General features: G+C 45.9%; 40 protein-coding genes and 1 tRNA gene. 18 read left to right on the plus strand and 23 right to left on the minus strand.

The genetic code is table 11. From position 1 onward, the window contains the following. Nucleotides 1-252: 252 nt before the first annotated feature. From QT987_RS04510 to QT987_RS04525, 4 genes are all read right to left on the minus strand, one after another. Nucleotides 253-576, minus strand: coding sequence for a hypothetical protein (locus QT987_RS04510; protein ID WP_333138580.1), 324 nt, complete (start codon nt 574-576; stop codon nt 253-255). A 107-nt stretch (nt 577-683) separates the two neighbouring features. Continuing rightward, nucleotides 684-1,076, minus strand: coding sequence for a DUF5615 family PIN-like protein (locus QT987_RS04515; protein WP_333237655.1), 393 nt, complete (start codon nt 1,074-1,076; stop codon nt 684-686). Further along, on the minus strand, nt 1,073-1,450 hold the full coding sequence (locus tag QT987_RS04520) for a DUF433 domain-containing protein (RefSeq protein ID WP_333237657.1): 378 nt from the start codon (nt 1,448-1,450) through the stop codon (nt 1,073-1,075). The genes QT987_RS04515 and QT987_RS04520 overlap by 4 nt, the downstream gene beginning before the upstream one ends. Nucleotides 1,451-1,541: 91 nt before the next feature. Continuing rightward, the gene (locus tag QT987_RS04525) at nt 1,542-2,489 is read right to left on the minus strand and encodes a class I SAM-dependent methyltransferase (protein ID WP_333237659.1); all 948 of its coding nucleotides are present in this window, start codon (nt 2,487-2,489) and stop codon (nt 1,542-1,544) included. Between the two features lie 331 nt (nt 2,490-2,820). Between QT987_RS04525 and QT987_RS04530 the strand changes: the two genes are divergently transcribed. From QT987_RS04530 to QT987_RS04540, 3 genes are all read left to right on the plus strand, one after another. Beyond that, on the plus strand, nt 2,821-3,723 hold the full coding sequence (locus QT987_RS04530) for a hypothetical protein (protein WP_333237661.1): 903 nt from the start codon (nt 2,821-2,823) through the stop codon (nt 3,721-3,723). A gap of 208 nt (nt 3,724-3,931) precedes the next feature. Continuing rightward, nucleotides 3,932-4,873 carry a glutathione S-transferase C-terminal domain-containing protein gene (locus QT987_RS04535; RefSeq protein ID WP_333237928.1) on the plus strand — a complete coding sequence of 314 codons (942 nt, stop codon included), beginning with the start codon at nt 3,932-3,934 and terminating at the stop codon, nt 4,871-4,873. A gap of 167 nt (nt 4,874-5,040) precedes the next feature. Then, nucleotides 5,041-5,580, plus strand: coding sequence for an REP-associated tyrosine transposase (locus tag QT987_RS04540; RefSeq protein ID WP_333237663.1), 540 nt, complete (start codon nt 5,041-5,043; stop codon nt 5,578-5,580). A gap of 189 nt (nt 5,581-5,769) precedes the next feature. On the opposite strand, the gene QT987_RS04545 is transcribed toward QT987_RS04540, so the two are convergent. Both QT987_RS04545 and thyD read right to left on the minus strand, forming a co-directional pair. Further along, nucleotides 5,770-6,825, minus strand: a complete 1,056-nt coding sequence (locus QT987_RS04545) for a nucleotidyl transferase AbiEii/AbiGii toxin family protein (protein WP_333237665.1) — start codon at nt 6,823-6,825, stop codon at nt 5,770-5,772. A gap of 148 nt (nt 6,826-6,973) precedes the next feature. Next, nucleotides 6,974-7,900 carry a thylakoid membrane protein ThyD gene (thyD, locus tag QT987_RS04550; protein WP_333237667.1) on the minus strand — a complete coding sequence of 309 codons (927 nt, stop codon included), beginning with the start codon at nt 7,898-7,900 and terminating at the stop codon, nt 6,974-6,976. 148 nt (nt 7,901-8,048) lie between these two features. Between thyD and QT987_RS04555 the strand changes: the two genes are divergently transcribed. Further along, nucleotides 8,049-9,683, plus strand: a complete 1,635-nt coding sequence (locus QT987_RS04555; RefSeq protein ID WP_333237670.1) for a DUF3352 domain-containing protein — start codon at nt 8,049-8,051, stop codon at nt 9,681-9,683. A gap of 533 nt (nt 9,684-10,216) precedes the next feature. On the opposite strand, the gene QT987_RS04560 is transcribed toward QT987_RS04555, so the two are convergent. The 3 genes from QT987_RS04560 to QT987_RS04570 all read right to left on the minus strand — a co-directional run bounded on the left by QT987_RS04560 (nt 10,217) and on the right by QT987_RS04570 (nt 11,506). Next, entirely contained in the window at nt 10,217-10,414 is a 198-nt protein-coding gene (locus tag QT987_RS04560; RefSeq protein ID WP_006632682.1) for a hypothetical protein, read from the minus strand. 196 nt (nt 10,415-10,610) lie between these two features. Beyond that, nucleotides 10,611-11,027 (minus strand): tetratricopeptide repeat protein, encoded by a 417-nt coding sequence (locus QT987_RS04565; protein ID WP_333055586.1) that lies wholly within the window; start codon nt 11,025-11,027, stop codon nt 10,611-10,613. A 125-nt stretch (nt 11,028-11,152) separates the two neighbouring features. Beyond that, nucleotides 11,153-11,506, minus strand: coding sequence for a HesB/IscA family protein (locus QT987_RS04570; RefSeq protein WP_006632680.1), 354 nt, complete (start codon nt 11,504-11,506; stop codon nt 11,153-11,155). A gap of 245 nt (nt 11,507-11,751) precedes the next feature. Here QT987_RS04570 and QT987_RS04575 point away from each other — a divergent pair, with 245 nt between their 5' ends. The 7 genes from QT987_RS04575 to QT987_RS04605 all read left to right on the plus strand — a co-directional run bounded on the left by QT987_RS04575 (nt 11,752) and on the right by QT987_RS04605 (nt 18,618). After that, the gene (locus QT987_RS04575) at nt 11,752-13,398 is read left to right on the plus strand and encodes a DUF6930 domain-containing protein (protein WP_333055585.1); all 1,647 of its coding nucleotides are present in this window, start codon (nt 11,752-11,754) and stop codon (nt 13,396-13,398) included. Nucleotides 13,399-13,513: 115 nt separating this feature from the next. Continuing rightward, the gene (locus QT987_RS04580; protein ID WP_333237672.1) at nt 13,514-13,768 is read left to right on the plus strand and encodes a hypothetical protein; all 255 of its coding nucleotides are present in this window, start codon (nt 13,514-13,516) and stop codon (nt 13,766-13,768) included. A gap of 4 nt (nt 13,769-13,772) precedes the next feature. After that, a complete protein-coding gene (locus tag QT987_RS04585; RefSeq protein WP_333237674.1) occupies nt 13,773-14,129 on the plus strand; it encodes a type II toxin-antitoxin system PemK/MazF family toxin in 357 nt (118 codons plus the stop codon). Nucleotides 14,130-14,191: 62 nt separating this feature from the next. Continuing rightward, entirely contained in the window at nt 14,192-15,628 is a 1,437-nt protein-coding gene (zds, locus tag QT987_RS04590; protein WP_333237676.1) for a 9,9'-di-cis-zeta-carotene desaturase, read from the plus strand. A gap of 189 nt (nt 15,629-15,817) precedes the next feature. Then, complete coding sequence (locus tag QT987_RS04595; protein WP_015175311.1) at nt 15,818-16,264, plus strand: SRPBCC family protein; 447 nt, start codon at nt 15,818-15,820, stop codon at nt 16,262-16,264. A 106-nt stretch (nt 16,265-16,370) separates the two neighbouring features. Further along, a complete protein-coding gene (locus tag QT987_RS04600) occupies nt 16,371-18,458 on the plus strand; it encodes a serine/threonine-protein kinase (RefSeq protein ID WP_333237679.1) in 2,088 nt (695 codons plus the stop codon). A gap of 86 nt (nt 18,459-18,544) precedes the next feature. Further along, nucleotides 18,545-18,618: transfer RNA gene (locus QT987_RS04605), tRNA-Val, on the plus strand. 375 nt (nt 18,619-18,993) lie between these two features. On the opposite strand, the gene QT987_RS04610 is transcribed toward QT987_RS04605, so the two are convergent. From QT987_RS04610 to QT987_RS04620, 3 genes are all read right to left on the minus strand, one after another. Beyond that, nucleotides 18,994-19,449: a hypothetical protein gene (locus QT987_RS04610; RefSeq protein ID WP_333237681.1), complete on the minus strand. Its 456-nt coding sequence runs from the start codon at nt 19,447-19,449 to the stop codon at nt 18,994-18,996. Between the two features lie 768 nt (nt 19,450-20,217). Beyond that, entirely contained in the window at nt 20,218-20,445 is a 228-nt protein-coding gene (locus tag QT987_RS04615; protein WP_333237683.1) for a hypothetical protein, read from the minus strand. After that, the gene (locus QT987_RS04620; protein WP_333237686.1) at nt 20,387-21,385 is read right to left on the minus strand and encodes a hypothetical protein; all 999 of its coding nucleotides are present in this window, start codon (nt 21,383-21,385) and stop codon (nt 20,387-20,389) included. Before QT987_RS04620 ends, QT987_RS04615 begins: the two co-directional genes overlap by 59 nt. A gap of 276 nt (nt 21,386-21,661) precedes the next feature. On the opposite strand from QT987_RS04620, the gene QT987_RS04625 reads away from it, so the two are divergent. The 4 genes from QT987_RS04625 (at nt 21,662) to QT987_RS04640 (ending at nt 23,916) form a co-directional block, all read left to right on the plus strand. Further along, nucleotides 21,662-21,904: a helix-turn-helix domain-containing protein gene (locus QT987_RS04625; RefSeq protein ID WP_293176868.1), complete on the plus strand. Its 243-nt coding sequence runs from the start codon at nt 21,662-21,664 to the stop codon at nt 21,902-21,904. A 327-nt stretch (nt 21,905-22,231) separates the two neighbouring features. Beyond that, nucleotides 22,232-22,822: a helix-turn-helix transcriptional regulator gene (locus tag QT987_RS04630; RefSeq protein ID WP_333237688.1), complete on the plus strand. Its 591-nt coding sequence runs from the start codon at nt 22,232-22,234 to the stop codon at nt 22,820-22,822. Between the two features lie 308 nt (nt 22,823-23,130). Continuing rightward, nucleotides 23,131-23,412 carry a helix-turn-helix transcriptional regulator gene (locus QT987_RS04635; protein ID WP_333237690.1) on the plus strand — a complete coding sequence of 94 codons (282 nt, stop codon included), beginning with the start codon at nt 23,131-23,133 and terminating at the stop codon, nt 23,410-23,412. A 234-nt stretch (nt 23,413-23,646) separates the two neighbouring features. Further along, nucleotides 23,647-23,916 (plus strand): helix-turn-helix transcriptional regulator, encoded by a 270-nt coding sequence (locus tag QT987_RS04640; protein ID WP_333237692.1) that lies wholly within the window; start codon nt 23,647-23,649, stop codon nt 23,914-23,916. 123 nt (nt 23,917-24,039) lie between these two features. On the opposite strand, the gene QT987_RS04645 is transcribed toward QT987_RS04640, so the two are convergent. The 3 genes from QT987_RS04645 to QT987_RS04655 form a co-directional block, all read right to left on the minus strand. After that, the gene (locus tag QT987_RS04645) at nt 24,040-24,279 is read right to left on the minus strand and encodes a hypothetical protein (protein ID WP_333237694.1); all 240 of its coding nucleotides are present in this window, start codon (nt 24,277-24,279) and stop codon (nt 24,040-24,042) included. Nucleotides 24,280-24,451: 172 nt separating this feature from the next. After that, the gene (arfB, locus tag QT987_RS04650; RefSeq protein WP_333237696.1) at nt 24,452-24,865 is read right to left on the minus strand and encodes an alternative ribosome rescue aminoacyl-tRNA hydrolase ArfB; all 414 of its coding nucleotides are present in this window, start codon (nt 24,863-24,865) and stop codon (nt 24,452-24,454) included. A gap of 3 nt (nt 24,866-24,868) precedes the next feature. Next, the gene (locus QT987_RS04655) at nt 24,869-25,339 is read right to left on the minus strand and encodes a restriction endonuclease (protein WP_333237698.1); all 471 of its coding nucleotides are present in this window, start codon (nt 25,337-25,339) and stop codon (nt 24,869-24,871) included. A 77-nt stretch (nt 25,340-25,416) separates the two neighbouring features. Between QT987_RS04655 and QT987_RS04660 the strand changes: the two genes are divergently transcribed. Next, complete coding sequence (locus tag QT987_RS04660; protein ID WP_333237700.1) at nt 25,417-25,614, plus strand: hypothetical protein; 198 nt, start codon at nt 25,417-25,419, stop codon at nt 25,612-25,614. Further along, nucleotides 25,598-25,852, plus strand: a complete 255-nt coding sequence (locus QT987_RS04665) for a hypothetical protein (RefSeq protein ID WP_333151455.1) — start codon at nt 25,598-25,600, stop codon at nt 25,850-25,852. The genes QT987_RS04660 and QT987_RS04665 overlap by 17 nt, the downstream gene beginning before the upstream one ends. Before the next feature lie 34 nt (nt 25,853-25,886). Here QT987_RS04665 and gnd read toward each other — a convergent pair whose 3' ends face one another. Further along, entirely contained in the window at nt 25,887-27,341 is a 1,455-nt protein-coding gene (gene gnd / locus QT987_RS04670) for a decarboxylating NADP(+)-dependent phosphogluconate dehydrogenase (RefSeq protein WP_333237702.1), read from the minus strand. Between the two features lie 293 nt (nt 27,342-27,634). Here gnd and QT987_RS04675 point away from each other — a divergent pair, with 293 nt between their 5' ends. Next, nucleotides 27,635-28,057, plus strand: coding sequence for a hypothetical protein (locus QT987_RS04675; RefSeq protein WP_333055567.1), 423 nt, complete (start codon nt 27,635-27,637; stop codon nt 28,055-28,057). A gap of 213 nt (nt 28,058-28,270) precedes the next feature. On the opposite strand, the gene QT987_RS04680 is transcribed toward QT987_RS04675, so the two are convergent. The 7 genes from QT987_RS04680 to QT987_RS04710 all read right to left on the minus strand — a co-directional run bounded on the left by QT987_RS04680 (nt 28,271) and on the right by QT987_RS04710 (nt 40,377). Further along, nucleotides 28,271-28,867 carry a Uma2 family endonuclease gene (locus QT987_RS04680; protein ID WP_333055566.1) on the minus strand — a complete coding sequence of 199 codons (597 nt, stop codon included), beginning with the start codon at nt 28,865-28,867 and terminating at the stop codon, nt 28,271-28,273. Between the two features lie 474 nt (nt 28,868-29,341). Further along, the gene (locus QT987_RS04685; protein WP_333237704.1) at nt 29,342-31,207 is read right to left on the minus strand and encodes an ABC transporter ATP-binding protein; all 1,866 of its coding nucleotides are present in this window, start codon (nt 31,205-31,207) and stop codon (nt 29,342-29,344) included. 55 nt (nt 31,208-31,262) lie between these two features. Then, nucleotides 31,263-34,088, minus strand: coding sequence for a BPTD_3080 family restriction endonuclease (locus QT987_RS04690; RefSeq protein WP_333237706.1), 2,826 nt, complete (start codon nt 34,086-34,088; stop codon nt 31,263-31,265). Nucleotides 34,089-34,259: 171 nt separating this feature from the next. After that, nucleotides 34,260-34,868, minus strand: a complete 609-nt coding sequence (locus tag QT987_RS04695; protein ID WP_333237708.1) for a Uma2 family endonuclease — start codon at nt 34,866-34,868, stop codon at nt 34,260-34,262. 94 nt (nt 34,869-34,962) lie between these two features. Beyond that, nucleotides 34,963-37,584, minus strand: a complete 2,622-nt coding sequence (locus QT987_RS04700; protein ID WP_333237710.1) for a site-specific DNA-methyltransferase — start codon at nt 37,582-37,584, stop codon at nt 34,963-34,965. A gap of 123 nt (nt 37,585-37,707) precedes the next feature. Further along, nucleotides 37,708-37,851 carry a hypothetical protein gene (locus QT987_RS04705; RefSeq protein WP_333102651.1) on the minus strand — a complete coding sequence of 48 codons (144 nt, stop codon included), beginning with the start codon at nt 37,849-37,851 and terminating at the stop codon, nt 37,708-37,710. Nucleotides 37,852-37,947: 96 nt separating this feature from the next. Continuing rightward, complete coding sequence (locus tag QT987_RS04710; RefSeq protein ID WP_333237712.1) at nt 37,948-40,377, minus strand: glycoside hydrolase family 31 protein; 2,430 nt, start codon at nt 40,375-40,377, stop codon at nt 37,948-37,950. Nucleotides 40,378-40,615 lie beyond the last annotated feature (238 nt).

The following is a 40,615-nucleotide window of genomic DNA, read 5'->3' on the forward strand; positions in this document are numbered from 1 at the left end:
CCCGCCCGTCCTTTTTGGACGGGCGGGACGCCCATCCCACTTTCAAGAGTGGAAGTTATTTAATTCTCATTCCTTAGATGAGAGTGAAACACCGTGTCAATCGATTTTAGATTTTAGATTTTAGATTAAAGAATTGAAGCATTGAGCCCACGGATAAATTCGGGGGCTTGTTCATCGGATACAAGTTTTTTATTTCTGGACGGATGAATCCGGGGGCTTGTATCCTGGATGCTTTCGGTCAAGAAAGATGTGTTATTCGATGAAAATCCCAGCAACTTTGTCTCCATTCATAGTCATGTGTGCCACAAATTCATCTCCACCATCTTCAAAACTCAGCTTCCACAAATAAATCGGACTATTACCTTGTTTTATCTCACCAAAATAAGTAATTGAATATCCTTTTTGCAGGCGTGAAGCGAGCTGCTCGCTAACAGCGTCAAACATTTGTGGTGTAATGCTCGCTTTGTAGCCTGCATCGCCCACTGTGGTAAAAAGCTCGTAATTTTTCGATGCAGTGGCATCCAAAATAACGTGCAAACAATTGATGACGTTTTCAGAGGGGGCTGTCGGATTCATGAAGATGTCCTTCTTTTAGGATTTTATTAAAATGTTCTAGCTCAGACTGCTGTCTAACGCTTAATTGTACCGCAGTTGCGATCGAATTAGGTAAATTGATGTCGATATCACGGAATGAATAACCGACCAACTCCCATATAATTGTCAACGTCTAGAACAATCTCAACAAGACGCTCAACACATCGCTCTCGGTAGTCAAATTCGTCAAGGCGATCGATATCTGTAATTGTCAATACAGGAAACGAATCTGCTGTATTTTCCTCACGCATCACCTGTTCAAGTGAATCCTCACCCTTCATGTTTCGGTTGGCTGTGAGTATCATCATTTGATTTTCTTGAGCATAACGCCAAACCAAACGATCGCTAGCGTCCATCGATAGTCCAGCTTCCCTAAAAGTGACAAATCGAATCGACACGAATTCAAGCCAGCCGAGTTTTGTCAAAATTCCGAGCAAAAGAAGAGCATAGCCGTCAAGATTGTAGTCAACTAGGAAAGTCATTGTTTCTGTGCGACACGTCTCGCTTTTTGCTCCTCAAGTTTTGCCCAGAGAGCTTCTTGTTCGGGCTTGTGTGGCATCATTGCAATGTGATCGAACCGTTCGCGGTTGCGATTTTCCCAATAGGAGCGAATTTCTGCTCTTGTTTGTAATACCTGTTGATACTCTGTTTCGATTTGAGCGCGGTTTGCTTCAATGTAAGACATAGCAGCGTTAATTTGATCGTCCGTGAGGTTAAATTTATGACGAATCAATTTTGGTGAATACTCAGCTTTCAGAAAATCCATAACATCATATAGAGTCAGTCGAGTGCCTGAAATCGTCAGTCCTCGCTCTGTACGGATAATAGTCGCTTGTGTTTCGGATACCGGAGTCATACCTATAACCTTCTAGGTTCGTCTCTATTATACCGCAGTTGCGGTCGAATCAACTTTTTAAGTGTCATCGACCGCCAACATTTTTCCAACATCAAACCCGACTGTTTATTGCCTCAGCAACAATAGTGCGGTGTCGGACTGTATTGCAAGTGATTGTCGGCTGGGCAAAACCGGAATCTACCAAAGCTTGCTCAATATCCAACCCAAAATACTGATCCAAATAAGGCTCCGTACTTTTGAGCAAAGTCAAAATATAAGGAGGCATTTTGGCATAAACTTCCGACTGAGGATTCATATCCATAATTGTCAAATGTCCGCCAACACGCAGCAAACGCCTCGCTTCCCGGAATATTTCTCTAGTAGCTTTCTGCGGCAATTCGTGACAAACTAAACAAATAGAAACTAAATCAAAAGCAGCCGCAGGCAAACCAGTAGATTCAGCAGCAGCGTGAACCCAAGTCGGAGATTTTTGATTTAAAGATTGGGATTCTCGCTGTTGAGAACGGTATTTAGCAACTGCTAAAAAATAAGGCGACAACTCCACCCCAGTCATCTTCGCTTCCGGGTAAACCTCCCCAAGAGCAAAGGTACTCATTCCCACACTGCATCCCAAATCCACAATATCTTGCGGTGAAGAAGCAATCTGAGATTTGATGACTTCGTGATAGCTGGCGCGGAGTTTTGCATCGCCTTCTGCACCCGCTTCCGGCCAAATTGTGGCGTGAACTGTACGGGCGGCAACTTCTACTTCTGTAGCAGCTTCCCAGCTCATGTTACCTTGTTCATAAGCGTGGAATGAAGTTAGATAATATTTCGGGTAAACAAGATCGGGATTTTGGACGCTGAGCAATTCTGCATCCCAATTCCTGGACAAAAGTGCTTGCGATTCTTGTCGCCAATGCACTCCGATTTTTTCTCCTCTTTTTATCATCATTTCCCGCGCTTGGTGCTTGGCTAGATTAGCTAAAGGCTTGATGGAGAGTACGCCATTTACTAAACGCGAGGCTAATCCCGGATTTTTGTTAACTGCAACCGTCATGTTTTATGTTTTTCTATTTTGCGCCATCTATTTTAACACAGTGCGATGATTTTGATTTATCTATATAATGAAACTTAACTTTGTGCTGGCGAGTGAAATGCAAATGTTTTGTGGAAAAGACTTTTTTTAATGAACCGCAGAGGGCGCAGAGAACGCAGAGTTAGAGAAGAGAGAAAAGCTCAGAGGATTGCAAAACAGGCTCTAGTCGTGTAATATTTAATTGTGCTTACTTATTTAAGTTCTGGGGAATTTATCTGGAATCTGGAATCGGATTTGCCGCAGTTGGAGTATTTGGAAGAACACTTTAAATCTGGCTATTCAGGAGTTTGTGATGAGCAAGTCTATTGTGGAATTGGTTGACAATTTGCCGTCGGGTGGCGTCACTGTGATGATGCTCAAATCCCTCGATTTTGTGGTTCCGGGGGCGTGGAACAATCTCACGGGTTTTGATAATACTATTCAAGCGCTGACAGGGGAAACAAAGCGCAAATTAGTTGAGAAAATTCGCGATCGCGCGATCGAGCTTTACGCTAACCCCAATGAGCCATATCAAGGCGTAGTCAGGCTTTACCAGTTAGCAGACAGCGCCGATAGTGCGTTAGGTGCAACGGCTATGGCGAATAAAATCGGCGAAAACATTGGCTTTCTTTCCTTTCTCAACCGCCTCACTCCCAAAGCTGACACAACTCAAACGATCGATTTGTGCGTCAAAGTGGCGATCGAGCTAATTGCCTACTGCAAACTTAACAATATTTCCCTTGACAATGTGGGAAGCTTTGGTAATTATTTATCTCATTACAAAGGCGAATCTCTGATGCGGATGGCTGCATTAGTGTGTGCTGACGGTTTAATTCCCCTCGGCCCGGACTTCATTAGAGTAGCACAAAATACGATAGGCGGATTGAATCCTTCCACCTTGCAGCAAAACTCAACATTCCAAAATATCAGTAACCTAATTCCCGGCGCCAATAATTCACAAAAGTTCGGATTTGTGACAACTACTTTCGCCTCAGCGCAAGGTTGGATGAACAATTTAGTACAGTCTCGCGGCTTAACTCCCGCCATAGTTTTAGGCCATCTCAAGCAATACATTGATGTTACTGATGACAAATTGGATTATGTGGCGGCGTTTTTAGACATGAGTACCAATTATTACGAACATACCGGAATTCAGACGGTTGCTCGCCGATTGATCGATCGAGCTTATGCTGAAATAGCCTCTGGCAGATCCTAGAAAAGTCCTTCCTAGGTGAGGGAACAGATCGAGGCAGAGCCTCTGGATATGCGTTCCCCGGCAGAGCCTGGGAACTAGGGAATAAACCTCGCAATGTGAGTTAAAATAAGCAAATTATGTTTAGCAAACCTCTTTTAATCGCATTGTGAAAAACAAATCGCTTCCTTCATCCGTAACAGTCAAGCTAGGCAAATTTGTCTGGACATCAATGTGGCAATTAATGATGTCAAAACTAGCGCCGCCCGATCGCACGGGAGCATACATTCGCCCCAGCAGCAGTTTCCGCAACTTTGTCAGCACTGCACCAGACAACCCTCACGGGCCCGCTGCGGGACGGTATCGCCTCTTCGTGGGTACGGGATGCCCTTGGGCCCACCGCACTCTGGTGACGAGGGCGCTCAAAGGGCTTGAAGATGCGATATCCGTGTCTATTGTCTATCCCTCTGAAGGGGGAATGTGGGTGATGGAGTCGGAGACTTTTGGCTGCAACACGATGCCGGAACTTTACCAGTTGGCTTTACCGGGCTATCAGGGGCGGTGTACGGTGCCGGTGCTGTGGGATGACTCGAAAAAGGCGATCGTCAATAACGAGAGTTCGGAAATTATTGTGATGCTAAACTCGGAGTTTAACGAGTTTGCTGGCAATCCTCAAATGGATCTTTATCCTCTGGATTTGCGATCGCAAATTGACGAGTGGAATGAGAAGATTTACCAATCGGTGAATAACGGCGTTTATCGCTGCGGTTTCGCGCAATCTCAAGCTGCTTATGACTCGGCTTGTAGTGAATTGTTTGCTGTTTTAGACGAGATCGATCGATCGCTCTTGAGGAGTCGTTACCTGTGTGGCGATCGGGTGACTTTAGCAGACGTGCGGCTTTTTACTACTCTATTCCGTTTTGATGCAGTTTACTACAGCTTGTTCAAATGCAATGTGCGTCGCATTCAAGATTACGAGCATTTGGGAGCTTATCTGCGCGATTTGTACCAGTTACCGGGAGTTGCCGGCACTTGCGATTTGGAGGCTGTGAAGCGCGATTATTACGGCAATTTGTTCCCGCTGAATCCCGGCTGCATTATCCCGGCTGGGCCCGATCCGGCGAGTTTGCTCAAAGCTCACGATCGCGCAGGGCTCAGAAACCGGGTTTCTTAACTCGTACCTCGTTCCCAGGCTCTGCCTGGTAACGCATATCTAGAGGCTCCGCCTCGCCCCAACCCACCAACAAACCATCCATTCCCTCGTTCCCAGGCTCTGCCTGGTAACGCATATCCAGAGGCTCCGACTCGCCCTAACCCACCAACAAACCCTCGATCGCCCCAATGGGAAGAAGTAGATACAAAGTAATATATTCCGACAACCAACCGCACTTTGTCACCTCTACAATTATCAACTGGATTCCTGTCTTCTGTCAAGCAGAAATAGCACAAATAGTCTTAGATTCCTTAAGCTTTATGCAACGGGAGAAGCGTTTAGCTTTACACGGTTACGTGCTGATGGAAAATCACTTGCACTTAATCGTAACTTCTTCTGAATTGTCAACGCAAATGAGAAATTTTAAATCATTTACAGCTCGCTCCATAATTGACTTGCTTGAAAAACATCAAGTTACCAACATCCTCGATCAACTCGCATTCTATAAAAAGCTACACAAAAAAGACCAAAAATATCAGCTATGGCAAGAAGGGTTCCACCCGCAAGCTATTTTGGATGAGGCAATGCTGTTGCAAAAATTGGAGTATATCCACAATAATCCTGTTAGGCGCGGCTATGTTGACGATCCAGCTTGTTGGAGATATTCTAGTTATCGAAATTATATGGGTCAGGATGGATTGTTGCCAGTTGATTTGATTGATTTTTGAGTCGGATGATTTGTTTGAAGGAGCGAGGCAGAGCCTCTGGATCTGCGTTATCAGGCAGAGCCTGGTAACGAGGGGCCAGGCAGAGCCTGGTAACGAGGGGAAAAAGAAGGGAAAAGAGCGAAGAATGGAAAAGAGCGAGGCAGAGCCTCTGGAAATGCGTTCCCAGGCAGAGCCTGGGAACGAGGAAGATCAATTCGGCGCAGAGCTGGGGAATGAGGAAGTAGTCTCGCTAAATGTCCTGACTGTTATTTCCCTGCCTAAATCCTGAGCTAGTAAATCGATACCGTTAATAACTTTATTTGGCTCTGCAATACTCAAAACCTCATAGCATTTTTCCCGATAATCGGGACGATCTTGGAAATACTGAATCACTCGATCGAGCGGTTCCATAACTTGATAAGCTGCTTCAGCTTTGTCGATCGCCCTTTGGGGAATCGGAGTCGCTAACCTTTGAATAGCCAAGTCGATTAAATCTCTAGAATTTACCCGATCGACAGCCGGGCGATCGGCATTTGCCAACAACTTTTCTGCTATACTATCAATTTGATTCAAACCAGGAACAGGCGACCAATTTGGATAATTTGGTTCGCCCAACTCAAGTCGCCCTTCACAAACCATCTCGAATTTAATAGTAGTGCCGTCAACAATAACAGGAAATCTTATCCCATACTGGTTGGCTTGAATATCGTTCGGGAGAACAATGCGTGAAGCGAAGCTATCCCCAAGGGAATCGCGACTACCAAAAATCATATCATAGCCTCCTTCGGCAACTTTTCGGCGCAGGAGACGGTAGCCATCATCCATCGGGCACATAAAGTCAATATCCTGGCTCAACCGATATTCTCCGTGTTCCATACTTACCAACGTTCCGCCCCCAAAATACGCCCGACATTCCTGTAGAAATTCGACATTCAAGTGGCTGAGTACAGTTAATATCTTTTGATGAATTTCGCGTTTAAACATTGCTTGAGAACTTACCCCATTTTCTGGAGTTTTTGGCGGAAAACTGCTTCCCATTTCTGCTATTAACCAAGACTGATAGTGTTGGCTGATTTGTTGAATAAAAGCTAGTTCCTCAAAGCTAGGTGTTCCCAAAACTCCCCAATAATGCCAGCCAGATTCGTAGCGGCATAGCATTTCCTTGAAACTCAATTTTTTTACATCAGCAATTTGCCAGCAGATAGCTTGAAGGAATGGGAGTTCGGCGGGAATTGTCAACCCGGTTGCTATTTCTTGATGGTTCATATGCTTTCGGGGAAAGCGAGGCAGAGCCTCTGGATATGCGTTACCAGGCAGAGCCTGGTAACGAGGAATTTTGTTGGAGTCCCTCTCAGCTCGGACTTTGTTTGTGAAGCATCCGAATTCTATTCGGCGGGTTCTATTCCGTAGGTTCCTAACTTCCCGATAAAATCTCTTCGAGTGCTAATTTCAGCGTCGGATATTGATATTGAAAACCACTAGCTAAAGTTTGTTTCGGCAACACTTTCTGCCCTTCCAAAACAAGTTTTGCCCCGTCTCCCAACAACATTTCTAAAGCAAAACCTGGCACCGGCAACCAAGAAGGCCGCTTTAAAACTTCCCCTAAAGTTTGGCACAATTCATTCATCCGCACCGGATTCGGTGCTGTTGCATTCAAAACGCCTTCAACTTGCGAATTTTGCAAAGCGTACAAAATTAAATCAACCACATCCTCGCGATGAACCCAAGAAAACCACTGTTTTCCTGTCCCAATTGGGCCGCCTGCAAATAGTTTAAAAGGTGGCAGCATTTTTGCCAAGGCGCCTCCCATTCCCAAAACTATCCCCAGTCGCAAAATTGCTAGCCGCGTTCCCGCATTTTTTGCAGGTTGGGCTGCTGCTTCCCAGTCTTTGCAAACTGTTGCTAAAAAATCGTTTCCCGCGAGGCTCGTTTCGTCAAATTCAGCGGTTTCGCTGGTTCCGTAATAGCCGATCGCCGATGCACTCACAAACACAGATGGTTTAGGATTAGCATTGACGATCGCCTCGACCAATTTTGCCGTCGTCAGTGTGCGACTGTCCAGAATTGCCTGCTGGCGCGCCTCCGTCCACCTTTCCTCCGCAATCGGAACCCCTGCTAAATTGACAACACCCTCGCAGCCCGCGATCGACTTTTGCCAATCACCAGACTCCGCAGGAGTGTAGGCGACAACTTCTAAATTCGGATAAGCTGAAGCCGGAAAAACTCGGCTAGCCTTCGCCCCATCCCTGCTCAAAACCACCACTTGATGTCCCGCAGCTTGCAGCTTCTCCACCAGCCGGCTACCTACAAATCCCGTTGCTCCCGCGATCGCTACTTTCATCTTTTACCCGCAATGCACATTTTTAGTAGTTTAGACGATCGTCCAAACTTGTGTTAAATCATACAAAAATAAACAGCAGCCTCGATCCCCTCCCGACAAGCCAAGTGTATTTTCATTAAACTGATAAAGGACACGAGGAACACAAACCATGCCTGCAAAAAAATCAAAGCTTCTAATTGCTGCCTCCATCGCCGCAGCAGGTAGCGCTGCGGTCTACTTTTACTTCCAGGGTTTGAGCCAACAAGTATCCAACCCTCAAGACAGCGCCAAAGTTGTGCCCGACGAAGCAATGATGGCCGCCTTTATCTCCCCCAATCCCCAAGCGTTGTCACAATTGCAGCGATTTGGCACGCCAGGGGCTCAAAAGTTGATCGGTCAGGGTTTGAAGGCCTTTCAAGAACAAAGCTTGGCAGGCACTCAAATCGACTTTGACAGGGACTTAAAGCCTTGGTTAGGGGGGGTGATGGTCGCTTTGCTGCCCCCTGATGCTGTGACGAATACAGAGCCTCCAAAACTGCTGGTAGTAGTCAGCGTGAAAAATAAAATTAGCGCTTGGAATTTTGCTAATAAATTAAAATCTCAGCCCGGTGCAACAACTCAAGAAACCGAGTATAAAGGAGTTAAAATTTATGAGATTGCAGAGCCAACTGGCAAGCGCTACAGTGTGGCTTTGCTGAACGACCAATTAGTGATGGCTCCTTTGAAAAAGCCTGTGGAATTGGCGATCGATACTTTTAAAGGAGAACCCTCCCTCGCTACGCAGCAGAGTACAACTAAGTTTTTTGCAGAGAGTGCTGGTGTCAAGAATCCGATCGCAACTGTTTATATTGCTGATTATCCTGCGGCCATTGAGCAATTGAAAGCTAATTTGCCCGCTGATATCCAGTTGCCTTGGACAGTGTTTTCGCAGTTCAAACAGGTTAAGTCTTTGGTTGCGGGAATTGGAGCGGATAGTGCGGGATTGAGGGTAAAAACTATTGCTCAGTTAGACCCTAAATTCGTGCAGCAAACTCCACAATTCGCATCGAAATTATTGCCCAGATTTCCGGGCGAAACCATTGCTTTAGTCGGCGGCAAGGGAATCGATCAAATTTGGTCGCAAGCAACCGCTGAGGCACAAGATAGCCCGGAAGTTGGCAGGGGAGTTCAGCAGGTGAGGAATAGTTTTAAGCGGTTGGATTTGGATGCGGATCGAGAGGTTTTTGGTTGGATGAATGGGGAATTTGCGATCGGGGCGATCGGTTCCAATCAAGGGATTTTGTCTCAGTTGGGCATGGGGGCGGCGATGATTTTTGAAACCAGCGATCGCCCTGCTGCAGAAGCAACTCTGAAAAAACTCGATGCGATCGCCAAAAGCAATCCTACAGTCAGTGTCGGCCCCAGACAAGTTCAAGGCAAAGAAGTTACGGAGTGGCAAATACCCCAGCAAGGCACTTTATTCGGGCACGGTTGGCTGAATGAAAATTCTGTATTTGTAGCTTTCGGCGGCCCTTTAGTTGATGTGATTACTTCGACGCCACCGCAACCGTTAAGCAGCAGTCCGAGTTTTCAGGCGATCGCCACTTCTTTACCGCGCGCCAACCAAGGTTACTTTTACATAGATATGGAAAAAACCATGTCTTGGGCTAACCAATATTTGCTCGCAGTACAGCCAAATTTAGTTTCCCCGCCCGTCGCCGAATTGCTGAATTCTCTCCGAGGAGTTAGCGTAGCCACAGCTTCTACGCAACCGACAACTGCTGAGTTGGAGATGCTTTTTGCCTTGAAATCTAACAACAATTAGGCAATTTGTAATCGGTAATTTGTAATCGGTAATTCTTCCTTCTATCCTTCTAAGGATCGCGAATTACATAACTAACATTTTTAATTGTTATTGTGGGATGGGCGTCCCGCCCGACATATTTGGCCGGGCGGGACGCCCATCCCACAAACTTTTGGAAGTTATTTAATTCTCATTCCTAAGCTGTTGCGGTCTTTAAGTTCTGTGTAAAAAAAATCAAAGTCTTGTGGGGAGTAGGGGCCCTAGCGTCCCGCCCGCCCAAAAATACAATCTAGATTCGTAACAGCCTATCCCTTAAATCCCGATTCATATCATGTCCGGTGAATCGATCGTGATTGTTGTAGGGGCGGGTTTACCGTGATATTCAACACAAATCCCAAATCCAATAAACCCGCCCCGACCGGATATTATGGTTGATCGACCGGACATGAGATCACTGCGCGTTGCAGGACTTTTTTCTTACTAAAAAAGATGCTGCCCTCCATGGAGGGCAGCTACTCAAATAAAGCATCTTAAAGTCTCTCACAACTTCAGAATTAACCTTCAGACATTCCTGATTTATTGGGCAATTGCAAATCATCCGGGTCTACGTAGTGACAAACTGCTTTGTCCATGCAAATCAAGGCCCAACCGGATTTATCGATGCTCATCAACTTGTAAGAAGCTGGCTGAATAAAGAAACCTTTGTGGTTGCGGGTTGCGGGTTTGATGTTAACGTGGCTGTCAGTGCTCATGTTTTTACAACTCCTAGTATTATCGTAGTAAAATCTGAAAACCGCTGAGCGGGTTTGTCAATCGTCTAAGTCTTCAAATACTAGCACTGACTTTCTGAGTTTTCCATAAAGTTATTTATTGATTTATTACGATGTCGTAATAAACCGCAAAGCCACTTTCGTCGATCCCCGCACCCAAATAGACTTGTTTGCGCGGTTACGGCTCCAGAAGCCACTGTTTAACGCGGGCGAGACTCTTCCAGTCGGGTTTTCTACTTAATCCTTCTTCAAAATTTTTTTTAACTTCGTCGAGTAACTCTTCGGAAGCCATCAGAAGTTGCTGAGCCACTTCTACGTGGGGACGCACTCCTTTCTCTTTGAGATCGAGGATCGCTACTGCTAGGTTGATGCGAGCTTGGGGGTCATGAGGGTTCAATTTAACGGCTGTTTTCGCTGCTTTTTGAGCCGAAGATGGTTTATTTTCCAACAGGTAGAGCCACGCGAGGCTAGCCCAAGCATTGCCATTTTTGGGAGCTTTTTCGCACACTTCTTTAAACACGGGGATCAGATTAGCCGGGGCTTCGCCAGCTTGGTAGCGATCGAAACCGTCTTTAAACAATTCTTCAGGGGTCATTCGATTTTAGATTTTGGATTTGAGATTTTAGATTGGAAAGAGCATTGGGTGCGGGACGCAGCAAGGCAGTCCGAGGCATTCTCAGCAATGAGTAATTACCAATCCCCAATGCCCTATTTTCCAATTTATGTAGAAAATGAACTGCCACAACCGCAAGTTTGAGTTGCGTTGGGGTTAGTAAACTGAAAACCGCCCCCGATCATAGCATCGCTGAAGTCGAGAACCAAACCGTAGAGATAAAGAATGCTCTTGCGATCGCAAACTACCTGAAAACCATCGTAGTCGAACACTTCATCGTCGGATTTCACAGTGCTGGGGTCTGCGAAATCCATGACGTAAGACATACCAGAGCAGCCGCCCTGGCGCACCCCTACCCGCAAGCAGAGGTCTTTACCTTGTTTCTCTCTCAGAGCTAAAACTTGACGGACAGCAGAGTCTGTCATTTGAATGCCGCGCTTTTCAGAAATGGCTTGAGTCATAATTTGCCGAACTCCTGAGATTGTCTAATGCTAAGAGTGTAATCTTATCCCTCCATTGTACAGGCATTCGCCAGAAGGCATAAGGTTAGATGCTGAAGGCCGAATTTTTAGCTTCTAATTTTTAATTCCCGTGAGGCCTCGTTCCCCAGCTCGATGTCCTCTCCCCCTATAGGGTTTATGATTGATAAGCAGCGGTTGACCGGCTACCGGCACCGCAACAATGCTTCACCCAACGGGCTTACTCTATGGCAGCGCTGAATCGCACTACTCTTCGTCGGCTACAAAACTTACCTCAAATTCCCAGCGTGTGGGAGGGCGATCGCCGACCCTTATCTAATGCTGACTCACACATGATGCTAGATGACGATGACGTTCTAGAAGCTGGTGGCGAGTGCATTCTCTGGGTCGATGGCTCCGAAGGAGTCGTGAGGGCTATGGACATGGTAGGCCCAGATGCCGGCCCAGAGGCGCTCGTCCGGGCCCTGCTACGGGCAATGGAACATCCCCAAAGTCCGGCTCCCGCAGTCCGCCCCCAAAAAATAGTAGTCAAAAACCGAGAAATTCAATTTTATCTGCGGGGCGTACTTCAAGATTTAGGCATTTCCATTGACTACGTGCCGGAATTGCCCCTAATTGACGAAATATTTCGCGGCATGGAAGAGGTCGCCATCAACAGACCTCCTGAGTTGCCACCTCAGTATGCTGAAGTTTTAATGGAAAAAGCTGCTCAAATTTGGCAAGACGCTCCGTGGCGGACTTTGAGGGAACACCAAATTATATCTATTGAAATCAATCAGTGGGATGTCGCCAGCCTCTACGTGTCCGTATTGGGGCAAGGCAGAATGGATTACGGAGTTTTACTGTACCGTTCTCTAGAATCCTTGAAGCGGTTTCGAGAACGAGTCGTCAACGATGAATCTTTTGAAGATTTAGAACAGGCTTTTTTAGGGCAAGACTGTTTGTTTGTTACCTTTGAAAGTGCAGCAGATATTGATGAGGACGACGAGGACGAAATTGATTTAGCCGATTTGCCTCCCTCGGAAATTGAACCAAATTTCGGCAACCTACATCCTTTAGAAGGATTGCGATCGATCCTTTACGAAGAAGAAGCCCTCACGATGTTAGTTGCTCTCGAAGCATTTCATCGCTTTTTCCGCAACGGCCGCCGGAAATTGGGCTCAGACACTTTTCCCACTCTTAGCAGCCGCTACCGCATCCCTGTTCCGCAGCCTGACGGAGAAATTCAACAGGTATCCGTTAAAGTTTCCACGATGCCCGATGTATCAGACGAATTATTACAGATGCTCGGTGATGACGATGATGACGATGATGACGATGATGAATTTGACAAGCCACTGCTGCGGGACGATTTAGTACCGCAAAATTCATTTTTGAGTCTCGGTGCCGTACCTTGGGAAACGGTAGATTTCCTGCGCCAAAGTGTCCAGTTTCACCAAGGTGCAGAAGTTGATATTAATACCGCCGGAGATGGTTTGCCGGTGGTGATGATCCAAACTTCTCATCCGAAGGCAAAAACTATGATTCAGGATTTGAAAGAAGCTGGAGGTGTGAAGGGGATTGGTTTTAATCCGGGCGAAAATCCTTTTCAGGATGAGCAATTCGACTTGGGTATTTTGCAAACTAAAAATGGGGAGCTGTATTTGTTTGGGGAGTTTAATGAAGACGATCCGGTGCATCAGGAAGCTCGCAAGAAATGGGACCGTCGCTGTAAATTAACCAATGGTTGGTGCGGTTTGATTATTGCTAAAGGGTTGATGGGTGCTTCTCGCGGTCAGCCTCAGTTTAAGGATATGATCGCTTTGCTTGAGGTTCGCTGGGTGTCTGCTAAAGAGTTGGGAATTGGGCCACTTCAGTTAATGCCGATGTTTTGAAAGAATAAAGAAGCAGGAAGAAGGAAGAAGGAAGAAGGAAGAAAGAATATGTAAAAGTAATTTGTAAGGTGCGCCCCAGCGCACCCTAGGTTTTAAATTATAAAGGAAAATGATTATGTCAAATTCTACTCAAAAGCGAGAAGTGTTAGTCGCCCTTGATGCTGAATTCGCGGAGAAAATAGACCAGCTTACTGATGATTGGACGGAGGCTATCGAACAAGCTCTCCGTCTCTGGTACGCTAAGCAAATAGAAGATAAGTTGCGGAAGTTTTATCCAAACCGCAGCCAAGAAGATATTGAGTTTGAGGAAGAATGGGCAACATTTGCTCAGGAACAAATGGAAGAAATTTTAATAGAGGAAGGTCTTTGATACAATGACAGAAGCTTATCCGCGACAAGGCGAAGTTTATCTTGTTAGAGCTTTGCGAACGATCGGAGATACCAAAAAGCGTCCTGTTGCTGTCGTTTCCATAGATAGCCGGAATGAATTGAGCCGTACTGTACTGATTGTCCCTTTTACTAGCGATTTGAGAGGAGGCGAAACTCCGACTCGGGTTTTGATTCCGGCTGGTGAAGGAGGGTTAGAATCTGACTCGCTGGCTGTCTGCGAGCAAATTATAACTGTCCAAAAGACTTATCTGGAACAAGGCGCTTACGGTCAACTTAGTGCCGATGTCCTAGCCAGAATTCAGAGGGCTGTACAAGTGTCGATCGGCATTTACGAACTTTAATAATATTTCTAATATTCTAAATTTTGTTACAATTTGTAAAAATACTGTAAAGGATAGGTAAAATGCGGGTTGCGATCGCAGGTGCGGGACTGGCTGGAATGACCACAGCAGTCGATTTAGTGGAAGCCGGCCACGAAGTAGAAATTTTTGAATCCCGCCCCTTTGTCGGCGGCAAAGTTGGCAGTTGGGTAGATCCCGACGGCAATCACGTTGAAATGGGTTTGCACGTCTTCTTCGGCTGCTATTATAACTTATTTGCCCTGATGAAAAAAGTGGGAGCTTTTGACGATTTGCTCCTCAAAGAACACGTCCACACTTTTATCAATCGAGGCGGCGAAACTGGTTCTTTGGATTTTCGCTTTCCCGTGGGTGCTCCTTTGCACGGATTGAAGGCATTTTTTACTACATCCCAGCTATCCGTACAAGACAAAATTCAAAATGCGATCGCCCTAGGAACTAGCCCGATCGTCCGAGGTCTGATAGACTTTGAAGGAGCGATGAAAACTATCCGCGATTTGGATAAAATTAGCTTTGCTGACTGGTTCCGCAGTCAAGGTGGCAACCAAAACTCGCTCAAAAGAATGTGGAATCCGATCGCCTACGCACTGGGTTTTATCGACACTGAAAATATTTCAGCCCGGTGTATGTTGACAATATTTCAATTCTTTGCATCGAAAACCGAAGCCTCTGTCATGCGGATGCTAGCTGGTTCTCCCAACGAATATTTGCACAAACCAATTGTGGAATATTTGGAAAAGAAAGGAGCAAAAATTTACACGCGGCGCAGAGTCCGAGAAATTCAGTTTGAAGAAGGTGCAGAAACCCGCGTCACAGGCTTGGCAGTAGCTAACGGCGAAACTGAAGAAACTATTACCGCTGATGCTTATCTTTTTGCATTAGACGTACCAGGAATTCAGAAAATATTGCCCCCAGCTTGGCGCAAATGGTCAGAATTTGACAACATTTATAAATTAGATGCTGTGCCGGTTGCTACAGTGCAATTGCGGTTCGACGGTTGGGTAACGGAATTGGAAGACGAAGCCAAGCGCAAACAGTTGAGCCACGCTGTCGGCATCGATAATTTGCTATATTCAGCAGATGCAGATTTTTCCTGTTTTGCTGATTTGGCGCTAACAAGTCCCAAGGATTATTATAAGGAAGGACAAGGTTCTCTGTTGCAGTTGGTGTTGACTCCGGGAGATCCGTTTATTAAACAAAGCAATGAGGCGATCGCCCAACACGTACTTAAGCAAGTTCAGGATTTATTTCCCTCAGCGCGGGAATTAAACATGACTTGGTACAGTGTAGTGAAGCTCGCTCAATCTTTGTATCGGGAAGCACCGGGAATGGATGTTTTCCGCCCTGCTCAAAAAACTCCGATCGCCAATTTCTTTCTAGCAGGAAGTTACACTCAGCAAGACTACATTGATAGCATGGAAGGAGCGACACTTTCAGGCCATCAAGCGGCTAAGGCAATTCTCGAAGCTTACAGTCATTAGTCATTAGTCCTCTCTCGTTTTCTCTCGTTCCCAGGCAGAGCCTGGGAAGGCCGATCAGGAGGCTCTGCCTCCAGTATTCTAGAGGAAAAGCGAGGCGGAGCCTCTGGATCTGCGTTACCAGGCAGAGCCTGGTAACAAGAAACAAACAATTCTTCAATCTAAAATCTAAAATCTAAAATCTAAAATCCCATGACTGATTGGTTAGAACACAGTGTTCAAGTAGAAGTGGCAATTCCCATCGAATTAGCGTGGCAACTCTGGTCAGATTTAGAGCAAATGCCGCGCTGGATGAAGTGGATAGAATCTGTTCATGTTCTCGAAGAAGATCCAGAATTGTCTCGCTGGAAACTCGCAACTGGCGGGTTAGAATTTAGCTGGCTTTCTCGGATTCTCAAATTAGTGCCGAATCAGATAATTCAGTGGGAATCGGTAGATGGCTTACCAAATCGAGGTGCCGTAAGATTTTACGATCGCAAAGACAGCAGTATCGTCAAGCTGACAGTGGCTTACGGAATTCCCGGCTGGCTGGGAAAATTGATGGATAACCTATTTCTGGGCCGCGTGGTTGAATCGACAATTCAGGCTGACTTGGAAAGGTTTAAAGAGTATGCTCTGAAAGTAAAAGCCACATCTTAAATTCTGAGGACTAAAGTCCTTTGGTTTTTAATTGTAACGCGAGAGTCGATCGCGCTTGGGCGTCAGTATCATAGAGATGTGCTGCTGATTCCTTCTCGGTTTAGTTATGAGTTATTGCCTAAACCCCGCCTGTCAAAACCCGCAAAATGCCGATCGTACTCAATTCTGCCTGAATTGCGGCTCCAAACTGTTGCTCAGAGAGCGTTACCGCGCCATCAAACCCCTTGGGCGCGGCGGTTTCGGCCGCACTTTTTTAGCAATAGACCAAGACAAACCCTCAAAACCGCGCTGTGCAATTAAACAGTTTTTCCCGCTATCCCAAGGTACCAGCAGCAGCGAAAAAGCAGCAGAATTATTCAACCGAGAAGCGGTGCGGCTGGACGAATTGGGGAAACACCCGCAAATTCCCGAACTGCTGGCGCACTTTCAGCAGGAACGCTATCAGTATTTGGTACAGGAATTTATAGAAGGTCAGAATTTACAGGAAGAGTTGGCGCGGACTGGGCCTTTCAGCGAAAGTCAGATTCTCAGTCTGCTGAAGGATTTATTGCCAGTATTGCAGTTCGTGCACGATCGCAGTGTAATTCACCGAGATATTAAACCGCCCAATATTATCCGCCGCCGCCTTTCTCAAACTCCCACCATTTATACTTACCCAACATTAACCGGGGAATTAGTTTTAGTTGATTTTGGCGCTGCAAAACTTGTGGAGGGTTTGAGAGAAACCGGTACAGTCATCGGTTCTCCCGAATTCGTCGCGCCGGAACAAATTAGAGGTCAAGCGGTTTATGCCAGTGATTTGTACAGTTTGGGAGTAACTTGCATTTATTTGCTGACTCAAATATCTCCTTTTGATTTGTTCGATATCAATCAAGATGCTTGGGTTTGGCGAGACTTTTTGAAGGTTCCAATTGATCCGAAATTAAGTCGCATCCTCGACAAAATGATCGAATCGAGTCTCAGTCGGCGCTACAAATCTGTAGCTGAGGTATTGAAAGATTTGCAGCCGCAGCCGTCGGCGGGGGCGGGCACGGGGGCGGGCACGGGGGCACCGCCCCTACCAGCGCCTAAAATTCCCGTGCCGCAGAGAACGCCTGTGGTGCAGAATACAGTGCCGCCAACGGTTGCAGGCACCATTTTACCTGTGCCGCCGATGCAGCGGGTTGTACCGGCACGCGCGCCTACTTGGAGGTGTGTTCATACTCTGGTAGGGCATTCTAATGCTGTTACGTCGGTAGCTTTCAGTCCTGATGGCGCGACTTTAGCTAGCGGTAGTGAGGACAAGACGATTGAGATGTGGAAGTTGGAGACTGGTAGGCGGTGGTACACTCTTACGGGTCATTCTGACTGGGTGACTTGTGTGGCGTTTAGTCCTGATGGCGCGACTTTGGCTAGTGGCGGCCGGGACAAAATGATTCATATTTGGAATTTGAATAAGGGTAAGTGGTGGTACGCTTTGGCGGGTCATTCTGACAGGGTTTCTGCTGTGGCGTTTGGTCGGGATGGTCAGGTTTTGGCTAGCGGCAGTCGGGACAAAACTGTGCAGTTGTGGAATTTGAATAAGGGAAGGCGGATGTCGGCTTTGACTGGTCACGCTGGCGGGGTGGAGGCGGTGGCTTTTAGTTCTGGCGGGGAGTTTTTGGCTAGCGGCAGCCGGGACAAGACTGTGCAGTTGTGGGATTGGCAAAAGGGTCGATCGATTTGTACTCTGGCGGAGCACGGGGATTGGGTGCGGGCGATCGTTTTTGCGACCCCCCCCAGCCCCCCCTTGGTAAGGGGGGGAGTAGGAGAGGGATTGACTTCCTCTGTGTCCCCTGCCGGTCAGACCCCCCCCAGCCCCCCCTTGGTAAGGGGGGGAGTAGGAGAAGGATTGATTTTGGCTAGCGGGAGTCGGGATGGTACGGCGAAGCTGTGGCGGGTGGATGCACAGGGGCGAGGGACGCTGTTGCGGAGTATGAGGGACAATTCTGGGGATGTTTTGTGTGTGGCGTTGAGTCCCGATGGTCGGGTTTTGGCGACGGGGAGTCGGGATGGCACGATTTATTTGTGGGATGTGGCTACGGGGGGTTTGCTGGAAATTCTGACGGGCCACGGGGGGGAGGTTTTGTCGGTGGCGTTTAGTGCTGATGGGGGGAGTTTGGCTAGCGGTGCGGGCGATCGAACTGTGAAGATTTGGCGGGGGATTGGGCATTAGGGGCGATGTCAAGAGTGCCCGCTTAAAAAATTTCATATTTATGCTTGACAGGCGATCGAATGTTCTGCTACATTAGGAATTCGTGAGGACGCATAGCTCAGTTGGTTAGAGCACTACGTTGACATCGTAGGGGTCACTGGTTCGAGTCCAGTTGTGTCCATGAATTTCTATCATTTATAAATCAAGGGTTTTAGGTTTTCCATCTCACTAAGAGTTCTGTTTTCCGCTGATCTTTGGCTCCGTTCCACACGAACGGTGACAGAATAAGTCAAGGTCAGCCATTCTGTCAAATAGGGGAAAAAATCAAAGGGCTTACAGGGATTTTACTTTAGAAAAAGTGCATAAAGCTTTTGGTTTGACTATTTCACAAGACGTGGTAGTAGTGCCCGCCCACCAGCATCTTTCGGAAGACGGCACCGCGCCGTGTCCTTAGCGGAATAGCTGGATTAGAGACTCTGGAAGCGCCAATCCAATAATCCGAGTTTTGGGTACAACTCTACGGCGCTTTTAAAATGATTAAATTATTCACCAAAACTTAATTTGGTGGCAATCCGAAATCTTCAGGACCGTAAAGTCCCGCCGGCATTCTTCCTAAAAGGAAATCAATCTGATCCTGAGTCATCGACTCATTAAAGAGGCAGGCTCTTTTTGTTGTTGTGTTCCCGGCTTCATTAAACAGCATTCCACCCGGATGAGAATAGATTCGCATTGTTCGAGTTTCGCCGATAGCCACTTTTCCTCTATCCTTTTCTGCTACCCAGCCCAAGGGGAAAAAACCGATATTTTTTGTGCTGTCGGGGTAGCGCATATCGATCGCTAATTCCTGTCGTGCAGCTTGTTTGCCAGCAGCGGGTTTCTCTCGCATCACAACCCGAACCTGCACAGTTTGTCCTTTCCATTCCCCGCGACTCCAAACGTTGGGTTCTTGTTTGTGTACGTTGTAAACATCGAAATAAGCGATCGTTCCGGGATTTTTCCTGATTTCTGTCATGATTTCCTCCGCCAATAAATTGAACGCGATCGAACCAGTGCTTAATTCGCCTTAACCTTTGCTATAAGCAGCTCTCCACTAAGCAAAAGCCCATAATTTTTAGGGGTTTTGGTCACGCAATCAAAGCTTTTCAGATTAAAATACTTAAGCTTAGATAAAATATCTTGGCAATAACCAAGGATTTTCCATGCGTCAATAATGCTTGCATGAGCCGACATAAGTCGGCGTTCTACGCTTCCATTTCGTGCAATTCCTCGCGGAGACAGCATGAGTATCGCTGGAAGTAGAAGCAGGGATAAAACATCCCATATTAAGGATGTTACCGTAATTATGGTCAAGCTTTTTTCGGCGGATAGCTTCTCCCATCAAATCCTCGTCTTCGTTCGATGGCTATTAACTAACCATACCATAAATTGGACGCGCATGAGTACGATCGCAGCCTGAAACTGTTGCTACACTCCTCGCGATCGCACCCAGCCCCTGACTCAGTGCAACTGACAGCCCTGACTTGCTACAATCCAGCTAAAAAAAGGGATTGCTGCGACAACTCCCGCCACCATAGAGAAATAACTCGATTACCGAAGCGTTAAAACATAAAACAGCGAACACTTACGAATTTAGAAGCATTACTCTATCGCCTAAATCTTGGACTCAGACACCAAGCCTAACTGATGTCGATCGCCCCCTACATCCCCACATCATCTCAAATCCGATCGCCCACCAGCCCCTTCCGGGACACGGCTGTGATGCCGTGTCCTTACCCGTAACTTATCGGCGACAGCCTTGGGCGATCGCCCTTAACACCGCTAGCCGCACTTCTGGATGAGATTTCTCAAGCCCGTTCGCCCGAAAAACCCAGTGTCCGCCGCCCGCGTGCTCGATCGCAATTTTCTGACCGTCAGGCAAAACTATTTGCCACCAATTCAACACACTGGCTTTAATAAGGTGGCACTGAATTTCGTTCAGTTGAGCCTCCATTAATTTCAGTTGACGCATGATAGGATTTTGGGCAGATGACTTCATGATTTTTCTCATTAAATGAATTCGACTGTTTCTCGGCTTTGATTTCAGTTTGCCGATTTTTGAACTTAACTTCACCTTCCGAAGTTTTCGCCTTAACTTCCCTTTCCGAAGTTTTCGCCTTCACTTCCCTTTTACCACCTTTAGGCTCAACTTTGACTCCAAAACCTTTAGACTTAACTTTTCTTGGGGCAGAAGTTGAAGTCGGTTCCGTGGTCGGCTTCTTAAACTCCGCGTCTAATTGGTCTAAAATCTCCTCTTGTTCGGGAGTATGTTCCGCTGGCTGGTCTGAATTTCTGGGATTGTATTCGTCAACCAACCTGGCCAAAAATTCCGAAATTGACAGTCCGGCTGCGGCTGCTTTTTTCGTTAAAATGGCGTAGGTGTCGGTTTTAATCCGAATTTGTTTGAGCCGCAGGTTGGGATTGTTGTCAACGGTTTCAGCAATAGTTACTGCCGTAATCCTTTCTTTGGGTATGACATCGACAACTTCTTGCCACTTTTCCTGTAAACGACAGTCGCCATATTGGTCGGTAATTGCGTGTTTGAACAAAGGAACAACTTGAGCAACGCAGCTAGGCAAAATCTCAAATCCTGCTTTAATTAAGCGCAGGCAAATACTCGCAGCTTTGATAATTTGTGTGCAGTAAAAATACTGCCGACCTAATGCTTGTTCGCAGTAACTTTTAAAATTTTTGAACTTGTCTTTGTACAATCGCAGCTTTCGGATGGCGTCCAGCATGATTCCTTGACGCACGTAGTCTAGGAATCCCCTTTTAATTTCGCCTGTGAGGTAATCTAAATCGTGAAAGGGAGATTGATTCTGGATTTCTTCTTCAAAGTCTAGCAGCGGGCCTGCAAAGTGAAAGTTGGAGGCGACATCGCCTAGGTAGAAGTTGTCAATGGATGTGGGCATGATCGGGAATGGTTCGAGAAATGGCACGATAGCACGGAAGTTGTGCGATCGCAAAGTTGAAGTTTTGGTCTATATCTTTGATACAATTTTGAGTTGGGCTGTCCTGTGAGGTCGATCGACCTTTTACATGGCATCACCTCAAGGCGGTTATTCAAAACTGTAGGTTTTGGCTGTTCGCCCTGACCGGCCAGCTTTTGTTCTGTCACTTGTATCTCATTATGAGATGTCGATTTAAACTTGTCAAGTATGACATCTCAATTTGAGACTTATGTTACAATGTCATCAAGAAAAGAACGAAGACAGGAGGGCAATTCACCATTGGAAGCCCTAAGAATCAACAAAACAGACTTATCACAAGATGAGTTTGCTTTTAGATGCGGGATTCCCCGGGCCACGTATCATAGATGGATATCTGGAGCCACAGAACCAAAATTTTCTCTCTTTCAGTTGAAAGCTATTTGCCGAGAACTAAAAATAGAAAAAATAGATGAACTTCCAGAGAGCTTTGGGCCGAATTAGCAATTAAATTAAACCAACAGTTAAAAAATTATTACTGCTGATACAATTTTGAGTTGGGCTGTCCTGTGAGGTCGATCGACCTTTTACATAGCACCACCTCCTCGGCGTTGAGAAAAAAGGGGCTTGAGGTATGCGCCCTTGCCCCGAAAATACGATTGGGTATGCAGGCACAATTGATAGACGCTACAAATAAGGCAGTTCTTCAAACCTGCATTTTGACCTTGGAGGCTCGCCCGGTTGCCTTTGTTTTGCCTATCTACTAGCAGAATAGTGCCAGATTCCATTTTTGTCAAGCACTATTTTGCTAGCAATTAACTGCTACAATTGATGGAAGCTAAAGATCAAGAAACCATAACCTTGAAAAACCTTAGAGAAAGTGCAAATTTGACCCAACCTGAACTTAGTCGTCGAATGGGGGTAGGAATTCGCATTATTGGCGATTGGGAACGAGGAGAATCCATTCCTCGCTTCGATCGCGTAATTGCTCTGGCGCGCGAGCTAGGCGTACCTCTAAAAACACTTGCTAGATGTATGGGATTAGACGTAGCCAAAATTCCCGATGACCTACAAGCATTAAGTGTACTTCATCTTTCGGGGGAGTTCAAGAAGCTAGAACTCGTGAAACAATCTTCATGTGTTGTGGCAGAAAATTCGCAAGAAAAGGACAAGTCTCCATTAAGGCTTCTCAGAGAACAAGCTGGGCTAACCCGCCCTCAAGTCAAACAACATATCGGCGTTTCTGAGCGGATGCAAGCTGACTGGGAATCAGGAAAGTCCATGCCAACTGTTGAAAACGTAGCTGCACTGGCTAACCTGTACCAGGTTTCTCTAAAAACTATGTTTGAGCTTTTAGGATTAGATGTAACCAAAATTCCCGATGACTTACCAAGTCGTGAGCCCTCATCGAACGACAACTAACAAGCACAGCTAAATCATGGTGTTGACATTTGATACAATTTTGAGTCAGGCTGTGAGGTCGATCGACCTTTTACATAGCACCACCTCCTCGGCGTTGAGAAAAAAGGGGCTTGAGGTATGCGCCCAACCCCCGAAAATACGCTTGGGTATGCAGGCATAATTGATAGACACAACAAATAAGGCGGTTCTTCAAACCTGCATTTTGACCTTGGAGGCTCGCCCGGCCGCCTTTGTTTTGCCTACCAACATGAAGTTTACGTCTTATTCAAGTCCTTGTCAAGACGTTTACATCATGAATATTTCGTCCTATGATAGAAGAAGATTTACAAGAAAAGGAGAAGTCTCCATTGAGACTACTCAGAGAACAAGCTGGACTAACACGCCCTCAAGTCAAAGAAAAAATCGGAATTTCCGAGCGAAGACAAGCTGACTGGGAATTAGGCAAGGCTCTACCTAATGCTGAAAACATACTTGCTATGGCTAACCTGTACCAGGTTTCTCTAAAAACTATGTTTGAGCTTTTAGGATTAGACGTAACCAAAATTCCCGATGACTTACCAAGTCGTGAGCCCTCCTCGAACGACAACTAACCCGCAGGGGTTCGGAAAAGTCTAGGGAAAGGGGCTTGAGTCATGCACCCAAGCCCGGAAAATACTAAGGGTATGCAGGCATAATGGGTAGAAACTACAAATAAGGCAGCTCGCTAAACCAAAGCGTTTCCACCGTCCGGCTAAAGCAGCCGCCTTTCTGTTGTCTCTATCTTTAACAAGGATACTTGTAAACCTCCCGGTTGTCAACAAGTTTGCTTGTAGATTTCCCATGATATGCCCCGAAAGAAACAAACTCAAGAGTCCAAAGATATACCAGCACTGCAAATCTTGCGGGAGGCTGTGGGTTTATCGCAATCCGCTTTAGCAAAACAAATTCCCGACAAAACGGGCGCAAAAACCCTAAGTCAACAAGCAATCAGTAACTGGGAACGAGGACTAGACGAACCCGAACTGACCATTGCTCAAATGAAAGCTCTTTGCAAAGCTTTGGGAAAAACGCTTAACGATTTACCGAACGACTTAGGCCCACCAAATCCCGACTGACAACTTTTGTTGCTTAGTTCTAATTAGACCAACCTAAAAAAGCAGATTAGATGCCCGACTTCTTCAAGAAGTCGGGCATCTAACAAGCAAGTTATAAAAAGGATATTAAAGTAGGATTTGGTATTACTTACGGAGAACAGAAGTGATAATCACCGTGATAGTGGCGCTTGCAATCAAAGTGAAAGCAAGTTGCACAACCCATTGGGTAGCTTTCTGGTAGTTATCAAATTTGTCATTGAATCTGTCTGTTTTGTCATTAGTTTTCTCAACATCAGTTGATAATTTCTCAACTTCAGCCGATAGCTTGTCTAGCTTTTCAATAACATCCCCCAGCGTCGGCTCGTTACTTGTAGTAGTTGTCATGGTTGTTTCCTAAAATTAACAATCATCACCTACAATTATATCCTAATTTTAATAGGAATTGATATTATAGCCATCCTAAATCATTTGTGAATTTCTTACTCCCTCCCCTTGATAAGGGGAGGGTTGGGGTGGGGTCAAAAATTTACGACTCCTGCAAGGATTGCTATATCAATCACTCCGTAATTTTCCCTCTCAAAGCTTTAATCTGCCCTCGCTTGGTTTTGCTGTCGAGACGCTTGCGCTGGGAACTACGAGTTGCTTTGCTGGGTTTGCGCCTTTTCGGTATGACGATCGCACTTTTAATCAGTTCTTGCAGCCGTCTCAAAGCCTCTTCCCGGTTTTGTTCCTGGCTGCGGTGTTCCTGCGCTTTGATGACAATCACACCTTCGGAGGTGATGCGCTGGTCGTTGATTTGCAACAAACGCTCCTTGTAGCGATCGGGCAATGAGGAAGCTGGGATATCAAAGCGCAAGTGAATCGCACTCGCCACCTTATTTACATTTTGCCCCCCTGCGCCTTGAGAGCGAATTGCACTAATCTCGATTTCGCGATCGGGAATGAACACAGTATTAGAAATTTGTAACATGATTTATTGATAATTATTAGCTGTGAGTATAAACTCAATTAGTTTTTTTCGATCCCATAACTCTACATCGTTAGATTGAGCAAGTTTGCAAGCGTTTTCTGTAAAGCTGTTGTTAGTGATTACTCTACCTTTATTTCCTTTGTAATGTCTGACGGCTCCTGCTACTTCTTGAACTGCTTTAATCCCAACTGGATTTTTGCTTCTTTTGGCTTGAACCACGGTTTTTGAGCCATCTTTGTATAAAATTAAATCAGCCCCATAATCTTGACTATCTTGAGTTAAAGTAACACTATAACCCAAGTTCCTAAAATGGACATTGAGAAATATTTCAAACTCTTTGCCAGTCATTGCATCCACTTCCAGAATACCACTGTCTGATAAACGTTTTCTTTGCTCTTGTTCTTTCAATGTATCAAATGCCAATGCTGCAATATCACTGAAAACGGCTGCTGCTCTCACTATAAAAGGTTTCATAAAATTACATTTATTTTAAAGGAGTAGTTATAATTGTACCAGATTTGCTCAGTACAGGCTCAACTACACATCGACCTATGCCATCATCAGGAGTTCAATACTTAATTATCAATGCCCTGGAAACTCTCGACTTGCTGATCTGGAGAATATATGATGAAGAAAAGGGCTTTTGGTACATCGAAACCCCTAGTCGATTTTTACCAAGGGCTGCTATACTACAAAGTGGCGAGATTGTTCGTATAGACGAGGTTGAAGACTATGACGAAACCGCATGATATCAGAAGACAACAAGACCGGAGATTAGGAGAATTAATGGCGATCGCACGTCAGCGATTTATCGATGCAGGCGGCGATCCTCGACACCCGCCATCAGGTTTAAAAGGCGATGATTACATGACAGACGCAGAAAGACAAGAAGCACTCACGATCGCGCGATCCCTATTTAACGACGAATATATTAAAAGCTATCTCGAAAAAAAACGTCAAAACAATTTGCAACCCCAGAATAATTAGTAAGGTGCGCCGAAACGCACCCTACAAAAATTAATTAGTCCGTAGTACCGGTTTGCAGCGACTCTTTAGCAGTCTGCGTCCACTCGGAGTGGAAGAATTCACCGCGCGGTTTGTCGGTGCGTTCGTAGGTGTGAGCCCCAAAATAATCACGCTGAGCTTGCGTGAGGTTTTGCGGCAATCTTTCGCGTCGGTAGCTGTCGAAATAATCCAGCGAGGCGCTAAAGGCTGGCACTGCAATCCCCAGTTGGCAAGCAGTAGCTAACACGTCTCGCCAAGCTGATTGGCGATCGAGAATGCTCTGTTTGAACTCCGGCGCTAACAGCAAATTCGGCAACGTGGGGTCGTCTTTGAAAGCTGTTTTAATCTTGTCCAAAAAGCCAGCCCGAATAATACAGCCACCCTTCCAAATTCGGGAAATTTCGCTCAAACTCAAGTCATAGTTGTACGACTTCGATGCCGCGCTCAACAGCGCCATGCCTTGAGCGTAGGAGCAAATCTTCGAGCAGTAAAGCGCATCCCGGACTTTGTTCACAAACTCTTTAGTATCGCCTTCGTACTTGCCGCTAGGCCCCGTAAGTTCTTGGGAAGCGTTGATACGCTCGTCTTTGTAAGAAGACATGATTCGGGCATTCACAGCAGCGATAATTGTGGGAATGCTCACGCCCAATTCCAAAGCACTCATTACAGTCCAGCGGCCGGTGCCTTTTTGACCGGCTGCGTCCATAATTACCTCAACTAAGGGTTGCTTAGTTTCCGGGTCAATGTACTTGAAAATGTTAGCCGTAATTTCAATCAAAAACGAGTTGAGCTCGTCTGTGGTATTCCATTCGGCAAAAACTTCCTGCAACTGCTGGCCGTTCAATCCACCAACGTTTTTGAGCAAATCGTAGGCTTCAGCAATGAGCTGCATATCACCGTACTCAATGCCGTTGTGAACCATCTTCACGTAGTGGCCAGCGCCACCAGGGCCGATGAATGTGACGCAGGGGCCGTCATCTACTTGAGCCGCAATTTTGGTGAGAATTGGCTCTAGTAGGCCGTAAGCAGTGCGGGTGCCACCGGGCATCAAGCTAGCACCATTCAGCGCGCCTTCTTCGCCACCGCTGATGCCCATGCCGACAAATCCCAGTCCGATCGATTCTAAATCTTTGGTGCGGCGTTCGGTGTCGTCGTAGAGCGAGTTGCCGCCGTCAATAATCATGTCGCCCGGTGACAGCATGGGTTTGAGCTGGTCGATGACTGCATCTACGGGTTTCCCAGCTTGCACCATGACTAAGATTCTGCGCGGGGTTTCTAGGATATCGACGAATTCTGTCAGAGTCTTGGCGGCTACAATGTTCTTGCCGGGGGCGCGCTTGGCCATGAAGTCGTCGGTTTTGGCTGCGGTGCGGTTGTATACAGCCACGGAGAAGCCTCTGCTTTCGACGTTGAGCGCTAGGTTTTCGCCCATCACTGCTAGACCGATTAAACCAAAATTTTGCTTTGTCATGCTAATAACCCGCTGGTTGTTCCCGCTTGATGATAGGTTTGCGAGAGAGGAAAGCGAGGCGGGGTGTACCGCTTTCCGGTGGACTAAAAGTATTGGACAATAGACCTAGGAGGTTTAGGTTTATTTTTATATTCTCAGAATTGCTGTTTGGTAAATCAGTAGGGTTTTTTTAAGATTTAAGGGATATTAATGACGCCGACAGGTGATGATAAGGCAGGTATTATGTCGATCGCGGTAACGGTAGATACAAACAAGCGGACATTTTGAGGAAAATTGAGGAGACTGTTGTAACTATGGAAGATTTGCAGTATCTCGCGGCCTGGGTGAAGGAGCAACACGCTCGCGAGTATATTTTGACTTGGCTGCTGAGTCAACAGGGGCTGTGGTGGTCTGATGGGGATATTTATCAGGCCGTTTTGCAAAAGTCGGGAAAGCTTTTGAAAGCTTATGTTCAAAAAAGGCAAGCGGGAGAGTTATTTGAGGGAATTTCTGAGAAGTTGGGAGGAGATGAGAATTGGGATGATTTGGCGGCGAGTTTGGCGCGAATTCTTGCGGTTTATCAAGAGGAATTATCGCATTTGCAAGAGCGCGATCGCAAGGGGGATGGGGTAAAAAAAAATTTGATTAGCCAACCGTTGACTGGAGATCCTTTGCCGCTTTTGGAGGTGCAGCAAGCTTTGCCCGATCCTTATGCGGATACGTTGACGGGGAGATAATTTGCGATCGACTTTTTGGAGGCACAAGAATCTCAGAAACCGGGTTTCTTCCTATATCTCTCGTACTCAACCAAAAATTGTCGCAGAAACCCGGTTTCTCGCCACGCAGTTAATCCCAAAAACCGGGTTTCTTCCTATATCTCTCGTACTCAACCAAAAATTGTCGCAGAAACCCGGTTTTTCGCAACTTGGGCGACAGTTCTCGATCTAGATTCAAGGATTGAGAATAGGTGTAATATCTAGAAGAAATCCGGGAAGTACATCTTCACCCGAAAGTGTAGGCGGTTGGTCAAAAGAGAAATTAATCACTTCTGCTACATCTTCAGACAAGCGATAGATTTCTACTAAAGGCGTTTGGGGGTCAATTAGCCAACCTAAGCGACAGCCGTTAGTTCGATAATACCGCATTTTAGCCCGCAATGTTTCTAGGGAATCACTTTGCGAACGCAATTCTATTACAAAGTCCGGGCACAGGGGAGGAAATTTGCGCTTATCTTCTGCGGATAATGCTTCCCAACGTTCTAGGAGTACCCAAGCAGCATCAGGGGAACGCTTCGCACCGTTGGGTAATTGAAAGATAGTGGAAGAGTCAAAGACTTTTCCCAATCGAGTCTGACGATTCCACAAACCGAGTCCCAGGTTGAGATCCGAATTTCTGATGCCGCTTTCGCCGCCTGTTGGAGGCATAATAATTAGTTCTCCTTCGGGGGTTTGTTCTAATCGCCACTCTTCATTAGCGATGGACAATTGATAAAATTGTTCGTCGGTTAAAGCGACGGATGCAGGTAGGTTGAGAGTTATAGTTTCCATCGTTGATATTATCGCCAACTAGCTTGGTTTTATTATAACTCGCACTTTCTGACAATTTTCTCAAAAAGATCGCACGCTCAGAAACCGGGTTTCTTTCGATATTTCTCGTGCGAGGCGGAAAATTGTCGCAGAAACCCGGTTTCTCGCCACGCAGCTAATCCCAGGAACCGGGTTTCTTCCGATATTTCTCGTACTCAACTGAAACTTGTCGCAGAAACTCGGTTTCTCGCCACCTAACGAGAGAAATTAGAGCGCAAATCCGCGATAATCGATCGCAATCACCCGCGCTTAATTCCCCACGCTAACCCACAAGTCCGCCGGGGGTTGAAAACCCCCGTCTCATAGCAAAAGTCCTCTCAAAGAGGACTGAAAGACACATTTTTGAACAAGCATTGCAATATCTCCTCAGTCGGTTTCAACCGACTTTTGCTATGAGACAGGGGTTAAAACCCCTGGCGGACTGTTTGTTTAATTCTAAATATAGCTGCTAGCTTGACGGGTGAACATTGAGCAGTAAATTCCGTTTGATGCTATCAATTCGTCGTGAGTTCCTATTTCTGCTATTTTACCGTTTTCCATGACGGCGATGCGATCGGCAATTTTTGCTAAGCCCAATCTGTGACTGATGACTATGGTTGTTTTCCCGGCGGCTATTTGGCGGAAGATGCTGTAAATTTCGTGTTCTGTCTTGGGGTCGAGGGCGGCGGTTGGTTCGTCAAAAATGAGCACTTCGGCTGTAGAAAGCCGCATTAAGGCGCGGGCGATCGCAATTCTTTGCCACTGTCCCCCCGATAAGTCTATGCCGTCTTCTAATTGTTTCCCCAACGGAGTCTCTAAACCTGCGGAAAGACTATTTACTTTGGCGCTAATTCCTGCTTCGGAAATAGCTTCATTAATTGCGGTGTCATCTGAGAGTGAAAGCAAGTCGCCGAAACCGACGTTTTCGCGAACTGTGGAGGGGAAACGGGCGTAATCTTGCATGACGACGGCGATGCGCGATCGCACGTATGCTAGAGAGTACGATCGCAAATCTTTGCCGTTCCAGTCGATCGTACCGCTTGTCGGATCGTACAGTCTGCCGAGCAGTTTGCCAAGGGTGGTTTTACCCGCGCCATTTTCACCAACAAGCACTAGCATTTCACCCGGATTAATGGTTAAGTCGATATTTGCGATCGTGCTTTTATTGCTACCGGGATAACAGAAAGATAAATGCTTAATCTCGATGCCAATTTTATCTTTTGTGGGGCAGGCATCTAGCCCGTCTTCTGGTAAACTAGGCAGGCGAGATGCTACATCTCCAAGCGGAGACTGCAATTCTGGTTTGAGTTCCAAAAGTTGAAAAATCGGAGTAACACCGAGGGAAATATCGTACAAATTAGCATAATTGCCTATAAGTAACTGCAAACTTTGCTCCACCTGAACAATCAAACCCGAATACAGCGCCAAATCTCCCAAAGTATAGCGCCCTCCCAAAGCTCCCATTACCACATAAACAAAGGGCAAAGCTACTCCGATTCTACTAAACACTGACCACAAAAGTAAAACAATTGCTCCTTTTTTTCGGATTTGCTGCATCTCGCTAAAAAATTGCAAAAACTGCTCCTGCCAGCGTTTGAGCCAAAGTTCCTGCAAGCCAAACAAACGCAATTCTTTAGCATATTCTTCGCCCGTCAGGACTCTAGCGGACAAGTTCATCTCGCGGCTGATTTTAGCTTGCTTTCTTTGAACTCTCCAGATGATTTTGCTATATTTTCTTTGGATGTAAATTGAGGGACAGGATGAAATCAACATCACCACTGGCACCCACCAAGCTATTGCAGCAGCAAGGCCTATCGATGGAATAAATATAAAAATTCCCGTGATGGTCATGCTGATGGTAAATGCTAGTTGCTGTATTTTGAATACTCCGGTTTTTGCGAGTTCTACTATATTTAATAGTTCCGGGTTTTCAAACAGGGCAATATCGTCGAAATTGGCGACTTTTTCGAGGACTTTTCCTTCGACAAAGCCTTGAACGCGATCGCGCAAAGATGTCGCCACAAAAGAGTTCATTGTGTCTAGGGCATCGCCGACTAACTTGAGACTTAAGACTCCGGCAATACTCCACAGCAATATTGGCCGGGAAAGCATCAAAGCAAGGGGCTGTGCTGTTTGGGTTTGCGACAGCAACCGAGATACTTCATCAATGATTAATTTATCTAAAAAAAGCACGGCAGATGGGGCCGCACCGCTGATAATGTTGAGTATTATTAAATGGCGGAGTTCTATTGGTGCGGCTTTGATTATCAGGCCGAGGCTGCGCCACAAAGCTTGGAATGTGGTAATTTGGATGGGTTGCATTATTTGTGGGTAGGTGTCGGGTCTACTCATCCCCGGATGGTATATTATAGTAACTTTATCTCAACTGAAATGCAGCTTTTTCCAAGATTAATCGAACATCAGCCGGATTTGTGGATACATCATACTGCCAATGACCAAAACCACCATGCTGGTTAACAGCTTTAATCCACTGATCGAGAAATACCCATTTAGCCTCATCTTGACGAGTTTGTTTTCCTTTAGTTTCTAGAATCAAAAAATTGCCATTTTTCAGACGAACTATAAAGTCGGGGCGATATTTCCGAACAACTCCGCCAAAAATATAGAGAATCTCAAATCCAAGGTGATCGTTTTTCACCCAAGCATCTACAATATGATCGTTTCTTTCTCGATCGAGTTCGTAGGCTTCGCTGGCTTCCCATGTACTGTCAAAGACGCAGCAGTTGATGTGAGATTTACGAGTGTAATCACAAGGTTTACCTGTGTACCAGGAACGCATATCACCTGTAGATCGGATTGGATGAACTGGATCGAAAACTGGTTCAATTCTTTCTGTATTTTCTAAATAAATAGCGTTCCAGATGTGTTCAACGACTTTTCTCATATTAAGAGTGATCAGGATACGCCGTCGAATTTCGTCTCGATTGAATAATGGCGGAGTAATTTGGATAAAATCTGAGTGGATGAATTGTTCGACTAATTGAATCAGTTTTGCTAGTAAGTATTCTCGATTACCTTTCCAGCCGGGTTTCATCTGATCGAAAATATCTCTAGCAACCTCAAAAGTGATTTTTTGCATCCGCTGTTTTCGACCTAAATCTTCGAGGTCGATCGCCTTTATTTTCGTGACATCGGGTTTGCCATCGACACTCGGAGCGAGGTCTGCTAGGGTAATATTGTCAGAGGCATTTAACTTCAAAGGCTTAACCTGACTCAAATCGAGTTTGAGTTCGGGTTTATAAATGTAATCAATGCGGACGATATTGGGAAAGCTTATTTCAAACTGCTGCTTTTCTGGATCGGGTTTAATTTCAGTTTTAGGAGTAGGGGGCGGAGGCGGAGTTCCTTCATCGGATTCGTGGGGAAGAAAGGTAAAAGGAACACCAAAAATATTAACATATTCGGCTTCAAGTAGGTTTGTTTCTGGGTTGATGTCGTAAGTAGTTCTCCGTAAACCTCTACCTACGACTTGTTCGCAGAGAAGTTGGCTGGTGAATGCGCGAATCCCCATAATATGCGTTACAGTTTTAGCGTCCCAGCCTTCAGACAGCATCCCAACTGAGATGACATTTTGAATCTGTTCCCCAGGCTTCCCAACTTGACCAACCGTATCCACCATTTGCCGTAAAAGTTCTGCCTGTTCTTTCTTAGAAAGTTTGCGAATAGGCTCATCATCTGAGTTATCATCTTCGGCAGTCTCAGGGTTTGTGTCTTGGATCTCAGTGCTTTCCTCTTGGGATTCTGCCATTTTCAGAACGTTAGAATCTATGTGTAAGGTGTATTCTGGAATGCAGAGTTCTTCGACCTGAATTTTGTTATGGTCAAAGGCATATTTGATTCGGGCAGCAGTTTCGGTACGGTTGGCGATCGAAATCATTGCTGGTGGAACTTTATGCCCAGATTCTTTCCATGCTTTCGCAGTTTCCAGCCAATCTTTTCCGAGTAAGAGGTAGCCGTTGTTGAGCAAATCAGGAAGCGATTCATTGGGCTTGGCTTTACGATTTACATCATCGTAAACTTCTGGATCTCGATAAAGATGGTAAAGACGGGATTTGAAATCTTGCACGTTGAGTCTTGCATCGTCGCGAATCACAACGCGGGGAGTCTTGACTAAGCCAGATTCGATCGCATCATTTAAGCCAAAATCACTGACAATCCAGCCAAATAAAGCTTCTTCTGAACTCTTTTTACCAGACGGGGCGAAGGGTGTGGCGGAGAAGTCAAAGCAGGTGAGGATTTTTCTAGCTTGGTGGATACGATCGCACCCACCAACCCACTTAGTTGCCTCATCTAAGTCTTCTTTGCTGACACCTTTAACTTTGGATTCAGCAGGAATGCGCCATGCGTGGTGTGCTTCGTCGTTGATGACAACTATGTTGCTGGAGTTGCCAAGTTCACCTAAAACCTCCCTTGCGTAGGCTTCATTACTTTTTGCACCACGTTTATCAACTCCTTTTTTCTTTTTAATTTGTTCCTCAGTTTCCCAATTGAGGGCGTGCCAGTTACGAATTAAAACTTTGCCTTGACGAAGTTGATCGAATAAGCCCAGAGGAACTATATTGAAAATTTCGTAGTAGCTATTTTCAGCAGAGGGAAGCAGAACTTGCAGACGATTCTTAACTGTAAGTCCGGGGGCTATGACAAAAATAGCTTTGGAAAAGCGGGAGTCTTGGGGATAGGTAACTTTATTCAGGATTTGCCATGCAATTAACATCGCCATGACGATGGTTTTGCCGGAACCTGTTGCCATTTTGGAACAGAGGCGTTTGAAGTTTCCCCCATCGGAAGGAATGTCGATACCAACTTTTTCAGACGCGGGGGATTCTGTTAGCCAGATTAGGGTTTCTATGGCTTCTAACTGACAGAAAAAGAAGGGAAAGTCCCGTTCTTCGGAGTTGTGCCAGTGTTCTAGCAGACGTTTGGTAACGCCTGTAACGCCGGGGTGTCCCTCATTGCCCCAAGCTTTGACGCGGGGACGGATTTGGTTAACTAGAGGAATTTCGACAAATTTGCCTGGATCGTCGAAGGTTTTGGAGCTTTCCGAAGCAATGATATAACCTGCGGGTCTTCTTCCTTCTGCAAGATTAAACAGGCGAGAAGTGCGATCGTAGTGCCAATATTGTTGGGGTTCTTTGTAGGGAGAATTAATGATTAGTTGATTAATTTTAGTTTGTGATGACATAATTTTTGCTAGGTTAATTTTTTTTATTCAATTTGAGTTGATGGTATAGTAAAAAATCAAAGAAACCGGGTTTCTTGACTAAAACCTAGCTTTCAGCGTCATCCTCTGACAAGAAACCCGGTTTCTCACACCCCGTGTGCAAGTCCTAAATAAGATTTATAGTCTGAATAATTACCCACCATTAAAAATTTGGTTTGCGGTCAAATTCAACTCTGGGAATACCGCTGATTCAACCCTTTTATCTCCCCGAAACAGCTTAATTTGATACTCACCATCTACTAACTGATAAACTGATAAAGTAGGCTGTTTCGGAGAACCAATATAACGGCTACCACCTAAACCCAAATAATCTACAATCCAATATTCAGGAATGCCTAATGCTTCATAATCAATCATTTTGTGGGCATAATCATCACGCCAATTTGTGCTGACCACTTCAACCACTAATTTTACGGAATCTCCGTGAGTAATAACTGATTCTCTTTCCCATCGAGACTCATTGGCTGCTACGGCTTGTTTATCTAATACAATTACATCGGGATCGTAGCCCGAGTTATCGCTAAATTTAATTGTACATTCCTTGGGAATAAAGTAAGGAAGTTTTAGTCGCCTGATTTCTAAACCCAACTCGAACGCCTGAAAACCGGCGCTGGCTGAATGTTTACCAGTTGGATTTGGCATTTCAACAATAACTCCGTTATGTAGTTCGTACCGTCCGTTTTCTGGTTTCCATTCCAGAAACTCATCAAAAGTCATTAACTTGGATATAGCTTGAATCATGGCAGAACCTCTTATAAATAGCTTAATCATCCTTTATGGAAAATTATTATTCCGACTTGTTGGCTCCGAATTTGAGTAGGATAAATAATGAAAATCATGCCGTTAACCGAATAATTTTCAAACTCTCAATGCCTCTATCGTCCACAATTTTGACAGCAACGCGCTGATACTCGCCGATTTCAAAGGGCAACGAGACAGTCCCTTGATAGGACTCAATTAAATCCTCGTCAATTTCGGCTTTCAAATTGCGGGCTAGACGCGACCAAGCATCTTTTTCTCCTGCCATCGGGAAGAAAACCTGACGCGGGAAAACGCTTCTGCCATCATAATCGGTATCTAACATCCATACGGCAATTTTTTCAACGCTGCCAGACTCGATATTTCCAGTCTTGGTGTTGTAATAATCGAAGCCAAAAACTTCGACTTCCCACTTATCTTTATTTTCGTCTTTATCAATGCGGCGCAGGGCGACATCGGGTTGACCCATCAGCCAGAAGCTATCGTTACTAGCGCGTTTTTTCTTAAGGTCTTCTGTCTGCATATCCATGTTCATTTGTGCTTTCAGAAGCGTGACACCCGGCCAGTTGGTTTCGTCGATGTCTTTGGCCGCTTCAGGGTCAAACTGGAAGGCGGCAAAGATAATTAATTTAGGTTTGGGTACTAAAGTTTGTGCTTCTTCAATAGCTTGAGTGACTTGGCGTTGTTCTAGGGGTGCGTGTTCTGGCCCGAAAGAAATCACAACTCGCATCGCTTTATCATAAGTGCCGCCAGATTCTTTGACGGTATTGGCTCCCAAATCGTTAGGTTTAGTTTCGGCATCGGCATGAAGCCAGCGAGTACCGGGTAAAGCTTCGACTCGCGAAAACAGGATGTATTGCCCGTTTTTACCGCGAATTCCTGTTTTTAGCATTTCATCACGCCATTCTGATTGCCGCAGAGTTTCGCCAGAACGGGCAATTGATTGGTCAGCAACGGGTGGATTGATAACATCATCAATAGGTTTGACTATGGGGGCGGGGACTGCTTCAACTGTAAATGGGCCTGTAACTCTGGCTCTGGATTTATCTAATAAAGGTTGGTCGTAGAGGGTTTCTTGGTCGGCATATTTATTAATAGCTTGTTCGATTTCTATGCGGTTCATGCCTTCCCGAATTTCGGGGTTATTGGCAATAGATTTGAGGGTGATGTGAGGGACGGTTTTGTATTTAAAACCACTGCCTACGCCTTCCTGGGAATTTGCTAGTTTATAATAGTCAAAGGTGGCGGTCATTAACCTTTGTTTGGCTAGGGTGATTGCTACTCTTGAGGTATCGCAGGTTATCCATCTGCGTCCCCATTGTTCGGCAACGTAGGCTGTTGTGCCGCTACCGCAGGTGATGTCGAGAACTAAGTCACCTGGATCGGTGGTCATTAAAAGGCAACGTTCAATAACCTTTGGATTCGTTTGAACAACAAATAACTTTCCTTCGGGTGTACCTGCTACCGAAGTATCTGTCCAAATATTTGTTAATCGGATGACGGGGAAATCATCTAGACATCTTATGTAAGCTAAACTACCTTCACGACTAAATAATCTTTTTGCTATTTTTAATTGTTCCATTCCATCAGGATATTTTGCTTTCCAATGACTTCCGGCGCGGGGATGATAAGTTTTATTTTCAAAGTTAAAAGGTTGTGGATCTGAAGCTGACCCTTGACTGGTAGTATTATCTAGCCTGAACACTTTAGAACCTTTGGGCAGAGATTCCATACCCTCTCGCTCTTTTTGAGTCATTAGGCGGCGAGTGCCATCTAATAGTTCTAAATATCGGTAATCGCCACCTTTTAAAGTTGTTGATGTTTTTTCAAAAAATAACTGATAATACTTAATTTCTTTACTTTTAGAGTACCAAATAATATAATCTCCTACACGACTTAAAGAGGATGTTTCAAAGCCTCCTGTTGTCGTATAAGATATTAAACTCATAAAGTTGTTTAGGCCAAAAACCTCATCCATCAAACATCTAACAAAATGCAGATTATCACTGGAAATTTGGACAAAAACACTGCCAGTTTCCGACAGCAACTCTCTCGCTAACAACAATCTATCTCTTAAATAAGTCAAATAAGAATGAATCCCCAATTCCCAAGTATCCCGAAATGCTTTAATCGTTTCCGGTTCTTGAGTCAAATCCTCATCTTTCCCATCTTTCACATCCCGCTTATTCACAAACGGCTGAAAATTTGAACCATATTTAATCCCATAGGGCGGATCGAAATAAATCATCTGTACTTGTCCAGCCATTCCCTCTTTTTCTAATAGGGAATTCATGACTAAAAGCGAGTCTCCAGCAACTAAGCGGTTACTCCAATTATGCTTGTGCTTGTAAAATTCGATCGCCTGTCGAATCGGTGGATTTTCTTCTGCTGTTTCAAACAGAGATAACTGTACACCCTGACTTTGATTTTGCTTCCGCACTGCTTCAATAATGCTGCGCGGATCGATGCGTTCGTGAACGTGTAGCGAGACTGTAGGGACTTCAAAGCTAGTATGTTCTGCTTTGCCAGCCCAAACTAACTGAGGGTCAAGGTGAGGATCGTAGGCATATTGTTTGCTATCCCCATCTGGATCGGTGTCTGGCGTAACCAGTCCGACGGGTGGGTTATTGACTCGTTGTTGGTTTTCGTGGTTGTACTGCCCGATCGCTCTTTGGTCAGGTTTCTTTTGCCTCGCCATACGACTTCCTTATACCCTCAAAACCTTTACCTTACACTTTATGCCACACCTTTGCCAAATTTGTTAGATGTTTTTTGGGATTGCTCTAGTCTGCTAATATCTTGGCTATTCTTGAAATGAATTTTATCTAGCCACAATGGAATCACAGGCGATCGCTCGATCGAGGGATACGATCGCCCTTTCCATCTCAAACTCTACCAGATCGAGCGATCGCCCTGAATGAATCCCACCATAGCATAAACCGCTTGATATCGTTTCCGGTTGCATCGGAATGATTTAACCGCAGAGGGCGCAGAGAACGCAGAGGGAGAGAATACAGAGATGAATAATTCCGATGCTACCGGATTTGATATGATGCCAAAGTTATCCAAATGTCAAACGCCGCACCGTACCGTCATCTGTAAATCGCTGTTCGCCAACGCCAACAACTTCCACAATAACTTCGCGTTCAGATATCAAAAATTGACCCTCGCGCGCGGCAATTTCAACGATGGTTTTTTCCCCTTCAAAATACACCTTGTAATTAGTCGTAGACCACACCCCTTTTTCATGTTCAAAACTGTGTCCATCGTCCTCATAAAGCGTCCATTCACCGCTTCCGGGCCAAATTCGCATTTTTAATGACTCAAGCGGTTCCTCGCTGACAAATTGCCTCACAGGTGCGATCGCAATTATGCCCCCACCCCGCACGTAAAGCGGCATTCTCTCCAAAGGTGCATAAGCTAAAATGTGCATCGGGCCCTGATAGCATTCGCCCGTCCACCAATCGTACCAAGTACCCTCCGGCAAATACACGGCGCGGTGTTCAACTCCGGGGCGGTAAACAGGTGCAGCCATCAGCGACGGGCCGAGTAATACTTGATCGTAAAGGTGATAAGTTGCCCGATCGCGCGGAAATTGATATAGTAGCGGTCGCAAAATCGGTGTTCCCGTCGTCGCAGCTTCCCAAAACAACGTGTAAATATAAGGCAACAACTGATAGCGCAAATTGATGTATTCGCGGCAAATCTTCTCAGTGCGATCGCCAAAAACCCAGGGTTCGTGCTGCGCCGTACTCATCGCCGAATGACCGCGCATCAAGGGATACAGCATCCCCACCTGCATCCACCGCGCGAACAGTTCAGCGGTTGCATTCCCCGCAAAACCGCCGATGTCGCAACCGACAAACGCCACGCCGGAAAGCCCCATATTGCAAAGCATTGGTAGCGACATTTCTAAGTGTTCCCACTGCGATTGATTGTCGCCCATCCATACCGACGAGTAACGCTGAACGCCCGCAAAACCCGATCGCGTCAGCACAAAAGATCGATCGCTCGATCGCACTTTTTGCAGCCCCTCAGCACAAGCTTTCGCCATCATTAAACCGTACAAATTGTGCGTTTCCGCGTGAGTTGTGCGATCGGATTCCGGGCCTTGCGGTGCATCCAGGGGAAAGCTGATGTGTTCGCCGCCGTCACCAAAAGGCCGTTCGGCGATCGCAGGTTCGTTCATGTCGTTCCAAATCCCCGCAATCCCAATATCTGTCAGGGTTTTGTGCAATTCGCCCCACCACTGCCGCACCTCCGGCCGCAGGAAGTCGGGAAACACCGCTTTGTCCGGCCAAACGTAACCGTGGAATAGCTTTCCCTCTGCGGTGCGGACGAAATAGTCATTTTCTACACCCTCATCGAATATTTCATAATCTGCTTCCGGTTCGTACTTGACACCGGGATCGACTATCGTGACAACCTTAAAACCCGCTGCTTTCAAGTCTGCGATCAGTTTCGCGGGATCGGGGAAACGCTTCGGGCTCCAGGTAAAAACGCGGTAGCCGCGCATATAGTCGATGTCGAGGTGGATGACATCGCAGGGAATCGCCCGATCGCGAAATTCCTTCGCCAACTCGCGCACAATGTCCTCTGATTCGTAGCTCCAGCGGCATTGGTGGTATCCCAGCGCCCATTTTGGCGGAAGCGGCATCCGGCCGGTTAACTGCGTGTAGGTGGCGATAATTTGGGCGGGTTCCGGGCCGTAAATGATGTAGTAGTCGAGTTCCGGGCCTCTGGTTTCCATCCGCAAAACTCCCGGTTGTTGGGCGCCGATGTCGAATTGACTCCAAAATGTCGTGTTGAAAAAGATGCCGTAAGCGCGATCGGGATTCAGGGCGATGTAAAATGCGATCGCCTGGTACATTTCATCGGTGAGGGAATTGTAGTCGAGGGAGTCGGTTGTCCAGTTTGTCTTGACTTCGGAGAGTTTGTCGAGAAAGCCGGTGCGTTCGCCGAAACCGTAGAAGTGCTCGTCTGCTTCGATGCGTTTCCAGCCCGCGGTTGCGCCTGCGCGCCATCCCATACTGCGATCGCAGTCGCTAGCAAAGGGTTTTCCCGATTTGTCAAAGCATTCGATCGCAGCGCGATCGCGCTTTACGGAAATCAATATTTGTGATGTTTCAATTTCTATTTTTTCGTCTGTTTCTCGCACTTCAAATGGTATAATTTCCCACTCTTCGTCAGGGACTGTTATTGAGTGCGATCGGCTTTCTACCCCCCCTAGCCCCCCCTTATTAAGGGGGGGTTGGTCTATAATTTCTTCCTCCCCCTTGTAGGGGCGGTGCCCCCGTGCCCGCCCTAGTTGGGGGGGGTTTGGGGACATTCGCACTCGGATTAAATTCGGTGCGAGGATGCTGATATTTAGGGATATCTCGCCGCAATTAAAGTGAATTGTGCGATCGTCGGTCTTATTGATAGATTGTACTGAGCCGATGGTTGACCAAGGCTGTTCAGTAGTTTGGAGATTTCCGAAGTATTGCGGCATATACGATTTGGTAATTGGCAATTAGTAAACCGATAGTGCAAGCCGCACTTGACTGCCGTCATCTAGCTAAAGGAAGAATATAAATTGTCAGCATTTCAAGTAAATGGACAAAGGCGGTGAAATATACTTCAGCGATACCGTGGCTAGCCGAATAAGCTACTATAAAAAATGAAACAGGTATCCATAAATTAAGTGGAAAATAACTGAGCCTTTGCACCATTTTTTATTTTAAATCAGG

Source organism: Microcoleus sp. SVA1B4 (assembly GCF_036700545.1).
In the GTDB taxonomy this organism is placed as follows: domain Bacteria; phylum Cyanobacteriota; class Cyanobacteriia; order Cyanobacteriales; family Microcoleaceae; genus Microcoleus.

What these genes read in the sequence shown, in the direction of transcription:
- QT987_RS04680 (WP_333055566.1), bottom strand. Translation starts at nt 28,867, where the DNA reads ATGGAAACTATAACTCTCAACCTACCTGCATCCGTCGCTTTAACCGAC.
- QT987_RS04570 (WP_006632680.1), bottom strand. Translation starts at nt 11,506, where the DNA reads ATGACTCAAGCCATTTCTGAAAAGCGCGGCATTCAAATGACAGACTCT.
- zds (WP_333237676.1), top strand. Translation starts at nt 14,192, where the DNA reads ATGCGGGTTGCGATCGCAGGTGCGGGACTGGCTGGAATGACCACAGCA.
- QT987_RS04520 (WP_333237657.1), bottom strand. Translation starts at nt 1,450, where the DNA reads ATGACTCCGGTATCCGAAACACAAGCGACTATTATCCGTACAGAGCGA.
- QT987_RS04540 (WP_333237663.1), top strand. Translation starts at nt 5,041, where the DNA reads ATGGGAAGAAGTAGATACAAAGTAATATATTCCGACAACCAACCGCAC.
- QT987_RS04630 (WP_333237688.1), top strand. Translation starts at nt 22,232, where the DNA reads ATGGAAGCTAAAGATCAAGAAACCATAACCTTGAAAAACCTTAGAGAA.
- QT987_RS04640 (WP_333237692.1), top strand. Translation starts at nt 23,647, where the DNA reads ATGCCCCGAAAGAAACAAACTCAAGAGTCCAAAGATATACCAGCACTG.
- QT987_RS04610 (WP_333237681.1), bottom strand. Translation starts at nt 19,449, where the DNA reads ATGACAGAAATCAGGAAAAATCCCGGAACGATCGCTTATTTCGATGTT.
- QT987_RS04620 (WP_333237686.1), bottom strand. Translation starts at nt 21,385, where the DNA reads ATGCCCACATCCATTGACAACTTCTACCTAGGCGATGTCGCCTCCAAC.
- QT987_RS04515 (WP_333237655.1), bottom strand. Translation starts at nt 1,076, where the DNA reads ATGACTTTCCTAGTTGACTACAATCTTGACGGCTATGCTCTTCTTTTG.
- QT987_RS04635 (WP_333237690.1), top strand. Translation starts at nt 23,131, where the DNA reads ATGATAGAAGAAGATTTACAAGAAAAGGAGAAGTCTCCATTGAGACTA.
- QT987_RS04535 (WP_333237928.1), top strand. Translation starts at nt 3,932, where the DNA reads ATGTGGCAATTAATGATGTCAAAACTAGCGCCGCCCGATCGCACGGGA.
- QT987_RS04615 (WP_333237683.1), bottom strand. Translation starts at nt 20,445, where the DNA reads ATGCGTCAACTGAAATTAATGGAGGCTCAACTGAACGAAATTCAGTGC.
- QT987_RS04625 (WP_293176868.1), top strand. Translation starts at nt 21,662, where the DNA reads ATGTCATCAAGAAAAGAACGAAGACAGGAGGGCAATTCACCATTGGAA.
- QT987_RS04665 (WP_333151455.1), top strand. Translation starts at nt 25,598, where the DNA reads ATGACGAAACCGCATGATATCAGAAGACAACAAGACCGGAGATTAGGA.
- QT987_RS04530 (WP_333237661.1), top strand. Translation starts at nt 2,821, where the DNA reads ATGAGCAAGTCTATTGTGGAATTGGTTGACAATTTGCCGTCGGGTGGC.
- QT987_RS04600 (WP_333237679.1), top strand. Translation starts at nt 16,371, where the DNA reads ATGAGTTATTGCCTAAACCCCGCCTGTCAAAACCCGCAAAATGCCGAT.
- QT987_RS04660 (WP_333237700.1), top strand. Translation starts at nt 25,417, where the DNA reads ATGCCATCATCAGGAGTTCAATACTTAATTATCAATGCCCTGGAAACT.
- QT987_RS04575 (WP_333055585.1), top strand. Translation starts at nt 11,752, where the DNA reads ATGGCAGCGCTGAATCGCACTACTCTTCGTCGGCTACAAAACTTACCT.
- QT987_RS04685 (WP_333237704.1), bottom strand. Translation starts at nt 31,207, where the DNA reads ATGCAACCCATCCAAATTACCACATTCCAAGCTTTGTGGCGCAGCCTC.
- QT987_RS04705 (WP_333102651.1), bottom strand. Translation starts at nt 37,851, where the DNA reads ATGCAACCGGAAACGATATCAAGCGGTTTATGCTATGGTGGGATTCAT.
- QT987_RS04585 (WP_333237674.1), top strand. Translation starts at nt 13,773, where the DNA reads ATGACAGAAGCTTATCCGCGACAAGGCGAAGTTTATCTTGTTAGAGCT.
- QT987_RS04690 (WP_333237706.1), bottom strand. Translation starts at nt 34,088, where the DNA reads ATGTCATCACAAACTAAAATTAATCAACTAATCATTAATTCTCCCTAC.
- QT987_RS04545 (WP_333237665.1), bottom strand. Translation starts at nt 6,825, where the DNA reads ATGAACCATCAAGAAATAGCAACCGGGTTGACAATTCCCGCCGAACTC.
- gnd (WP_333237702.1), bottom strand. Translation starts at nt 27,341, where the DNA reads ATGACAAAGCAAAATTTTGGTTTAATCGGTCTAGCAGTGATGGGCGAA.
- arfB (WP_333237696.1), bottom strand. Translation starts at nt 24,865, where the DNA reads ATGTTACAAATTTCTAATACTGTGTTCATTCCCGATCGCGAAATCGAG.
- QT987_RS04675 (WP_333055567.1), top strand. Translation starts at nt 27,635, where the DNA reads ATGGAAGATTTGCAGTATCTCGCGGCCTGGGTGAAGGAGCAACACGCT.
- QT987_RS04655 (WP_333237698.1), bottom strand. Translation starts at nt 25,339, where the DNA reads ATGAAACCTTTTATAGTGAGAGCAGCAGCCGTTTTCAGTGATATTGCA.
- QT987_RS04700 (WP_333237710.1), bottom strand. Translation starts at nt 37,584, where the DNA reads ATGGCGAGGCAAAAGAAACCTGACCAAAGAGCGATCGGGCAGTACAAC.
- QT987_RS04695 (WP_333237708.1), bottom strand. Translation starts at nt 34,868, where the DNA reads ATGATTCAAGCTATATCCAAGTTAATGACTTTTGATGAGTTTCTGGAA.
- QT987_RS04565 (WP_333055586.1), bottom strand. Translation starts at nt 11,027, where the DNA reads ATGACCCCTGAAGAATTGTTTAAAGACGGTTTCGATCGCTACCAAGCT.
- QT987_RS04710 (WP_333237712.1), bottom strand. Translation starts at nt 40,377, where the DNA reads ATGCCGCAATACTTCGGAAATCTCCAAACTACTGAACAGCCTTGGTCA.
- QT987_RS04525 (WP_333237659.1), bottom strand. Translation starts at nt 2,489, where the DNA reads ATGACGGTTGCAGTTAACAAAAATCCGGGATTAGCCTCGCGTTTAGTA.
- QT987_RS04555 (WP_333237670.1), top strand. Translation starts at nt 8,049, where the DNA reads ATGCCTGCAAAAAAATCAAAGCTTCTAATTGCTGCCTCCATCGCCGCA.
- thyD (WP_333237667.1), bottom strand. Translation starts at nt 7,900, where the DNA reads ATGAAAGTAGCGATCGCGGGAGCAACGGGATTTGTAGGTAGCCGGCTG.
- QT987_RS04595 (WP_015175311.1), top strand. Translation starts at nt 15,818, where the DNA reads ATGACTGATTGGTTAGAACACAGTGTTCAAGTAGAAGTGGCAATTCCC.
- QT987_RS04510 (WP_333138580.1), bottom strand. Translation starts at nt 576, where the DNA reads ATGAATCCGACAGCCCCCTCTGAAAACGTCATCAATTGTTTGCACGTT.
- QT987_RS04560 (WP_006632682.1), bottom strand. Translation starts at nt 10,414, where the DNA reads ATGAGCACTGACAGCCACGTTAACATCAAACCCGCAACCCGCAACCAC.
- QT987_RS04580 (WP_333237672.1), top strand. Translation starts at nt 13,514, where the DNA reads ATGTCAAATTCTACTCAAAAGCGAGAAGTGTTAGTCGCCCTTGATGCT.
- QT987_RS04645 (WP_333237694.1), bottom strand. Translation starts at nt 24,279, where the DNA reads ATGACAACTACTACAAGTAACGAGCCGACGCTGGGGGATGTTATTGAA.